General features: G+C 70.5%; 55 protein-coding genes (1 of these 55 only partly in view). 37 read left to right on the top strand and 18 right to left on the bottom strand.

Features of this window, described 5'->3' with window-relative positions; all coding sequences use genetic code 11:
- Positions 1-81 carry the beginning of a circularly permuted type 2 ATP-grasp protein gene (locus Q0D57_RS05935; protein ID WP_291039783.1) on the bottom strand. 1,584 nt of this gene lie to the left of the window's left edge, so only the first 81 of its 1,665 coding nucleotides appear in the window; the start codon lies at positions 79-81; its stop codon lies off the left edge, out of view.
- A 136-nt stretch (positions 82-217) separates the two neighbouring features.
- On the opposite strand from Q0D57_RS05935, the gene Q0D57_RS05930 reads away from it, so the two are divergent.
- From Q0D57_RS05930 to Q0D57_RS05835, 20 genes are all read left to right on the top strand, one after another.
- Positions 218-1,426 carry a histidine kinase gene (locus Q0D57_RS05930; protein ID WP_291039781.1) on the top strand — a complete coding sequence of 403 codons (1,209 nt, stop codon included), beginning with the start codon at positions 218-220 and terminating at the stop codon, positions 1,424-1,426.
- On the top strand, positions 1,414-2,064 hold the full coding sequence (locus Q0D57_RS05925) for a response regulator transcription factor (protein ID WP_291039778.1): 651 nt from the start codon (positions 1,414-1,416) through the stop codon (positions 2,062-2,064). The genes Q0D57_RS05930 and Q0D57_RS05925 overlap by 13 nt, the downstream gene beginning before the upstream one ends.
- 44 nt (positions 2,065-2,108) lie before the next feature.
- Positions 2,109-2,954, top strand: a complete 846-nt coding sequence (locus tag Q0D57_RS05920) for a DUF4097 family beta strand repeat-containing protein (RefSeq protein ID WP_291039775.1) — start codon at positions 2,109-2,111, stop codon at positions 2,952-2,954.
- Positions 2,955-3,005: 51 nt separating this feature from the next.
- Entirely contained in the window at positions 3,006-3,512 is a 507-nt protein-coding gene (locus Q0D57_RS05915; RefSeq protein ID WP_291039773.1) for a hypothetical protein, read from the top strand.
- Positions 3,513-3,604: 92 nt separating this feature from the next.
- Positions 3,605-4,513, top strand: a complete 909-nt coding sequence (locus Q0D57_RS05910; protein WP_291039770.1) for an EamA family transporter — start codon at positions 3,605-3,607, stop codon at positions 4,511-4,513.
- 50 nt (positions 4,514-4,563) lie between these two features.
- Entirely contained in the window at positions 4,564-4,980 is a 417-nt protein-coding gene (locus tag Q0D57_RS05905) for a VOC family protein (RefSeq protein ID WP_291039768.1), read from the top strand.
- A gap of 87 nt (positions 4,981-5,067) precedes the next feature.
- Positions 5,068-5,922, top strand: a complete 855-nt coding sequence (gene kynA / locus Q0D57_RS05900; protein ID WP_291039766.1) for a tryptophan 2,3-dioxygenase — start codon at positions 5,068-5,070, stop codon at positions 5,920-5,922.
- A 5-nt stretch (positions 5,923-5,927) separates the two neighbouring features.
- Positions 5,928-6,974, top strand: a complete 1,047-nt coding sequence (locus Q0D57_RS05895; RefSeq protein WP_291039764.1) for an amidohydrolase — start codon at positions 5,928-5,930, stop codon at positions 6,972-6,974.
- The gene (gene kynU, locus Q0D57_RS05890) at positions 6,971-8,350 is read left to right on the top strand and encodes a kynureninase (RefSeq protein ID WP_291039762.1); all 1,380 of its coding nucleotides are present in this window, start codon (positions 6,971-6,973) and stop codon (positions 8,348-8,350) included. Before Q0D57_RS05895 ends, kynU begins: the two co-directional genes overlap by 4 nt.
- Positions 8,351-8,367: 17 nt before the next feature.
- A complete protein-coding gene (locus tag Q0D57_RS05885; protein WP_291039757.1) occupies positions 8,368-9,195 on the top strand; it encodes a PaaX family transcriptional regulator C-terminal domain-containing protein in 828 nt (275 codons plus the stop codon).
- Positions 9,192-9,551, top strand: a complete 360-nt coding sequence (locus Q0D57_RS05880) for a hypothetical protein (RefSeq protein WP_291039755.1) — start codon at positions 9,192-9,194, stop codon at positions 9,549-9,551. Before Q0D57_RS05885 ends, Q0D57_RS05880 begins: the two co-directional genes overlap by 4 nt.
- 151 nt (positions 9,552-9,702) lie before the next feature.
- Entirely contained in the window at positions 9,703-10,677 is a 975-nt protein-coding gene (locus tag Q0D57_RS05875; RefSeq protein ID WP_291039753.1) for a transporter substrate-binding domain-containing protein, read from the top strand.
- Positions 10,678-10,758: 81 nt separating this feature from the next.
- Positions 10,759-11,583: an amino acid ABC transporter permease gene (locus Q0D57_RS05870; RefSeq protein WP_291039798.1), complete on the top strand. Its 825-nt coding sequence runs from the start codon at positions 10,759-10,761 to the stop codon at positions 11,581-11,583.
- Positions 11,580-12,395, top strand: a complete 816-nt coding sequence (locus Q0D57_RS05865) for an amino acid ABC transporter ATP-binding protein (RefSeq protein WP_291039751.1) — start codon at positions 11,580-11,582, stop codon at positions 12,393-12,395. Before Q0D57_RS05870 ends, Q0D57_RS05865 begins: the two co-directional genes overlap by 4 nt.
- Entirely contained in the window at positions 12,392-13,159 is a 768-nt protein-coding gene (locus Q0D57_RS05860; protein WP_291039749.1) for an SDR family oxidoreductase, read from the top strand. Before Q0D57_RS05865 ends, Q0D57_RS05860 begins: the two co-directional genes overlap by 4 nt.
- Positions 13,160-13,199: 40 nt before the next feature.
- Positions 13,200-14,453 (top strand): acyl-CoA dehydrogenase family protein, encoded by a 1,254-nt coding sequence (locus Q0D57_RS05855; protein ID WP_291039747.1) that lies wholly within the window; start codon positions 13,200-13,202, stop codon positions 14,451-14,453.
- The gene (locus Q0D57_RS05850) at positions 14,450-14,758 is read left to right on the top strand and encodes a hypothetical protein (RefSeq protein WP_291039735.1); all 309 of its coding nucleotides are present in this window, start codon (positions 14,450-14,452) and stop codon (positions 14,756-14,758) included. The genes Q0D57_RS05855 and Q0D57_RS05850 overlap by 4 nt, the downstream gene beginning before the upstream one ends.
- A gap of 1 nt (position 14,759) precedes the next feature.
- A complete protein-coding gene (locus Q0D57_RS05845) occupies positions 14,760-15,038 on the top strand; it encodes a TIGR04076 family protein (protein WP_291039730.1) in 279 nt (92 codons plus the stop codon).
- The gene (locus tag Q0D57_RS05840; RefSeq protein WP_291039728.1) at positions 15,035-16,051 is read left to right on the top strand and encodes an LLM class flavin-dependent oxidoreductase; all 1,017 of its coding nucleotides are present in this window, start codon (positions 15,035-15,037) and stop codon (positions 16,049-16,051) included. The genes Q0D57_RS05845 and Q0D57_RS05840 overlap by 4 nt, the downstream gene beginning before the upstream one ends.
- 28 nt (positions 16,052-16,079) lie before the next feature.
- Positions 16,080-16,376: an antibiotic biosynthesis monooxygenase gene (locus tag Q0D57_RS05835; protein ID WP_291039726.1), complete on the top strand. Its 297-nt coding sequence runs from the start codon at positions 16,080-16,082 to the stop codon at positions 16,374-16,376.
- Between the two features lie 54 nt (positions 16,377-16,430).
- On the opposite strand, the gene xylA is transcribed toward Q0D57_RS05835, so the two are convergent.
- Complete coding sequence (gene xylA / locus Q0D57_RS05830) at positions 16,431-17,621, bottom strand: xylose isomerase (protein WP_291039723.1); 1,191 nt, start codon at positions 17,619-17,621, stop codon at positions 16,431-16,433.
- Between the two features lie 276 nt (positions 17,622-17,897).
- Between xylA and chvE the strand changes: the two genes are divergently transcribed.
- The 5 genes from chvE to Q0D57_RS05805 all read left to right on the top strand — a co-directional run bounded on the left by chvE (position 17,898) and on the right by Q0D57_RS05805 (position 23,924).
- A complete protein-coding gene (gene chvE, locus Q0D57_RS05825; RefSeq protein ID WP_259525495.1) occupies positions 17,898-19,025 on the top strand; it encodes a multiple monosaccharide ABC transporter substrate-binding protein in 1,128 nt (375 codons plus the stop codon).
- 104 nt (positions 19,026-19,129) lie between these two features.
- Entirely contained in the window at positions 19,130-20,659 is a 1,530-nt protein-coding gene (gene mmsA / locus Q0D57_RS05820; protein ID WP_291039719.1) for a multiple monosaccharide ABC transporter ATP-binding protein, read from the top strand.
- A 5-nt stretch (positions 20,660-20,664) separates the two neighbouring features.
- A complete protein-coding gene (gene mmsB, locus Q0D57_RS05815) occupies positions 20,665-21,885 on the top strand; it encodes a multiple monosaccharide ABC transporter permease (RefSeq protein WP_291039717.1) in 1,221 nt (406 codons plus the stop codon).
- Between the two features lie 84 nt (positions 21,886-21,969).
- Positions 21,970-23,199: an ROK family transcriptional regulator gene (locus tag Q0D57_RS05810; protein ID WP_291039715.1), complete on the top strand. Its 1,230-nt coding sequence runs from the start codon at positions 21,970-21,972 to the stop codon at positions 23,197-23,199.
- A 41-nt stretch (positions 23,200-23,240) separates the two neighbouring features.
- Positions 23,241-23,924 (top strand): endonuclease/exonuclease/phosphatase family protein, encoded by a 684-nt coding sequence (locus tag Q0D57_RS05805; protein ID WP_291039713.1) that lies wholly within the window; start codon positions 23,241-23,243, stop codon positions 23,922-23,924.
- 220 nt (positions 23,925-24,144) lie between these two features.
- Here Q0D57_RS05805 and Q0D57_RS05800 read toward each other — a convergent pair whose 3' ends face one another.
- A complete protein-coding gene (locus tag Q0D57_RS05800; protein WP_291039711.1) occupies positions 24,145-24,654 on the bottom strand; it encodes a DUF1707 domain-containing protein in 510 nt (169 codons plus the stop codon).
- A 129-nt stretch (positions 24,655-24,783) separates the two neighbouring features.
- On the opposite strand from Q0D57_RS05800, the gene Q0D57_RS05795 reads away from it, so the two are divergent.
- The 3 genes from Q0D57_RS05795 to Q0D57_RS05785 are packed head-to-tail and all read left to right on the top strand — an operon-like array spanning position 24,784 to position 27,828.
- Positions 24,784-25,680, top strand: coding sequence for an FCD domain-containing protein (locus tag Q0D57_RS05795; RefSeq protein WP_291039708.1), 897 nt, complete (start codon positions 24,784-24,786; stop codon positions 25,678-25,680).
- An 8-nt stretch (positions 25,681-25,688) separates the two neighbouring features.
- Positions 25,689-26,960, top strand: a complete 1,272-nt coding sequence (locus tag Q0D57_RS05790) for an alpha-hydroxy acid oxidase (protein ID WP_291039705.1) — start codon at positions 25,689-25,691, stop codon at positions 26,958-26,960.
- Between the two features lie 31 nt (positions 26,961-26,991).
- Complete coding sequence (locus Q0D57_RS05785; RefSeq protein ID WP_291039703.1) at positions 26,992-27,828, top strand: hypothetical protein; 837 nt, start codon at positions 26,992-26,994, stop codon at positions 27,826-27,828.
- Between the two features lie 18 nt (positions 27,829-27,846).
- Here the strand turns inward: Q0D57_RS05785 and Q0D57_RS05780 are convergent, their stop codons facing one another.
- The 5 genes from Q0D57_RS05780 to Q0D57_RS05760 all read right to left on the bottom strand — a co-directional run bounded on the left by Q0D57_RS05780 (position 27,847) and on the right by Q0D57_RS05760 (position 34,486).
- Positions 27,847-28,911, bottom strand: a complete 1,065-nt coding sequence (locus tag Q0D57_RS05780) for a spore photoproduct lyase family protein (protein WP_291039701.1) — start codon at positions 28,909-28,911, stop codon at positions 27,847-27,849.
- Between the two features lie 220 nt (positions 28,912-29,131).
- Positions 29,132-30,547 (bottom strand): hypothetical protein, encoded by a 1,416-nt coding sequence (locus tag Q0D57_RS05775; RefSeq protein WP_291039697.1) that lies wholly within the window; start codon positions 30,545-30,547, stop codon positions 29,132-29,134.
- A 194-nt stretch (positions 30,548-30,741) separates the two neighbouring features.
- Complete coding sequence (locus tag Q0D57_RS05770) at positions 30,742-31,701, bottom strand: 3-hydroxyacyl-CoA dehydrogenase (RefSeq protein WP_291039695.1); 960 nt, start codon at positions 31,699-31,701, stop codon at positions 30,742-30,744.
- Positions 31,698-32,981 (bottom strand): iron-containing alcohol dehydrogenase, encoded by a 1,284-nt coding sequence (locus Q0D57_RS05765; RefSeq protein WP_291039693.1) that lies wholly within the window; start codon positions 32,979-32,981, stop codon positions 31,698-31,700. Before Q0D57_RS05765 ends, Q0D57_RS05770 begins: the two co-directional genes overlap by 4 nt.
- A gap of 2 nt (positions 32,982-32,983) precedes the next feature.
- Entirely contained in the window at positions 32,984-34,486 is a 1,503-nt protein-coding gene (locus tag Q0D57_RS05760) for an NAD-dependent succinate-semialdehyde dehydrogenase (protein ID WP_291039691.1), read from the bottom strand.
- A 93-nt stretch (positions 34,487-34,579) separates the two neighbouring features.
- Between Q0D57_RS05760 and Q0D57_RS05755 the strand changes: the two genes are divergently transcribed.
- Complete coding sequence (locus Q0D57_RS05755) at positions 34,580-35,287, top strand: GntR family transcriptional regulator (RefSeq protein WP_291039689.1); 708 nt, start codon at positions 34,580-34,582, stop codon at positions 35,285-35,287.
- A 148-nt stretch (positions 35,288-35,435) separates the two neighbouring features.
- Entirely contained in the window at positions 35,436-37,154 is a 1,719-nt protein-coding gene (locus tag Q0D57_RS05750) for a helix-turn-helix domain-containing protein (RefSeq protein WP_291039686.1), read from the top strand.
- Here the strand turns inward: Q0D57_RS05750 and Q0D57_RS05745 are convergent.
- The 4 genes from Q0D57_RS05745 to Q0D57_RS05730 are packed head-to-tail and all read right to left on the bottom strand — an operon-like array spanning position 37,136 to position 42,663.
- Positions 37,136-38,155 carry an ABC transporter permease gene (locus Q0D57_RS05745; RefSeq protein ID WP_291039684.1) on the bottom strand — a complete coding sequence of 340 codons (1,020 nt, stop codon included), beginning with the start codon at positions 38,153-38,155 and terminating at the stop codon, positions 37,136-37,138. The two genes, Q0D57_RS05750 and Q0D57_RS05745, sit on opposite strands and share 19 nt — an antisense overlap.
- On the bottom strand, positions 38,152-40,749 hold the full coding sequence (locus Q0D57_RS05740; protein ID WP_291039682.1) for an ATP-binding cassette domain-containing protein: 2,598 nt from the start codon (positions 40,747-40,749) through the stop codon (positions 38,152-38,154). The genes Q0D57_RS05745 and Q0D57_RS05740 overlap by 4 nt, the downstream gene beginning before the upstream one ends.
- A 19-nt stretch (positions 40,750-40,768) precedes the next feature.
- Complete coding sequence (locus Q0D57_RS05735; protein WP_291039679.1) at positions 40,769-41,491, bottom strand: glucose 1-dehydrogenase; 723 nt, start codon at positions 41,489-41,491, stop codon at positions 40,769-40,771.
- 11 nt (positions 41,492-41,502) lie between these two features.
- The gene (locus Q0D57_RS05730; RefSeq protein ID WP_291039677.1) at positions 41,503-42,663 is read right to left on the bottom strand and encodes a substrate-binding domain-containing protein; all 1,161 of its coding nucleotides are present in this window, start codon (positions 42,661-42,663) and stop codon (positions 41,503-41,505) included.
- A gap of 177 nt (positions 42,664-42,840) precedes the next feature.
- Here Q0D57_RS05730 and Q0D57_RS05725 point away from each other — a divergent pair, with 177 nt between their 5' ends.
- From Q0D57_RS05725 to Q0D57_RS05700, 6 genes are read left to right on the top strand one after another with little or no spacing between them, the layout of a single operon-like run.
- Complete coding sequence (locus Q0D57_RS05725) at positions 42,841-43,755, top strand: alpha/beta hydrolase (protein ID WP_291039675.1); 915 nt, start codon at positions 42,841-42,843, stop codon at positions 43,753-43,755.
- Position 43,756: 1 nt separating this feature from the next.
- Positions 43,757-45,403, top strand: coding sequence for an NAD(P)/FAD-dependent oxidoreductase (locus Q0D57_RS05720; RefSeq protein ID WP_291039673.1), 1,647 nt, complete (start codon positions 43,757-43,759; stop codon positions 45,401-45,403).
- A complete protein-coding gene (locus Q0D57_RS05715) occupies positions 45,400-46,173 on the top strand; it encodes an SDR family oxidoreductase (RefSeq protein ID WP_291039671.1) in 774 nt (257 codons plus the stop codon). Before Q0D57_RS05720 ends, Q0D57_RS05715 begins: the two co-directional genes overlap by 4 nt.
- A 16-nt stretch (positions 46,174-46,189) precedes the next feature.
- Positions 46,190-46,903: a 3-oxoacid CoA-transferase subunit A gene (locus Q0D57_RS05710; protein WP_291039667.1), complete on the top strand. Its 714-nt coding sequence runs from the start codon at positions 46,190-46,192 to the stop codon at positions 46,901-46,903.
- Complete coding sequence (locus tag Q0D57_RS05705; RefSeq protein ID WP_291039665.1) at positions 46,900-47,574, top strand: 3-oxoacid CoA-transferase subunit B; 675 nt, start codon at positions 46,900-46,902, stop codon at positions 47,572-47,574. The genes Q0D57_RS05710 and Q0D57_RS05705 overlap by 4 nt, the downstream gene beginning before the upstream one ends.
- The gene (locus tag Q0D57_RS05700) at positions 47,571-48,743 is read left to right on the top strand and encodes a thiolase family protein (RefSeq protein ID WP_291039663.1); all 1,173 of its coding nucleotides are present in this window, start codon (positions 47,571-47,573) and stop codon (positions 48,741-48,743) included. Before Q0D57_RS05705 ends, Q0D57_RS05700 begins: the two co-directional genes overlap by 4 nt.
- A gap of 142 nt (positions 48,744-48,885) precedes the next feature.
- On the opposite strand, the gene Q0D57_RS05695 is transcribed toward Q0D57_RS05700, so the two are convergent.
- The 5 genes from Q0D57_RS05695 to Q0D57_RS05675 form a co-directional block, all read right to left on the bottom strand.
- Positions 48,886-50,475, bottom strand: coding sequence for a sugar ABC transporter ATP-binding protein (locus Q0D57_RS05695; RefSeq protein WP_291039661.1), 1,590 nt, complete (start codon positions 50,473-50,475; stop codon positions 48,886-48,888).
- 88 nt (positions 50,476-50,563) lie between these two features.
- Positions 50,564-51,568 carry a substrate-binding domain-containing protein gene (locus tag Q0D57_RS05690; RefSeq protein WP_259525513.1) on the bottom strand — a complete coding sequence of 335 codons (1,005 nt, stop codon included), beginning with the start codon at positions 51,566-51,568 and terminating at the stop codon, positions 50,564-50,566.
- Positions 51,569-51,593: 25 nt separating this feature from the next.
- Positions 51,594-52,661 (bottom strand): ABC transporter permease, encoded by a 1,068-nt coding sequence (locus tag Q0D57_RS05685; RefSeq protein ID WP_291039658.1) that lies wholly within the window; start codon positions 52,659-52,661, stop codon positions 51,594-51,596.
- A complete protein-coding gene (xylB, locus tag Q0D57_RS05680) occupies positions 52,654-54,156 on the bottom strand; it encodes a xylulokinase (RefSeq protein WP_291039656.1) in 1,503 nt (500 codons plus the stop codon). The genes Q0D57_RS05685 and xylB overlap by 8 nt, the downstream gene beginning before the upstream one ends.
- Positions 54,157-54,158: 2 nt before the next feature.
- Positions 54,159-54,815 carry an SIS domain-containing protein gene (locus Q0D57_RS05675; RefSeq protein ID WP_291039653.1) on the bottom strand — a complete coding sequence of 219 codons (657 nt, stop codon included), beginning with the start codon at positions 54,813-54,815 and terminating at the stop codon, positions 54,159-54,161.
- 125 nt (positions 54,816-54,940) lie between these two features.
- On the opposite strand from Q0D57_RS05675, the gene Q0D57_RS05670 reads away from it, so the two are divergent.
- Positions 54,941-55,882: a sugar-binding domain-containing protein gene (locus Q0D57_RS05670; RefSeq protein ID WP_291039651.1), complete on the top strand. Its 942-nt coding sequence runs from the start codon at positions 54,941-54,943 to the stop codon at positions 55,880-55,882.
- Positions 55,883-55,939: 57 nt separating this feature from the next.
- Here the strand turns inward: Q0D57_RS05670 and rpe are convergent, their stop codons facing one another.
- Positions 55,940-56,590, bottom strand: coding sequence for a ribulose-phosphate 3-epimerase (gene rpe / locus Q0D57_RS05665; protein ID WP_291039796.1), 651 nt, complete (start codon positions 56,588-56,590; stop codon positions 55,940-55,942).
- Between the last annotated feature and the right edge of the window lie 11 nt (positions 56,591-56,601).

Here is a 56,601-nt window from a genome sequence, read left to right as displayed (position 1 = left end):
CATCTCATCCCACGGGGAAGCGCCCCCGCGCCGCGATCTCGGCAGGAGGGTGGCGCCGTAGCCGTCGAACAGGTCAACCATGGTCGCGAGCCTACTGCTCGGGTGTTGCGGGGGTGTTTCCGGCCGAGCGGCTGTGGAGAGCCGGGGGTTATCCCCCGTTCGAAGTGGCCGGGAGGCACCATCGACCCGCCCGAGAGCGCCGCCCTACGGTTGAACCGTGCAACGCAGACTCCTCTTCCTCTGGTCCTCAGCGGCCGACCTCGCGATCGACGGCATCCTCGGTGTCGTCTGGTTCACGGTGCTCGTCTCGCTCCTCCCGACGGGCATCGGGCTCATCCCGGTGTTCGGGGTCGGCATCCTCCTGCTGTGGGTCGTCGTGCGGCTCGCCGAGGGCATCCGCTTCGTCGAGCGGCGCCGGGCCGAAGCGCTGTACGGCGTCGTCATCACCGCCCCCCACGAGGGCCGCCGCAGCGCGAACTCGGGCTTCGCGGGCTGGCTCGGCCAGGTGCTCCTCGACACCTTCTCCCCCACTCTCTGGAAGGGGCTGCTGCACAACCTGCTCAGCCTGGTGCTCGGCACCGTCTTCTGGGTGCTGCTGCAGACCGCCTTCGAACTGCTGGTGGGGGTGCAGCGCGGGGCCGCCGCCCTCATCCCGCCCGGCCTCCTCACCGTGCTGGCCGGCGTGCTCGGCCTGGCCGTGCTCGTCGCCTACACCTACGGCGCGGGCCTGCTCGACCGCGAGCTCAGCCGCATGCTCCTCGGCGCGAGTCGCACGGCGGCCCTCGAGGAGCGCGTCGACGTGCTGCAGGGCGCACGCCAGGGAGCGGTCGACGCCGCCGCCACCGAGCGCCAGCGCATCGAGCGCGACCTGCACGACGGCGTGCAGCCCCGGCTCGTCTCGGTGGCGATGACCCTCGGCATGGCCCGCGCCAAGCTCGACACCGACCCCGAGGGCGCCCGCACCCTGCTCGACGAGGCGCACCGCGAGACCAAGGAGTCGATCACCGACCTCCGGCACCTCGCCCGCGGCATCCACCCCGCCGTGCTCGCCGACCGCGGGCTCGACGCGGCGCTCTCGGCCGTGGCCGAGCACTGCACCGTGCCCACGACCGTGCGGGTCGACCTGCCCACGCGCCCCTCGAAGGAGACGGAGGCCATGCTCTACTTCGCCGTCTCGGAGGCGCTCACCAACGTGAGCAAGCACTCCCGGGCATCCGGATGCTCGGTGAGCGTCACGCAGACCGAGGCGGGTGTCCGCGCGGTCGTCTTCGACAACGGCGTGGGCGGTGCGGCGGCCGGGCACGGCGGAGGCGTGGGCCTCAGCGGCATGGCCGACCGGGTGCGCGCCGCGGGCGGCACCCTCACCGTGGAGAGCCCCACCGGCGGCCCCACCATCCTCACCGTGGAGGCACCGTGCGCATTCTGATCGCGGAGGACTCGGTGCTGCTGCGCGCCGGACTCGAACGACTGCTCGCCGACGCGGGCCACGAGATCGCCGCCTCGGTGGCCTCGGCCGAAGACCTGCTGCGGGCCGTCGACGCCGATCGGCCCGACCTCGCCATCGTCGACGTGCGGATGCCGCCGACCTTCACCGACGAGGGCATCCGCGCGGCCGTGCTGCTGCGCTCGAGCGCCGATCCGCTGCCCGTGCTCGTGCTCTCGCAGTACGTCGAGGAGCGCTACGCCGCCGAGCTCATCGCCGGCGACTCGGCGGGCCTCGGCTATCTGCTGAAGGATCGCGTGGCCGACATCGAGGAGTTCCTCGCGGCGGTCGACACAGTCGGCTCCGGCGGCACGGCGCTCGACCCGGAGGTCGTGGCGCAGATCGTCATCCGCTCCCAGCGCTCACGCGAGCTCGACGCCCTCACCGCCCGCGAACGCGAGGCGCTGCAGCTGATGGCCGAGGGGCGCTCCAACAACGCGATCGCCGCGCGGATGCACGTGACCGAGGGTGCGGTGGAGAAGTTCATCTCCTCGATCTTCGGCAAGCTCGGCCTGCCGTCGGCCGAGAGCGGCAACCGGCGCGTGCTCGCCGTGCTCAAGTACCTCGGCGCACGCGCCTGACCCCCATCCACTCCCCTGATCCACTCCTACGGAAGCGACATCCCATGACCGACAAGACCACCACCTCCCACTCCTCCCCCACTGCCCCGGATGCGCCCGGCGGCAAGGCGCTCCGCAACGGCCTCCTCATCACAGGATCGGCCCTCGTGGCCGGCTTCCTCGTGCTCGGCGGCGTGCAGTTCGCGCAGGCCTCGACGGGGGGCGACGACTCGGGCCGCTACACCGCCGATGGCGACTTCTCGGCCCTCGACATCGACACGAGCGCGGCGAACGTCTCGGTGCGCTACGGCGACGTCGACGAGGTGCAGCTCGACTTCGACTCGGCCGGCGCCCCGCTCCGCTTCGACCAGGAGCAGCGCGGCGACACCCTGCACGTCACGGTGAAGAGCCGCGGCTGGTGGGTCTTCGGGCTGCTCTCGGGCGTCGACTCGGCCTCGCTCGACGTCGTGCTGCCCGAGTCGCTCGAGCCCGTGGCGCTCGACATCGGGTCGTCGGCCGGCGAGGTGCTCGTCGACGGCGACTTCGCCGCGATCACGATCGACAGCTCGGCGGGCAACATCGAGCTCGCGGGCTCGGCGGCCTCGCTGAGGTCGGAGACCTCGGCCGGCAACATCACGGGTCTCGGACTCGACGTCTCGGGCGAGGTGCTCTCGGAGAGCTCGGCCGGCACCGTGCGGCTCGAGTTCGTGACGCTGCCCTCCGCGATCCGCATGGGGAGCTCGGCGGGCGACGTGCGCGTGGCACTGCCGGACGGCGAGTACGAGATCCGCACCGACACCTCCGCCGGCGGCGTCGACCAGGAGCTCGCGAGCACGCCGGGCGCGGACCGCGTCTACTCGTTCGAATCGAGCGCCGGCACCATCACGCTCGAGCGCTCGCCCGGGCGCTGACGGGGAGTTCTCCCCATTGCCGCTCGACCCGGGCCTCGGCACAGTAGCGGCATGGACAGCAACCTGCTCGGACTCATCGTCATCGGCTTCCTCGTCGTCGTGATCGGCCTGGCCTCGTTCCGGGTCTGGGCGAGGCGCAAGCTCCGCTCCACGGCGGCCGAGCGCAAGGTCACCGCGGTGCCCGGGATGCTCGCGGAGTTCAGCCGCTCCGTGGTGCTCGGCACCGACCCGGCCACGGCGCAGAAGCTCATCACGAACCTGCCCAAGCGCCGGGCCAAGGAGCTCCGGCCCGGGGTGTGGGGCCTCAACTACGTCTCGGCCGACGACGTGGTGATCGAGGTGCGGCCGGCGGGCGAGGGTTCCGAGGTGCTCGTGACCTCGGTGCGGGAGCACTTCGGCTTCCCGCAGGGGCTGGAGTACTGGAAGGCCTTCGCCGAGAAGCTCGAGAAGGCCGCCGCGGAGGCATCGATCACCTCGACCCGCGGCCTGCACACCCTGCACGCCGCCCCGGCCAAGCCCGACTCCCTCGACGGAGGTCGCTGGGTCATCGCGGCCTGAGCCGCGAGGCGCAGCCAGGCCGGTGACGCGCGGCAGGTGACGCCACCCAGCCCTGCGACGCGCAACCGGCCGCAACACGGCAGACTCGGGGGGTGACCACCCCAGACGGCCCCGCCCCCTCCACCCGGGGCCGCACGGTCGCCGGATCCGTCACCCAGCTCGGCACGAGCGTGAGCGTGAACCTCGGCTCGGCTCTCGCGGGCCTCGTCATCCCGGTGGTGGGCGCGTTCGTGGTGGTGGCGGCCCGCCAGCTCGTGATGGCCGCCGTGGTGCTCCCCATCTACCGCCCGAAGCGCGCCCACCTCACGCTCCGCCGACTCTGGCCGGCGCTCCTCCTCGGCGTCGCGATGGCGGTCATGAACCTCTCCTTCTACGAAGCCGTGCACCTCCTCGGGCTCGGCATCGCCGCCACGATCGAGTTCCTGGGGCCGCTCGCGGTGGCCCTCGTCGCCTCGCGGCGGGCGCTCGACGTGGTCTGCGCCCTCGTGGCGGCAGCCGGTGTCTTCACGCTCACGGGCTTCGACGGCACCATGAACGTCTGGGGCGTCGTGCTCGCGCTCACCGCGGCGGGCGCCTGGGCGGCCTACATCCTGCTCACCCGCCGGGTCGCGCTGCGGCTGCCGGGGCTGGAGGGGCTCACGGTCGCCACGGTGGTGAGCCTCGCGCTGCTGCTGCCGATCGCGTTCCTCACGCTCGACGTCAGCGCGATCGACTGGCGCGTGCTCGCCATCCTCGTGGGCGTAGGAGTGCTCTCCTCGGCCATCCCCTACAGCCTCGACACCTTCGTGCTCCGCCGCATCACCCCTCGCCTCTACGCCATCATCACCGCCTCGGGACCGGTGGTGGCCGCGATCTTCGGCGTCCTGATCCTCGGCGAGCACCTCACCGTGGTGGAGGTCGTCGCGATCGCCGTGGTCTGCATCGCGGCCGCCACCGCCATCGCCACCCAGCGCGACCGCCCGAGGCCGCCCCTCGAGCAGGTGGCCGAGTCGACCCCCTGACCTCGGGATGGTCTATGTCGATGGTCTGACGCACGCTACAATCGTGAAACATGAGCGATCGAGTCCCGCTGCGGCGATCCGGAACCGTCACCCCGGTGGTGCGCTACGACGACGCGGCAGCCGGCATCCGCTGGCTGAACGAGGTCGCCGGCTTCGAGACCGATCTGCTCGTCGAGCGCGACGGCGCCGTGGAGCACGCCGAGCTCTGGCACGGCGACGGCGTGATCGTCGTCATGTCGCTCGTGGAGTTCCGCCCCGAGAAGCCCGTGCTGCCCTCGGGGCCGGCACACATCGAGATCACCGTGACCGATGTGAGGGCCGCTCTCGAGCGCGCCCTGGCGGCAGGCGGCGAGGTCGCCGTCCCGCTCGTCGACAGCATCGTGGGCCTCGCGTTCACGCTCCGCGACCCCGAGGGCAACCTGTGGACGTTCGGCAGCTATCGCCCCGGCACCTTCGTCGGCTCATGACGTCACGCGACCGTAACAAGGCTTTCACATTTCGCATGCTTGACGGCCGTCACGATTTCATAGACTCTGGATCAACGAAAGGGCGCCATGAGCACCGATGGCAACACGAGGCCGCTCGAGGCCGGGATCGTCACCGACTTCAGCAAGCGGATGTCGTACGGCTCCTACCTCGCGCTCGACGAGCTGCTGGACCTCCAGCGCCCGGTGAGCGTTCCGGAGCATCACGACGAGCTGCTGTTCATCATCCAGCACCAGACGAGCGAGCTCTGGCTGAAGCTCATGCTGCACGAGCTGCGGAGCGCGCAGCTCTGCCTCCGCGACGACGACATCGGCACGGCCCTGAAGCGGATCGCGCGGATCAAGCACATCCAGGAGACCCTCACCCAGCAGTGGTCGGTGCTCGCCACCCTCACGCCGACCGAGTACTCCGAGTTCCGCGGCTTCCTGGCGAACTCCTCCGGCTTCCAGTCGCACCAGTACCGCGCGATCGAGTTCATCCTCGGCAACAAGAACGAGAAGATGCTCTCGGTCTTCGAGGCCGACCCGAGCGCCCAGGCCGAGCTGCGGGAGCTCCTCGAGGCGCCGAGCCTCTACGACGAGTTCCTCCGCTACCTCGCACGCCAGGGCTTCGACGTGCCGGCGAGCCTGCTCGAGCGCGACGTCACGAAGGCGCACGTCTTCACCCCCGAGCTCGTGCCGGTCTTCACGACCATCTACACCTCGGCCACCGACAACTGGCGGGTCTACGAGGCCTGCGAGGAGCTCGTCGACCTCGAGGACAACTTCCAGTTCTGGCGCTTCCGGCACCTCCGCACGGTGCAGCGCACGATCGGTATGAAGACCGGCACGGGCGGATCGAGCGGTGCCGAGTTCCTGCAGCGCGCCCTCAACCTCACCTTCTTCCCCGAGCTGTTCGCCGTGCGCACCGAGATCGGGGCCTGAGCGCGGTGGGAGACGGTTGCTTCGCGGTGGCGGATGCCTGGGCCGACGGCTGGCGCGGGCCCTCGCTCGTGCAGGTCACCGGGGGCGTCGCCTCGATCGTCGAGACGGCACCGCCCAATGGTGTGGACGGGACCCTCGATGGTGCGGTCCTGCCCGGATTCACCGATTCGCATGTGCACCTCGGCCTGATCGACGCGGAGGCGCTCGTTCCGGGTGGGATCGCCCGTGTGCTCGATCTCGGCGGGGATCCGGTGGCACTGTCGGCGCTGTCGGCGCGCGCAGCCCGGTCGATGGGCGAGAACGCGGACGGCGCCGGTGCGCTCGACATCGAGTACGCCGGCGCGTTCCTGACGGCGACGGGCGGCTACCCCGGCACCCGCAGCTGGGCCGACCCGGCGGCCGTGCGCGAGCTGGCCTCGGTCGAGGATGCGATCGCGGCGGTCGCCGAGATGCACGGGTTCGGCGCCCACGTGATCAAGCTCGCCCTGCACGACGACGAGGCCGTGCTCGACGGCGACATCTCCCGCGCGGTCGTCGGCTCCGCGCACGAGCTCGGGCTGCCGGTCGTCGCGCACGTCGAGGGGATCGGCTCGGCCGCCCGCGCCGCCGATGCCGGAGTCGACCTGCTGGCCCACACCCCGTGGAGCGAGCCCCTGCCCGACGCCCTCGTCGCCGGCATGGCGAAGCGGATGCGCTGGGTCTCGACCCTCGACATCCACGGCTGGGGCGAGCGCACCGACGACTTCGAGGTCGCGCGCGACAATCTGGCGAGGTTCCACCGCGCCGGCGGCGAGGTGCTCTACGGCACCGACCTCGGCAACGGGCCCCTCCCCACCGGCATCAACCAGCGCGAGCTCGAGGCCCTCGTCGACGCGGGCCTCGACGCCGGAGCCGTCGTGCGGTCGCTGGCCCGCCCGCGATCCGGCGCCCGCCCCGGCGGCCTGATCTCGATCATCCCGACCCCACGCCCTCGCGAGCTCGGCGGCCTCGCCGCGTGGCTCGCCACCGCTCAGGCCGTTCCGGCCGCGCAGATCCAGGAGATGACCTCATGACGACCGCGACACCCGCCACCGCACCCTCGGAAGCCGGCGCCACCACCACCGCGGCCACTGCGACCACCGCAGCCGCCGCAGCCGCCGCGCCCTCGGCCGAGGAGCTCGACCGCACGGACCCGCTCGCCCGCTTCCGCGACCGCTTCCTCCCGGCCGACGGCGTCGTCGCCTACCTCGACGGCAACTCGCTCGGGCGCCCGCTCCGGCAGACGGCAGCGGACTTCACCGAGGTCGTGGCCGGTGAGTGGGGCACCCGCCTGATCCGCTCATGGGACGAGCGCTGGCTCGACCTCCCGCTCCGCCTCGGCGACCGGATCGCCGCCTCGACCCTCGGTGCGGCGCCCGGCCAGACCGTCGTCGCCGACTCCACCACCGTGCTGCTCTACAAGATGATGCGCGCGGCAGTGACCGCACGGCCGGGTCGCACGCGCATCCTCATGGACGACGACAACTTCCCCACCGACCGGTTCATCGCCGAGGGCATCGCGCGGGAGTGCGGGCTCGAGCTGCAGTGGATCCGCGTGGACAAGGCGGCCGGGATCACGACCGACCTGATCGACGAGGCGCTCACCGCCGCCTCGGGCGAGTCGTTCGGCGACCAGGTCGCGCTCGTCGTGCTCAGCCACGTCTCGTACCGCTCCGGCCACCTGGCCGACGTGGCCGGCATCACGGCGCGCGTGCACGACGCGGGCGCGCTCGTGCTCTGGGACCTCTGCCACTCGGCAGGGTCGGTGCCGACCGAGCTCGATGCCTGGAACGTCGACATCGCCGTGGGCTGCACCTACAAGTACCTCAATGGCGGCCCTGGCTCGCCCGCCTTCGCCTACGTGGCGAGCGCGCTGCAGGACGAGCTCGACCAGCCCATCCAGGGCTGGATGGGGGCGGGCGACATCTTCGCCATGGCCGAGGGCTACGTGCCGGCGAAAGGGATGCGCCGCTTCATCAGCGGCACCCCTCCCATTCTCGGCATGCTCCCGATGCAGGGCATGCTCGAGCTCATCGAGGAGGCGGGGATGCCCGCCATCCGCGAGAAGTCGATCGCGCTCACCGAGTACACGATCCGGATCGTCGACGACCTGCTGACGCCGTTCGGCGTACAGGTCGCGAGCCCGCGCGACAGCGGCGAGCGCGGCAGCCACGTCACCATCCGGCATCCTCGCTTCAAGGCCGTGACCGCCGAGCTGTGGAAGCGCGGGATCATCCCGGACTTCCGCAACCCCGACGGCCTCCGGCTCGGGCTCTCCCCGCTCAGCACCTCCTTCGGCGAGGTGCTCGTGGCGGTCGAGGCGATCCGCGACATCCTCGCCGATGCGGATGCCGATCCGGACTCCGATGCGGATGCGGAATCCGGAGCGGACGCGGACCCCGGGCGGTGAGCCACATCCTGGATGACATGGACTCCCGCCCCGGGAGCACCACGTCACTCATCCGCACCGTGATCGGCCTCTACCTCCGGCGCGCGGGCGGCTGGATCTCGATCGCCGACCTGATCGAGGTGATGGAGCAGCTCGACGTCTCGGCCCCCCTCACCCGCACGGCCGTCGTGCGACTGAAGAAGAAGGGCCTGCTCGTCCCGCACTCCCGCGACAAGGTGAGCGGCTACGCCCTCGCCCCCGAGGCGGCGACGATGCTCGGCAAGGGCGACCGCCGGATCTTCTCGGCCCGGCACATGCAGCCGGACGACCCGTGGTGCGTCATCTCCTTCTCGCTGCCCGAGGAGCTCCGGCACGTGCGGCACCAGCTGAGGCGCCGGCTGTACTGGATCGGCGGCGGGATGATCTCGCCCGCCCTCTGGATCTGCCCCGACTTCCTCGCCGACGAGGTCGAGGACATCCTGAACGACCTCGACATCCGCCGCCACGCGACCCTCCTCCGCACCGAACGGCCCCGGGTCGCCGGTGAGCTGTCGGATGCCATCGCCGAGTGGTGGGACCTCACGGCGCTCGAGACCCTGCACCGCGAGGTCGCGGTCGAGCTGTCGGCACTCCTCGCCGACGGCACCGCCGAGACCGACGCCGTGGCCTTCGCGCGCTACATCCGCGGGGTCGACACCTGGCGGATCATCCCCTACATCGATCCGGGGCTGCCCTCGGACCTCCTGCCGGTCGACTGGCCGGGCGAGGAGACGACGGCCCTGTTCTCCGCCATCTCGACCACCTACGCCGACGCCGGCTGGGACTACGTCCGCGCCGTGCTCGGCGTCGAGGAGGAGACGCCGTGAACCTGCTCACCGATCGTGCCGCCGTCCGCGCCTTCCTCGAGGAGTCCTACCGGCCGGAGAGCCCCCGGATGCAGGTCATGCTCGGCTCGCCGATCCCGGAGGTCGTCGAGGAGGAGGCCGTCAGGATCGTGACGGAGCGAGGGCTCGCTCCGGAGCGCCGACTCAACCGCCTCCAGTCCCGGCCCGGCGAGTCGGCCCTCCGCACCGACGACGTCGTGGACTTCCTCCAGCGCTACGGCCACGAGTACTGCGCGGCGCTCTTCCTCCTCTCCGGCGAGCTCGATCGGAATCGGATCGCGGCGGCGGCGGCCGCCGAGAGCATCGACGTGGGATGGATCGACACCGATCTGACGTAATCCTGACGCAAGTCAGCAAAAAGAAACATGACCGTAATACGAGGAGCGAACCGGCGACATATTCGGGGGCTACAAAGGGATGCGGGGAACGTTCTCCCCGGCACAGTGCACCGTCAGCAATGTCTTCATCCCTCGACTCCAAGGACATCCATTGAGCACTCCGCACCTCTTGCCCCCGACCGTCACGAAGCTCGCCGTCGCGGCGGTCGCGGTGGCCACCCTCGCGGGCCTCGCCGCGTGCAGCACCGGCAGCGATGCCGGCACGCCCGCCACCACCGAGGCCGCGGCCTCGTTCGACCAGGCGCTCTTCGACGAGCTGCCCGCCGCCAACCAGGAGTCGAAGTCGGTCTCGTTCGGCGCCCTCTGGGAGAACCCGCCCATGGTGAACGTCTCGGTCGACGACTCCACGGTGCCGATCGGCCTGGCCCCTGAGCTCGCGGCGGCCCTCAGCGACGTGCTCGGTGTCACTCCCGAGTGGCAGAACCTGCAGTGGCCGGCGCAGCTGCCCGGCGTGCAGAGCGGCAACGTCGATGCGCTCCTCGGCCAGGTCAGCGTCACGGCCGAGCGCGAGGTCGGCGTCGTCGACCTGATCCCGTTCTACCGCGGCACCTACTCCATCCTCGTTCCCGCCGGGAACCCGGAGGACCTCGACTCCCTCGCGAGCGGCTGCGGCCTCACCCTCGGAGGCGGGGTCGGCTCCACCGTCTCGGCCATGATCACCGCGGCGAGTGACGCCTGCGTGGCGGAGGGCGAGCCGGCCATCTCGGTGGCCGAGTACCCGAACGCGCAGAACGCCGTGAGCGCCGTGCAGGCCGGCACGATCGACGGCTGGGTCGACGGCACCGCCAACCAGCTCGCCGCGGTCGAGGCCCTGCCCGACGCGTTCGCCTCCGTCGAGATCCCGGTCGCCGAGTCCGAGGTCGCCGACCCCGGGCTCCTCGGCATCGCCGTGGCGAAGTCGAACCCCGAGCTGTCGACGGCCCTCGCCGACGCCCTCAAGGCGATCATCGAGAACGGCACCTACGAGGAGATCCTCGCGGGCTACGGCCTCGAGTCCTCCGCCCTCACGGCCGACGAGGTCGTCATCAACCCGCTGAGCGGCACCCCGGTCGGCGAGACCGAGTAGCACCGACGGGCGGGAGCGCCACCGGCCTCCCGCCCGTCCCCTTCCCGGGTCGATCGATGAGGAGACGACGAGTTGTCTGAAGTGGGCAGGAATCTGATGGTGGTGCCCGTGCGCCACTACGGCCGCATGATCTTCGCGGTCATCGTGGTGCTGGCGGTGATCGGCACCGTCTACAGCATCGCGACCAATCCGAACTTCGAGTGGTCGGTGGTGGCCGAGTTCCTCTTCAGCCCCAGCATCCTGCGGGGGCTCGGGTCGACGCTCGTCATCACGATCGTCTCGATGGCCATCGCCGTCGTGCTGGCGGTCGTGATCGCGGTCATGCGGATCTCGCCGAGCCGCATCATCAGCTCGGTCGCGGCGTTCTACGTCTTCGTGTTCCGCGGCATCCCGCTGATCGTGCTGCTCATCCTGCTCGGCAACCTCGGGCTCTTCCTCAAGTCGATCACCATCGGCATCCCGGGCACCCAGGTCGTGCTCATCGACGTGCCGATCTCCGAGGTGATCACGCCGTTCGTCGCGTCGGTCGCCGGGCTCTCGCTCGCGGGGGCCGCCTACATGGCGGAGATCGTGCGCTCGGGACTGCTCGCCATCGGGCGCGGCCAGCGCGAGGCCGCGAAAGCCCTCGGCCTCACGAGCTCCCGCACGCTGCGCTTCATCGTGCTGCCGCAGGCGCTCCGCGTCATCCTGCCGCCGATGGGCAACGAGTTCATCGGCATGCTCAAGGCGTCGGCCATCGTCTCCGTCATCGCCGGCGGAGACCTGCTGACGGTGGCGCAGGGCATCGCCGGCACCAACTACCGCACGATCGAGCTCCTGATCGTGGCCACCATCTGGTACCTGCTCGTGATCATCGTGTTCTCGATCGGGCAGTACCTCCTCGAGCGACGGACGGCGGAGAAATGAGCGACCGGATCCCGAACCCCGCGAACGACGAGGCCCCGGATGCGGCCCGCCCCATGGTGCACATCCAGCACGTCGACAAGTGGTACGGCAACAACCAGGTGCTGCACGACATCGACCTCGCCGTCGAGGAGGGCGAGACCGTCTGCCTCGTCGGCCCCTCCGGCTCGGGCAAGAGCACGCTGCTGCGCTGCGTCAACCACCTCGAGGAGATCGGGGCGGGCAGCGTCTGGGTCGACGGCGAGCTCGTGGGCTACCGCCTGCGGAACGGTCGGCTGCACGAGCTCCGTGAGGCGGAGGCGTGCCGCAAGCGCGTGGAGGTCGGCATGGTGTTCCAGCACTTCAACCTCTTCCCGCACATGACCGTGCTCGAGAACGTGAGCTTCGCCCCGATCACGGTCAAGAACGAGAACAAGGCCGAGGCCAGGGCGTACGCGACGTCGCTGCTCGGGCGCGTCGGCCTCGCCGGCCGGGAGGGCTCGTACCCCTCGCAGCTCTCCGGCGGCCAGCAGCAGCGCGTGGCGATCGCCCGCGCCCTCGCCATGCGCCCCAAGGTCATGCTGTTCGACGAGCCCACGAGCGCGCTCGACCCCGAACTGGTCGGCGAGGTGCTCGCGGTCATGAAGGATCTCGCCCTGACCGGCGGCGTCACGATGCTCGTGGTCACCCACGAGATGGGGTTCGCGCGCGAGGTCGGCGACCGGGTCGTGTTCATGGACGCCGGGCGGATCGTGGAGCAGGGCCCGCCCGCCCAGGTGCTCGGCGACCCCCAGCACGAGCGCACGAAGGCGTTCCTCTCCGCGGTGCTCCGGTGAGCGCTGCGGCAGGCGAGCTCGCCGGGAGGGTCGCGTTCGTCGCGGGCGGGAGCGGGGCCCTCGGCCGGGCTGTCGCCGGGCGGCTGTCCTCCCTGGGCGCGTCGGTCGCAGTGCACTACCGCTCTTCCCGCGGTCCCGCCGAAGCCGTGGCGGCCGCGCTCGACGGCCCTGCGATCGCCGTGGCCGCCGACTGCACCGATCCGGGCGAGGTGGATCGCGCCTTCGCCGAGGTGGAGGCCGCTCTCGGCCCCGTCGACATCCTGGTCAACTGCGCGCATCCGCCGGACGACGGCCACCCCGTGGTGGCCGAAGCTCCGTTCGAGCTGCTCGAACGGCAGCTGGACGGGGTCCGAGGTCATCTCGCGCTCGTGCAACGGGCGGTGCCCGGCATGCGCGCGGCCGGCTTCGGGCGGATCGTCTACGTCTCCGGAGCCCTGATGGCTCGGCCCTCGAAGGGGTTCGGGCTCTTCGGCGCCGCGAAGGCCGCCGCGACGACGCTCACCAGGTACCTCGCACTGGAAGAGGGCGGCCACGGCATCACGGCGAACATCATCGCGCCCGGCCGCATCCTGGACCGCGACGACGACAGCGAGCTCGACGAGAGCTTCGAGCAGCTCGCCGAGGTGCTGCGCGGCCGCCTGGCCCTCCCCGACTGGCCCGACACCCACGAGGTCGCCGCCACAGCGGCGCTGCTCGTGGGCGAGGGCTCCGGACACCTGACCGGGCAGACCCTCTGGGTCACCGGCGGCGAACCGATCACCTGACCTCCCCGACCACTCGAACCACCGATCAAGGACCAGCGCCATGACCTCCACCCTCGAGCTCGACCTCCTCGCTCCCACCACGGCCGACGCCGTCATCGCCAACTCCCGCACGGTGGGGCCCTACCTCGCCGGCAAGGCCGACGAGATCGACGGCGCCCGCCAGCTCCCCGACGACGTCGCGCGCGTGCTCCGCGACGCCGGCCTCTTCCGGATGGCCTTCCCGGCCTCCCGGGGCGGCCTCGAGATGAGCCTCGAGCAGCAGCTCGGCGTGGTCACCCGCATCTCGCGGGTCGACGCCTCGGCCGGCTGGAACGTCGGCGTGCTCAACGCGACCGGCATGTACGCGGGCCGGCTGGGCGTCGACGCCTACGCCGAGCTGTATCCGGATGCCGACCGCCCCACGAGCGGATCGTTCCACCCGCGCGGACGGGCCGACCGCGTCGACGGCGGCTGGATGGTGAGCGGATCGTGGGACTGGGGCAGCGGCAGCCAGTCGGCCCACCACGTGCTGGGCGGCTGCTTCGCGTTCGAGGGCGGCGAGCCCGTGATCGGCGCGAGCGGCAAGCAGCTCGTGCTCGGCGCCTGGCTGCCGCCGGAGTCGATCGTGTTCGCCCACAACTGGCAGACCCTCGGGGTGCGCGGATCCGGGAGCACCTCCTACTCGGTGCCCGTGCCGGTCTTCGTGCCGGATGCGCACACCTTCGATCGCGAGGCGCCCGACGACGGCGCGAAGGATCCGCTCAACAAGAGCGTGCACATCGCCTTCTTCGGCCTGGCGGGCGTCGCCGTGGGCATCGCGCAGCACGCCGTCGACCTGGCGGTGGAGGCGGTGCGGGCCAAGCGCGGGCCCCGCCCCGCGGCCACGCTCGACTCGGCGACCACGCAGGCGCTCGGCGGCATCCTCGCCGACGTCGACCACCTCCACGCGGGGGTCACCGCGGTCGCCCGCCGCACCGACGAGATCCTGTTCGAGGCCGGCCGGCCGCTCACCGGGCCCCAGCTCTGGCGCATGATCTCGACCCAGACCACCGCCACCCAGGTCATGCGCCGCGTCGTGCAGACCGCCACCGACCTGGTCTCCGCCCGCTTCCTGTTCGACGACCACCCGATGCAGCGCGTCGTGCGCGACTCCTACGGTGCGGTGGCGCACGTCGGCGGCCGTGCGATGATGCACGGGTTCCTCGCCCAGGCCGTCGTCGACGCCGACGGGCCCGGGCTGCTGCTCGACGACCTCGACGCCGCCGGCGCTTCGGCTGCGGCTGCCTCCGGCTCGGCGGGCTCGGTGCTCGGGTGACGGAGTACGCCGTGCGCGTGATCGTGGACCGCGTCGACTCGCCCACCAGCACCACGAAGGTCGGCGACTACTTCGACGTGGTCGGGTCGACCCTGATGCTCCCGCCGGGAGCGACGTTCGACATCTACGCCATGAACGCGGTCTTCCCGGTGCTGGCCCTCCGCCTCGGCGACTTCGGCGAGGAGAACGACTGGCTCTCACGGAAGCCCTACATCTGCTCACCCGATCCGACCGAGAACATCGTGATGCGGCTCGATCGCATCCCGGTCTCCGAGATCTCGTACCTGCACGACGGGGAGGCGTGAGATGCACGTGCGCTGCACCGTCGAGTCGATGAACTACTCCGCCTGCGGACTCGTCGCCGGCGACCACTTCGACGTGATCGACGGCCAGCTGTCGCTTCCCACCGGCCGGCCGTTCTGCTACTTCGCCATCGCGAACGCGATGCCGCTGCTCAGCAGCCGGCTCGACCGGCCCGAGGGAGACGAGTGGCTCGACTCCCGCCCCCTCATCGCCTGCCCCGACCCACCCGAGGCGCTGTACATGCGACTCGAGCGCATCACCGATCCGGAGACCCCCGAATGAGCCTCAGCCGAGACGGACTGACCTTCAGCGCCCGCATCTCCTCGCACGAGGGCGTGCGCCCGCTCGCCGCCAAGGCCAAATTCGTCGAGGATTCCGGGTTCGACCAGGTCTGGATCGGGAACGATCTGTTCGGCGAGCCCGGCCTCGTGTCGCTCGCGGCGATCGCGATGTCGACGGAGCGGATCCGGTTCGGCTCGGCCGTGATCGATCCCGTGTCGCTCCACCCCGCCCAGATCGCCATGCTGGCGTCGGGGCTGCAGGATCTCTCGGGCGACCGCTTCCTGCTCGGGCTCGGCGCGGGTTCCGACGTCTTCTACTCCTGGGCGGGGCTGACCCCGCCCGGCCCCGTCGTGCGCACGCGCGAGGCGGTCATCGCCATCCGGGCGCTGATGAACGGCGAGAGCCCGATAGGGCTGGCCGGCGTGGCCGCCGGCTGGACCGAGCAGGCCGTGCTCCGCTTCGCGCGGCCCGCCCCGATCTACGTGGGCGCGATGGGGCCGCGGATGCTCGAGATGACGGGGCGGCTCGGCGACGGCGCACTGCCGCTCTGCCTGCCGCCGCGGCACGTCTACGGTGTGATCGAGCAGATCACGGCGGGCGCCGAGAAGGCCGGCCGCAGCATCGACGAGATCGACGTGGCGGCCTGCATCTGGTGCTCGATCTCGGAGGACCGCGACGAGGCCAGGTGGCTGCTCGCCAAGCACATCGCCCTCTACAGCGGGTCGCTGTCGGTGGAGGCGCTCGCGAGCAACGGCCTCGACCCCGAGGAGTTCGCCCGCACCCAGGCGCTCATGCTGGAGGGCCGCGAGGACGACGCCATCCGGTCGGTGAGCCCCTCGATGCTCGAGCTCGGCATCGTGGGCGGCCCCACCGAGGTCATCGACCAGTGCGCCGCTCTGATCGACGCGGGCGTCGACCACATCAGCTTCGGACCCCCGATGGGCCCGGACACCATGGCCTCGGTCAGGATCCTCGGCGACGCCGTCTTCCCGGCCCTCCGCGCCTCGCTCTGACCTCCCCCACCCACGAAAGGACAACCCCATGCTCGTCATCACCGGCGGCGTCGCCGTCTCCCCCGACGAGGTGGCCGCCATCACCGCGGCCGCCGCCACCTTCGCGGCAGAGTGCCGCCAGGAGTCCGGCAACATCGACTACCGCCTCAGCTGGGACATCTCCGAGCCGAACCGCATCGTCCTCCACGAGGCCTGGGACGACGTCCCCTCCTACGACCTCCACACCACCCAGCCCCACGTAGCAGCCTGGACCACCCGCATAGCGGCCGCCTCCCTAGCGGCCCCCGCCTTCACCAAGTACGACTCCACCCCCCACACCCCCTGAACAACGCCGTAGGGCCCGCCACCCAAAGGTGACGGGCCCTACGTCGTTCTCGCTTTACTTAGCGCCGGTGAGGTGCTCCAGCGCCAGCTGCTGCAGACGCACGAAGCCGAAGCCCTTGCCGTTGAAGTAGGCGTCGGCGTCGAAGTCCTCGTAGGAGGCGCGGTCGGCGAGGAGGTCGTCGTACGACTCCCCGGCCGAGAGCGTGGGCTCCGAGAGCTCGGGCACGCGCGAGGCGGCGAGCGCCTCCTGCACCTCGGGGTCGGCGCGGAAGGCGGCGGCGCGCTCCTTGAGCAGCAGGTAGGTGCGCATGTTGGCGGCCGCCGAGGTCCAGACGCCGGTCTCGTCCTCGGTGCGCGAGGGCTTGTAGTCGAAGTGGCGCGGTCCGTCGTAGGAGGGGCCGCCGTTCGGGCCGCCGTTCTCGAGCAGGTCGACGAGCGCGAAGGCGTTCTGCAGGTCGCCGTGACCGAACACGAGGTCCTGGTCGTACTTGATGCCGCGCTGGCCGTTGAGGTCGATGTGGTAGAGCTTGCCCTGGTAGAGCGCCTGGGCGATGCCGGCGGCGAAGTTCAGGCCCGCCATCTGCTCGTGGCCGACCTCGGGGTTGACGCCCACGAGCTCGGGGCGCTCGAGGGTCTCGATGAAGGCGAGCGCGTGGCCGAGCGTCGGCAGCAGGATGTCGCCGCGGGGCTCGTTGGGCTTGGGCTCGATGGCGAAGCGGATGTCGTAGCCCTTGTCGGTGACGTAGTCGCCGAGGAGGTTGACGGCCTCGCGGTAGCGCTCGAGAGCGGCGCGGATGTCTTTCGCCGCGTCGTACTCGGCGCCCTCGCGGCCGCCCCACATCACGAACGTCTTGGCGCCGAGCTCGGCGGCGAGGTCGATGTTGCGGAGCACCTTGCGGAGCGCGAAGCGGCGGACGGCCCGGTCGTTGGAGGTGAAGCCGCCGTCCTTGAACACGGGCGCCGAGAAGAGATTGGTGGTGACCATCGGCACGATCAGGCCGGTGTCGGCGAGAGCGCCCTTCAGGCGGTCGATCTGGGTCTGGCGCTCGGCATCCGTCGAACCGAAGGCGAACAGGTCGTCGTCGTGGAAGGTGAGGCCGTAGGCGCCGAGCTCGGAGAGCTTCTCGACGGCGTGCACCACGTCGAGCGATGCGCGGGTGGGGCCGCCGAAGGGGTCGGCACCGTTGTAGCCGATGGTCCACAGTCCGAATGAGAACTTGTCTTCGCGGGTAGGGGTCAGCGACATCAGGTCACTCCAGTTCAACGTCTTTGGTGAGCGGCTCGTAGTCCGAGCGCAACGAAATAGTTATCTCCCACAACATATTCATATCCGCGCCCGGATGTCAAAGATCACGATTCGGCCACGATGAAAAACGGGTGCCAGAAAACTTTGCGTTCGCATGGACGCTGGTATATGTTTCGGGAGTCAACAAAGCCGCACCAGGAGGAGTTGACGCGTTACAAGGGAGTAATAGCGCACAGCTGTGATCCCCTTCCAAGGATGAAAGGGACTGACACCACCATGTCAATGACGAAGAAACTGATGGCTCTCGCCGTCGCCGGCGGCCTCGCCGCCACCCTCGCCGCCTGCTCCTCCGGCGGCTCGAGCGACTCGGGCTCCGGATCGGGCGACGCCGCCTCGGGCGACTGCAACGTCGGCATCTCGATGCCCACGCGTTCGCTCGAGCGCTGGATCAACGACGGTGAGGGCCTGCAGAAGCAGCTCACCGACGCCGGCTGCACCGTCGACCTGCAGTACGCAGACAACAAGACCGAGCAGCAGATCTCGCAGATCCAGAACCAGGTCGCCGGAGGCGCGAAGATCCTCGTCGTCGCCGCCATCGACGGTGAGACCCTCGGCCCGGTCCTCGCCGACGCCAAGAAGCAGGACATCACGGTCATCGCGTACGACCGCCTGATCAACGGCACCCCCGACGTCGACTACTACGCGACGTTCGACAACTACAAGGTGGGCCAGCTCCAGGGCGAGTTCATCGTCGACGCTCTCGACCTCGAGAACGCTGCCGGCCCGTTCAACTTCGAGCCCTTCGCAGGAAGCCCCGACGACAACAACGCCGGATTCTTCTTCCAGGGCGCGTGGGACGTGCTCGAGCCCTACGTGGAGTCGGGCAAGCTCGTCATCCCCTCGGGCAAGGACCCGTCCGGCACCGACGGCTGGAAGTCGATCGGTATCCTCGGCTGGGGCTCGGATGACGCCCAGGCCGAGATGGACAACCGTCTCTCCTCGTTCTACTCCGGTGGCGAGAAGGTCGACGTCGTCCTCTCCCCGAACGACAGCCTGGCCCTCGGCATCGAGGCCTCGCTGAAGTCGGCCGGCTACACCCCCGGTGAGGGCTACCCCGTCATCACCGGTCAGGACGCCGACAAGGCCAACGTGCAGGCCATCCTCAATGACGAGCAGTCGATGACCGTCTGGAAGGACACCCGCGAGCTGGGTGACCGCGTCTTCCAGATGATCCAGTCGATCGCCGCCGGCGAAGAGGTCGAGGTCAACGACGAGGAGACCTACGACAACGGCGAGAAGGTCGTCCCGTCGTACCTGCTCGACCCGGTCGTGGTCGTCAAGGACGACGTGCAGACCCTGCTCATCGACTCCGGCTTCATCAAGGCTTCGGACGTCGGTCTCTAACCAGCACTGAAACGGTCGGCGGCGGCCTCCCTGGGGGCCGCCGCCGATCATCCTGTTCCACCCCCCTCCACCCCCACCCCTACTGGAAGGCAGCGACGCGACCCATGAGCAACGCGATTCTGTGGATGCGGGACATCACCAAGGACTTCAACGGTGTGAAGGCGCTCGACGGCGTCTCGATCGTCGTGGAGCGCGGTGAGGTCCACGCGATCTGCGGGGAGAACGGCGCCGGCAAGTCCACCCTCATGAAGGTGCTCTCCGGCGTGTACCCGCACGGCTCGTTCGGCGGCTCGATCGAGTTCGAGGGCCACCCGACCGCGTACAGGTCGATCAACGACAGCGAGCACGACGGCATCGTGATCATCCACCAGGAGCTCGCCCTCAGCCCGTACCTCTCCATCGCCGAGAACATCTTCCTCGGCAATGAGAACGCCAAGCGCGGCATCATCGACTGGAACAAGACCAACCGCGAAGCCGCCACGCTGCTCGCCCGGGTGGGGCTCAACGAGAACCCCGCGACCCCCGTGCTCGAGCTCGGCGTCGGCAAGCAGCAGTTGGTCGAGATCGCGAAGGCGCTCTCCAAGCGCGTGAAGCTCCTCATCCTCGACGAGCCCACCGCGGCGCTCAACGACGACGACTCCGAGCACCTCCTCACGCTCATCAACCACCTGCGCGAGCAGGGCATCACGTGCATCATCATCAGCCACAAGCTGAAGGAGATCCGCAAGATCGCCGACACCGTCACGATCATCCGCGACGGCAAGACGATCGAGTCCTTCAGCATGAAGGAGGACGACGCCTCCGAGGCTCGCATCATCCGCTCGATGGTCGGCCGCCCGCTCGACAACCAGTTCCCCCCGCGCACCCCCGACATCGGCGAGGAGTACTTCCGGGTCGAGAACTGGAACGCCTACCACCCGGTCGACACCGAGCGGAAGATCGTCGACGACGCCTCGTTCACGGTCAAGGCGGGCGAGATCGTCGGCTTCGCCGGGCTCATGGGCGCCGGGCGCACCGAGCTCGCCATGAGCATCTTCGGCCGCTCCTACGGCATCAACATCTCCGGCAAGGTCTTCAAGGCCGGCAAGGAGATCCAGGCCCGCACGGTGAGCGAGGCCATCCAGAACGGGCTCGCCTACGCCACCGAGGACCGCAAGAAGTACGGGCTCAACCTCATCGCCGACATCGCCGAGAACATCTCGGCCGCCGGTCTCGACAAGCTCGCCAAGGGCGGGGTGGTCGACCGCAACAAGGAGACCAAGGTCGCCGAGGAGTACCGGGCCTCGATGAACATCAAGACCCCGTCGGTCTCGGCCATCGTGGGCAAGCTCTCGGGCGGCAACCAGCAGAAGGTCGTGCTCTCGAAGTGGATGTTCACCGGCCCCGACGTGCTCATCCTCGATGAGCCCACGCGCGGCATCGACGTGGGCGCCAAGTACGAGATCTACGGCATCATCAACGAACTCGCGGCGCAGGGCAAGGCGGTCATCGTGATCTCCTCCGAGCTGCCCGAGCTGATCGGTCTCTCCGACCGCATCTACACCATCTCCGAAGGCCGGATCACCGGCGAGGTCGCCAAAGCAGAGGCGACGCAGGAAACACTCATGCACTACATGACCGCGGGAAGGGACTGACCCCGATGAGCAACACGGCCACCGAAGCACCGAGCGAGCCCACGGGCAAGGCTCCGGTCAAATCCCCGAGGAAGCTGCGGATCGATCTGCGGCAGTACGGCATCCTCGCCGCACTCGCGATCATCATCGTGCTCTTCCAGATCCTCACCAACGGGCGCCTCCTCATGCCCGGCAACATCAACAACCTGATCCAGCAGAACTCCTACGTGCTGATCCTCGCGATCGGCATGGTGATCGTCATCATCGCCGGCCACATCGACCTGTCGGTGGGATCGGTCGTGGCGCTCGTCGGAGCGGTGGCCGCCCTGGCCATGAACAGCTGGGGCATGCCCTGGTGGGCCGCCGTCATCCTGGCCCTCGTCGTGGGAGCCGTGATCGGCGCCTGGCAGGGCTTCTGGGTGGCGTTCGTGGGCATACCGGCATTCATCGTGACCCTCGCGGGCATGCTGATCTTCCGTGGCCTCACCCTCGTGCTGCTCACCGGCGGCACCATCTCGGGCCTGCCGGACGAGTTCACGGCCATCGGCGCCGGCTGGATCCCGCCCTTCCTCGGCGAGGCCCTCGACGGCCGCGACGTGCTCACCCTGGTGCTCGGACTCCTGGCCTCGGCCGGCTTCGTGATCCAGCAGATCCGCACCCGCTCCACCCTCAAGAAGCTCGACCTCCCCCGCGAGCCCGCCGTCTCCACCATCATCAAGAGCGCCATCCTCGTGATCGCGATCATGGCGCTGGCCTGGCAGCTGAGCGGCTACTCGGGCACCCCGATCATCCTGATCATCCTGGCCGTGCTGATCCTGCTCTACACCTTCATCCTCAACCGCTCGGTCTTCGGCCGTCACGTCTACGCGATGGGCGGAAACCTGTTCGCCGCGCAGATGAGCGGTGTGAAGACGAAGTGGATCAACTTCGCCATCTTCGTGAACATGGGCGTGCTCGCCGGCCTCGCCGGTGTGGTCGCCACCGCCCGTGCCGGCTCGGCCGTGGCCTCGGCCGGTCAGAACTACGAGCTCGACGCGATCGCCGCCGTGTTCATCGGTGGTGCGGCCGTGCAGGGTGGTGTCGGAACCGTCGTCGGCGCCGTCATCGGTGGTCTCGTCATGGGCGTGCTCAACATGGGACTGTCGATCCTCTCGGTCGACGCCGCGTGGCAGCAGGCCATCAAGGGCCTCGTGCTGCTGCTCGCCGTCGCCTTCGACATCATCAACAAGAGGCGCTCCGGCCGCTGAGGCCAGTCTCGGGGGCGGTCGCCAGACGATCGCCCCCGACTCCGCACGTCCCTTTTCTCCACCCCGAACTGCCAAGGAGGCGTCGTGACCACCGTCGGCTCCTCACGCCCTGCCACCTCCCGCCCCCTCGTGGCCGGCGTCGGCAACAGCAACGACCAGACCCGTCGGCACAACCTCTCGACCATCCTCACCACGCTCCACCACGGCGGCGCCCAGACCCGCGCCGACCTCACCCGCAAGCTCGGGCTGAACCGCTCGACCATCGCCGCCCTCGTGGGCGAGCTCGTCGACCTGGACCTCGCCTATGAGACGGCCCGCACCGAGCACGGCACCGTCGGCCGGCCGAGCCCCTACGTGCATCCCAACGACCGGATCGCCGCCCTCGCCGTGAACCCCGACACGGATGCCATCATCATCGGCCTCGTGGGGCTCGGCGGCGTCGTGCACAAGCGCATCCGCTACGAGACCGACGGCCTGCCGAGCGTGCGCGAGACCGTCAACATCGTCAAGGCGGTCGTCGACGGGATGCGCGGCGAGCTCGAGTCCACCTTCCGCATCGCGGGCATCGGCATCGCCGTACCCGGCCTCGTGCGCGTCGACACCGGTGTCGTCGCGCTCGCCCCGCATCTCGACTGGCACGACGAGCCGCTCGCCGAGCTCCTCAGCGAAGCCCTCGGCTACCCCGCCGTGGCGGCCAACGACGCCAACGTCGGCGTGATCGCCGAGAGCATCTACGGCGCGGGCCGCGGCGTCTCCGACCTCGTCTACGTCAACGGCAGCCCCAGCGGCATCGGCGGCGGCGTGCTCGTGGGCGGGGTCCCGCTCCGCGGCGCGAGCGGCTACGGCGCCGAGCTCGGTCACACGCTCGTGAACCCCGGCGGACTGCTCTGCCACTGCGGCCGCTCGGGCTGCCTCGAGACCGAGGTGCAGCTGAACCGCATCCTCGCCGTGATCGGCCGCGACACCATCGACGCCGACGAGCTCGACCAGGTGCTCACCACGAGCACCGATCCCGCGCTCGAGACGGAGATCCGGCGGCAGATCGATGTGCTGTGCCTCGGCCTCGCCAACTTCATCAGCGTGTTCAACCCCGAGCGGGTGCTGCTCGGCGGGTTCCTCGGGTCGCTCATGGCGGCACATCCCGAGCGCATCCAGCAGGGCGTGCGCGACGCCTCGTTCGGCGAGCTCGCCGCAGGGCTCACACTCGAGCGGGCACAGCTCCGCTCACGGCTGCTCATCGTGGGCGCCGCGGAGTTCGCGTTCGAGGAGCTCCTGGCCGACCCCGCCGGGACGGCGCCCGCGCTCACCGCGTGACCCCAGGTTCGGCGACGCCCGGCCATGCCAGAATGGCGAGCATGGGACGCGAGTTGAACATCCTCAGTTACAACCTGCGCAAGCACCACGCCAGCGGGGAGCTGCTCGACCTCGCGAGGATCTACGACCTCGACGTGATGTGCCTCCAGGAGTGCGACACCCAGGACATGCCCGACCGCATCGACCACCTCGTGCTGGCCGACTCCACGAAGACCAACCGGCTCGGGCTCGCCGTCTACTACCGCGACGACCGGTTCGATCTCACGGGCACGCGCGTGTTCGCGCTCCGCAAGTCGATGCACGACCGCGTGATGGCCCCGGCGCACGAGCGGCTGCTCGCGGCGAAGCTGCACGACAAGCTCATCGACAAGGAGATCCTCGTGGGCTCGTTCCACGCGGCTCCGCTCACGGCGTCGAACTCGCTGCGGCGCAAGCAGATCGCGGCGGCGCACGACGCGCTGCGGATCATGGGGCCCTCGCTCCCGACGATCATGGTGGGCGACTACAACTACCCGTGGTTCCGCGCGAACCTGTCGGAGCGCATGGAGGAGGCGGGCTACCTGCTCTCGTTCAGCGACAAGCCCACGTATGCGCGCTACAAGTACTTCAAGGGGCACTTCGACTTCGTGACCTCGGCGCACACGCGCATCGACTCGATCGACACCCTCCCCCAGGGCGAGAGCGACCACCTGCCCATCCTCATCCGCGCGGGCGTCGACGACTGAGCCCTGGCCCGTCGCGCGATCCTCGGCGTGACGCCCCGTCCCCGGCCCGTCGCCCCGTCCCCGGCCCGACGCCCTCGACTTGACAGAAGTTGCGCCTCCAGCGCGTGACTTGACACAAGATGTGCCAAGTCGGCGGTTTTAGGCGCAACTACTGTCAAGTGGATGCCCCGGCGGAGGGCCCGCGTCCGTCACGGGCGAGCGAGGCGCCCGCGGAATCCCGTCAGTCGCGGTTGCCGGAGCGGCCCGCGGGGCCGTAGACGATGATGCCGACGATGGGGACGGCGAGCCAGAACAGCCACGACCAGGCGAAGCCGTCGGGGGCGAAGAAGCCGCAGAGCAGGAAGGCCGCGAGCGCGATGAGCGGCGTGACGCTCACCGCGACCACGCCGGCCGTGCCGCCGAGCGGGCGGGTGCGGTTGTAGCTGTCGCGGGACTCGTCGCCCGGCTTCGAGGGGTAGGCCGCAGCCGGCGGCGGCCCGAAGTCGGGGTCGGGAGCGGAGCCGGCCGTCGAGCCGATCACGCTCTCGTTGGTCGTGTCGGGCAGGTCGGCGAACAGCGGCGCGAGCTCGCCGCGCGTCGTGGCCGACTTCGCGGTGTCGGAGCGCTCGGTGTACTCGTCGGCGGTCAGCCGCCCGTCTCCGTGGGCGCGGGCGAGCCGCGCGACGGCCTCGTCGCGGTCGGAGTTGCTCAGACGGATGCTCGCACCGGCGGCGTCGCTGTAGTCGGTCATGCTCTCACTCTGCCGCATCCGCGCCGCTTCCGGCATCCGGCACCCGGCGGATGCCTGGTGCTGGCTTCTGCCGGATCGGCGCGGTAGTGTGGTCTGACCACATGGTCTGACCACACGAGCAGGAGCGGAATGGCGATCGGAGAGGCCTCGGATGCCGCGGGCGCAGAGCGCTCCTGGGAGCGCGTGCTCGCTCGTGTCGAGAGCGACCTCGTGGAGGGCCGGCTCGGCCCCGGCGACCACCTCCCGCCCGAGCGCGCCCTCGCCGCCGAGCTCGGGGTCGGCCGATCGAGCGTGCGCGAGGGCCTTCGAGTGCTCGAGGTGCTCGGGCTCATCAGCACGAGCACCGGATCGGGCCCGCAGTCCGGTGCCGTCATCGTCGCACGGCCCACGGGCGGGCTGGCCGCGCTCATCCGCCTGCAGGTCGCGGCGCAGGGCTTCGCGGTGCCCGACGTGGTGAAGACGCGCGTGGTGCTCGAGTGCGCCGTGGCCGCCGAGCTCGCCACCGCCGTGCGCGCCGGCCGGCAGCCAGAGCTCGGCACCGCCGAGGAGCTGCTCGACGCGATGGACGCGCTGGCCGAAGGGGCCGGGCTGGCCGAAGGGGCCGGGCTGGCCGACGTGGCCGCGCTGCCCGACGGAGCCGCGGCGCCCGGAGGAGCCACGGTGCCCGAGGAGGCCGCGAAAGCCGGAGGAGCCGCCAGCGCCGACCGAGCAGCCGAGCGCGACAACTTCCTCGCCCTCGACCAGGCCTTCCACCGCGCCCTCGCCGCCGCCTCCGGCAACGCCGTGCTCGCCACCATGATGGCCGGCCTCCGCGACTCGATCGAGGCCTATGTGCGGCACGGTGCCGCCGGTCTCGGCGACTGGCCCGCGACCGCACGGCGGCTGCGGGCCGAGCACCGCGACGTGCTCGCCGCCATCCGCGCCGGTGACCCCGCGAGCGCGGAAGCGCGCATCCGCTCGCACATCGAGACCTACCACGCCGAGACTCTCGTCGCGGCCCGCCCCCAGCCCGTCAGCACGCACTAGGAGTCACCATGGTCCAGCGCAGGATCCCGAAGATCAAAGACCTCGCCCCGCTCATGCAGTTCAAGGCGCCCGAGCTCAACGCCAAGAAGCGGCGCCTGGCCGCCGCCCTCACGATCGCCGACCTCCGCACCATCGCCAAGCGGCGCACCCCCAAGGCGGCCTTCGACTACACCGAGGGTGCCGCCGAGGGCGAGATCAGCCTCACCCGGGCCCGCCAGGCGTTCGAGGACATCCAGTTCAACCCCTCGGTGCTCCGCGACGTCTCGCGCGTCTCGACCGGGTGGGACGTGCTCGGGGCCCCGGTGTCGCTGCCGTTCGGCATCGCGCCGACGGGCTTCACGCGCATGATGCAGACCGAGGGCGAGGTCGCGGGTGCGGGCGCCGCCGGAGCCGCCGGCATCCCGTTCTCGCTCTCGACCATGGGCACGACCGCCATCGAGGACGTGAAGAAGGCCAACCCCACGGGCCGCAACTGGTTCCAGCTCTACATGTGGAAGGACCGCCCGCGCTCCATGGCGCTCGTCGAGCGCGCGGCCGCCTCCGGGTTCGACACCCTGCTCGTGACGGTCGACGTGCCGGTGGCGGGGGCGCGGCTGCGCGACAAGCGCAACGGCTTCTCGATCCCGCCGCAGCTCACCGCCGGCACCGTGGTCAACGCCATCCCGCGGCCGGAGTGGTGGATCAACTTTCTCACCACCGAGCCGCTCGCGTTCGCCTCGCTCGACCGCTGGTCGGGCACCGTGGGCGAACTGCTCGACTCGATGTTCGACCCGACCGTGACCTTCGACGACCTGGCCTGGATCCGGGACCAGTGGCCGGGCAAGGTCGTGGTCAAGGGCGTGCAGAGCCTCAGCGACGCGGCACGGCTCGCCGACATGGGGGTCGACGGCATCACGCTCTCGAACCACGGCGGGCGTCAGCTCGACCGTGCACCCATCCCGTTCCACCTGCTCCCGGATGTCTCGCGCGAGTTCGGGAAGGACATGGAGATCCACCTCGACACCGGCATCATGTCGGGTGCCGACATCGTGGCCTCCGTGGCGCTCGGGGCGCGCTTCACGCTCGTGGGCCGCGCCTACCTCTACGGGCTCATGGCCGGCGGGCGCGAGGGCGTCGACCGGATGATCGCGATCCTCGGCGAGCAGATCGCCCGCACGATGCGGCTGCTCGGGGTGAACGCGCTCGAGGAGCTGAACCCGTCGCACGTCACGCAGCTCGAGCGGCTCGCGCCGCGCGCGGTGTCGCCGGTGGCCGTGGCGATGGCCGACGCGCAGCGCTGACGAATCGTCATCTTCTCGGTAGAGTGAGGGGATGACATCATCGCCCCGACATTCCGCAACGCCGTCGGTTGCGACACTCCCGCCCGTCGCGGTCGTCGCGGCTGTAGCGGTCGTTGCCCTCGCTGGTCTGCTCAGCGGATGCGCGGGGCCGGGTGCCGACGTGGGCGCGCGGGTGGCCGAGTGGGTCGAGGAGCAGGACCACGTGCTGAGCGCGACCTCGTGGGTGTCCGACGATCCCTGGAACAAGGCGATCACGATCGACATGGTGCTCGAGCCCGACATCGGCGATGCCGAGCTGATCGACGTGACCACCGCGGCCGAGCGGCGGGCCCGCGAAGCCGGGTGGCAGCATCCGCTCGTCGGCGCCACGGTCGGTGAGGGCGAGAGCTACTCGAACCTCGGCGGCCGCGTCACCCTCAACGTCTTCCTGGCCCTCCGTGACGACCCCCGCTACCCGGTGCTCAGCGCTCGCGGCGAGGGCGGGTGCGGCGGTTTCTTCTGCGTGGAGCTGCCGACCTCCGATCCGGCCGAGCTCCTGGCGGCGGTGAAGCAGATGCTGGCCGCCGCCGACGAGGCCGGTGGCGTGCAGACCAACCTCACCTTCACCGCCACCACGCCCGACGACCTCCTGGCGGTGACGGCACAACCACTCGCGCCCATCGACGACTCCGTGGCGCTGCTCGAGCACCTGTCGGAGCAGCAGGTCCCTATCCTCTCCGCCCACGCCTGGCCGGTCGAGCCCGTGGGCGACCTGCCGCCGCTGCAGCTGCTCGACATCACGGTGCCTGATCCGGCCGCCGTCGCGCTCGCGGAGTCGCTGGCTCCGGCGTATCCCACGGTCGAGCTGCGGGCCCGGCCTGCGCCGTAGCCGGTCCGTGATCCGGTTTCAGAACGCGTAGCGGATGCGGCAGGAGGGCAGGGTCTCGCGCACGAGGGCGCTGAGGGTCTGCACCGCACGGGCCTTGAGGTCGCGGCGGTAGCGGATGTTCTCGGCGCCGTTCTGCGAGAGCTTCGTCTCCTGCAGGCCCGGCTGCCAGAGCAGCTCCTCGCCGCGCGGGTGCCAGCCCAGGTTGACCTCGTGCAGGGGCGCGTTGTGGGTGAGGAGGATCATCTCGGCGGCGAGCTGCGCCTTCGCGGCCGGTCCCATCGTGTCGGCGATCTGCTCGAGCAGGGCGCGCCAGTCCTCCACCCAGGTGGGAGTGAGGATGACGGGTGAGAGGTTGAGGTGCACCTCGTAGCCGGCCTCCACGAAGTCGTCGATCGCGGCGATCCGCTCGGCCATGGGGCTCGTGCGCAGATCGGTGACCTTCGCGGTCTCGGCCGGCATGACCGAGAAGCGGATGCGCGTGCGGCCGCGCGGATCCCACTCGAGCAGCTCGCGGTTGACGGACTTCGTGGCGAACGACGCCTTCGCGGTGGGGCTCATGCGGAACAGGTCGCAGACCTCACGCACGTTGTCGCTGATCATGGCGTCGACCGAGCAGTCGCTGTTCTCGCCGATGTCGTAGACCCAGGCCTCCGGATCGCACTGGTTGGGCTCGGGCTTCACGCCCTGCTTCGCGATGTGCCTGGCGACGTGGCGGCTGATCTGCTCCACGTTGGTGAACACCGTGATCGGGTTGCTGTAGCCCTTGCGGCGCGGCACGTAGCAGTAGACGCAGGCCATCGCGCAACCGTTCGAGAGCGAGGGCGCGATGAAGTCGGCCGAGCGGCCGTTGGGGCGGGTGGCGATGCTCTTCTTCTCGCCGAGCACGAGGGCCTCGGTCTTGATGCGCACCCAGCGGGCGACGTTCGCCTCGTCGCCGTGGAGCTCCGGGATGCGCCAGTGCGACTCCACGGGCACGACGGTGGCCTCGGGCCAGCGCGACAGGATCTCCTGCCCGCGCGCCGAGGCGGCCGCGGCGGGTTCGGCGTAGATGCGGCGGATGTCGAGGAGGCGGGAGGGTGGCATGTGCCTCCTGTCTACCGGCACCCACCGACGCCGGTGCCGCTCGTGCTCGTCGGGGCGGCGCCCCCTCCCGCCCGGCAGTCCCCCACTTGACAGAAGTTGCGCCCAAAACCGCCGACTTGGCACATCTTGTGTCAAGTCGGCGCGTTTGGGCGCAACTTCTGTCAAGTCGAGGAGGGGCGGGCAGGCGCGGGGCTCGGGCGGAGGCGCGCGGGCGGGGCGGTCAGTCGCGCACCTCCGGCGGAACCACCCGCCAGCCGCCGAGCAGCACGAGCTCCTCGGCGTCGGTGCGGCGGCCGCGCTGCACGCGGACGAAGCCCAGGATGCCGAGGACGAGCAGGGCCACACCACCGAGAAGGGCGAGCGTGGGCACGAGCACGGGGAACTCGTCGTCGGTGAAGAGCACGATGGCCGCCAGGGCGGCGAGCAGGCCGAAGAGGAGACTGAGGAAGGAGAGGGCGGTGAAGAGGCGGCGAGGGTGCTCGCCCCACGCCGCGAGCAGGAGGAGGGGGATGCCGCGGGTGCGCGCATCCGGATCGGCGTTCTCGAGCCAGCGGTGGGCGAGGCGACGCCGGTTGCGGAGGTCGGTGTCGGCCGCGGCGCACCAGACCAGATAGAAGAGGAGGGCGACGCCGCCCGCCCCGAGCACGAGGAGCCCCACGATCTCGTTGGCGTCGCTCGGCAGGAGCCCGCCCCCGACGGTCTCCCCGATGACGGCGGCCACAAGGGCGAGAGCGGCGACGGCGAGAGCGGCCGCGATGAGCCAGAAGAAGACGCGTCGCACGATGCGGGCCGGAGCGGGCTCGGCGAGCAGGAGGGCGACGGCGCTCTCGTCGTCGGCCTGCCACTCCCGCTCGAGCTCGGCGGCGCGGGCGCTGAAGATGGTGCCGGCGGGGTTTCCCGGGGCGGGCTGCGGCGGCGTGATCGGATCCGAGGTAGCTGGGTAGCCGCCCGCGCCCGGCTGGGGCGGCGATCCGGCGACACCGGCACCGGCCTCCGCTCCGGCGGCGGCCCCCGTGAGCACGGCGAGCTCCGCTAGAAGGGTGTCGCGCCCCACCCGCGACTTCCCGCCGCCGGTCGTGAGGGCGACCGCGGCGGCTCGCTGCTGATCGGTGAGGCCCGCGGCGTCGACGGCCGCGCCCGCGGGAGCCTCCAGCGGCAGCTCCCCCACGAAGCGCATGAGCGCGCTGAGGCCTTCGGCATCGAGCCCGCGCACGGGCCGACCAGCCACGAGCACGCGCACGGAAGCCCCCTCGGTGGAGACGAACCGGTACACGAGGTAGGCGGAGCCGTTCAGACCGGAGGAGGAGACGGTGCGCCACGCCACGGTGATGGAGCTGACGGGGACCTCGCGTCGCCGGAGTCTGACCGTCCCCTTCTGCGGATTCCAGTGCACGGTGCCGTAGGCGAGCGAGAGGCAGAGCAGGATGATGCCGGCGAACACGATCCCCGTGAGGAGGAAGCCGACGAACCACTCCGCACCTCCGAGATCGATGTTGACGGCGTCGAGCACCTCCGCCACGGGCGCCGCGAACAGCAGCCCGAGCGCTGCCGACGCCCCCACCACGAGCGCGATGCTGCCGACCCCCGCGTGCCGCCCGATCCGGACGACGCCCTTCGACCCCTCGTTCTTCCCCATCCCCTCACCGTCGCACGATCCCGCGCCTGCGCCAAGCGCGGGCCGCCGGTGCCCGGAGTGGGTGCCCACTTGACACTAGATGCGCGAAAGAGCGCCGACTTGGCACATCTTGTGTCAAGTCGGGACTCTTACGCGCGACTTCTGTCAAGTCGGGGAGAGGGCAGGGGGCACCGCAGCCGAGGGACTCCGCCGCCTCAGTCCCGCATCGCGTCCCAGAGGGGCTTGAGCTTCATCAGCTGCTCGTCACGCCACGCCACGCGCTCGTCCCAGCCCTCCAGTGGCAGCACGGCGCGGCGCTGCGAGACGGCCTCGGCCACGAGGTCCGGCGTCCACGGATCGTGCTGGCCGCGCTCGGCACCCATCCGCTCGTAGGCCGGCCCCATCTTCGAGGCGTGCGACTCCAGGCCGCCGCGGGTGTTGAGGTCGACGGTCTCGAACGGTCCGATGAAGCTCCACCGGCGGCCGAGGCCGCTCCTCATCACCTCGTCGATGTCGTCGACCGAGGCGACACCGTCCCGCACGAGGGCGTACGCCTCACGCAGCACCGCCCCCTGCAGGCGGTTGAACAGGAAGCCCTCCACCTCCTTCTGCACGACGACCGGGCGCATCGCCGCCGCGCGGTAGATCGCGGCGGCGCGGTCGACGACAGCGGGATCCGTGCGCGGCGAGGGGACGAGCTCGATCACCGAGAGCAGGTAGGGCGGATTTCCCGGGTGGGCGACGATGAGCCTCGCGGCGAGGGAGTCGTCCGCCCCCGCCGCGATCGACGACGGAGTGATGGCCGAACTCGACGAGGCGAGCACCGCGTGCTCGGCGGCCTGCGCGTCGACGGCGGCGAACAGCTCCCGCTTGAGCTCGATCCGTTCGGGAGCGCACTCCTGCACGAGGGCCGCATCGGCCACGGCCTCCGCGAGATCGCGCACGAAGGTGACCCGGGATGCGACCTCGGCCGGATCGCCCTCGAGCAGTCCGTGCTCGGCCAGCAGGCTCAGCCGCGACGCCAGATCCTGACGCGCGCGATCGAAGACCTCCGGGAAGGCGTCCCACACCCGCAAGCTCCGGCCGGCCCCGGCGAAGAGCACGGCGAAGGCCACCCCGATCGAGCCCGCACCGAGCACGGCGATCCCCTCGGGGGCGGCGCCCGGCTCGCTCACACCTCCCACCAGCTGCGGTCTCCGGCGTACGCGCGCTCCAGGACGGCCACGATGAGCTCCTTGGTGAGCTCGCGCGGGTTGTTCGCGGTCAGCCGCGTGGCGAACATCGCCTGGTCGGCCACGAACCCGAAGTCGTCCGGCGAGAGCCCGAGCGTCTTGAGGTCGAGGGGGGCGCCGAGGGCGGCGAGGATCTCCTCCACCCGCAGGATGCCCGCGTGCGCCTGGTCGATCGAGGGCGATGCGGGGTTGGCCGCACCGAGCAGCCGTCCGATCTCGGCGAACTCCTCCACCCGGGTGGGCAGGTTGAAGCGCATCACATACGGGAGCAGGGCGCTGATGCCGAAGCCGTGCGGGGTGTGGGTGAGGTTGCCGATGGCACCCTGGATGGCGTGGGCCCCCGCGGTGCCCGCCGTGTTGATGGCCATGCCGGCGCTGTAGGCGGCCAGCATGGTGGCCGAGCGCGCATCGAGATCGGACGGGTCGGCCGCGATCGCCTCGAGCGAGCTGCCGAGGAGCACGAGGCCGTTCCGGCAGTAGATGTCGGTGAGCGGGTTCTTGCCGATGTAGAGCTTTCCGGCGATCTCCTCGGGCGTCGGGGTCTTCACGCGGTCGGTGAACGCCTCGATCAGGTGCGACAGCGCGTCGGCCCCGGTCGCCGCAGTGAGCCCGGGCGGGCAGCTGAGCGTGAGCTCGGGATCGATCACCGCGGTGTGGGCCTCGAGGAACGGGCTCGCCACGCCGACCTTCATGCCCTTCTCAGTGTCGAACACCACCGAGATGCACGTGACCTCCGCTCCCGTGCCGCCCGTGGTGGGCACGGTGATGACGGGGACGCCCGGCGCCGGCACGAGGAACTCGCCGTAGTAGTCCCGCACGTCGCCGCCGTTGGCCAGCACCACGGAGACGACCTTGGCGAGGTCCATGCACGACCCGCCCCCGATGCCGAGGATGGCGTCGATCTGCGTCGCCCCGAAGCGCTCGACCACGGCGACGACGTCCTCCCGCGGAAGGTCGGGCTCGGCCTCGGCGTAGATCGAGACCTCCACCCCGGCGGCCCGGATGGCGTCGACGATCTCGAGGAACTCGGGGGTGGTGGCCATCCGCGCATCCGTGGTCACGAGGAGGTGCTCCGCGATGGCGGAGACGATGTGCGGCAGCTGGTGCCGCTGGCCGGGGCCGAAGAGCACGGTCTTGGGCTGCCGGAGGATCCCGAGCTGGGCGACCGACGGCCGCCTCCCGGGGAGGGTGCCGACGACGCTGTCAGTGGTGGTCGTGCTCATGGTCAGTCCAGTCCTTTGCTCTCATCGACGGTGATGGCGAGGTACTTCGGTTCGAGGAACTCGTAGATCGCCTCGTGCCCGCCCTCGCGGCCGAGCCCGGACGACTTGACGCCGCCGAAGGCCGCCGCCGGGTCGGCCATGATCCCGCGGTTGATGCCCACCATGCCGGACTCCAGCCGCTCGCTCACAGCGATGGCCCGCGAGAGGTCGCGCGTGAAGACGTAGGCGGCGAGTCCGTAGCTCGTGTCGTTGGCCACCCGAATGGCCTCGGCGGTCGAGTCGACGGTGTAGATGGTGGCGATCGGCGCGAACAGCTCCTGGTTGCACACGTCGTTCTCGCGGTCGTTGATGCGGAAGACGGTCGGGGTGAAGAAGTAGCCGTCGCCGTCGACCGGCGCGCCACCGGTGAGCAGCTCGGAGTCGATGGAGGAGAGCTGGTCGACGAGTCGTGCCACGCCGTCGCGCTGGCGAGCGGAGATGATGGGCCCGACATCGACGCCTTCCTCGAATCCGTCGCCCACCCGCAGCGCCTCGGTGAGCTGCACGAAGCGCGCCGTGAACTCCTCGGCGACGGCCTCGTGCACGATGATGCGGTTCGCGGCGACGCAGGCCTGGCCGGCGTTCCGGAACTTGCACACGATGGCCTGCTGCGCGGCGAGCTCGACGTCGGCGTCCTCCAGCACCACGAACGGGCCGTCGCCGCCGAGCTCCATCGAGGCGTTGACGACACCGGGGGCCGCCTGCTTCAGGAGCGTGCTGCCCACGCCGGTCGAGCCGGTGAAGCTCACCTTGCGCAGGCGCGGATCGGCCATGACCGCGGCGGAGACGTCGGCCGAGTGCGTCGTGTGCACGAGGTTCACGACCCCGGGCGGGAAGCCGGCGTCGTCGAGGGCCTCCACGAAGAGCGCGCAGGTGAGAGGGGTCTCCTTCGCCGACTTCACGACCACCGTGCAGCCCGCGCCGAGCGCGGCACCGGCCTTGCGGGCGATCATCAGCAGGGGGAAGTTCCACGGCGTGATCAGGAGGGACGGCCCGACCGGCTGGTGGGTCGTGACCACGCGGTAGCCGCCGCGCGAACCCTCGGCGTAGGTGCCGTGCAGGTGAGCCACCTGCTCCGCGTACCAGAGGAAGAAGTCGGTCGAGAGCTGGAACTCCCCGCGCGCCTCGGCCACGGGCTTGCCGCTCTCGAGCGTCATGGTCTCGACGATCGCGTCGGCTCGCTCGAGCAGGATCCGGTGAGCACGGTGGAACAGGTCGGCGCGGTCGCGGGGCGCGACGTGGCGCCAGCCGTCCTGGGCCCGCGCGGCGGAGTCGAGTGCGGCGAGGCCGTCGTCGGCCGTGCCGTCGGCCATCCGCGCGATCACCGCTCCGGTCGAGGGGTTGATCACGTCGAAGCCGTCGGGCCGCGACTGCCAGCGGCCGTCGAGGAAGAGGCCGGTGCGGATGCGGTGGCCCCGCAGGGTCACCTCGCCGCTCACGTCGGCCTCGGTGGTGAGAGTCGTCATCGAATCCATCCCTTCAATAATCTCGTATTACGATACGATTCTTCGAAGGCCTCCCACCGGGAGTGCGTCAAATTGAGATGGTCAGGAGCACGGATGGCGGGCAGCAAGGTCCAGCGGCACGCGGCGCCGGTGCGGCACCAGGTGGTGCAGAGCCTGCGTGAGGACATCCTCGACGGCGAGCTCGCCCCCGGCGAGCGCCTGCTGGAGAACGCCCTCTGCGAGAGCTACGGGGTCTCCCGGACGGTGGTGCGAGAGGCACTCCGGCAGCTCGAGTCGGAGAACCTCATCACGATGCTCCCGGGCAGGGGCCCCATCGTCACGGTGCTGACGGCGCACGACATCAAGTCGCTCTACGAGGTGCGTCGCTCTCTCGAGGGCCTTGCGGGCGAGCTGTTCGCCCGCAACGCGAGCGACGAGCAGGCCGCCGGCCTCGCCGCACTGCTCGAGCGCATGGAGACGAGCTACCTGCACGGGACCGTCTCCTCGCGCGAGGAGAGCAAGGCGGAGTTCTACGAACGACTTCTCGAGGGCGGCGGCAACCCGGTGCTCGAGAGCAGCCTGCGCGGTGTCCACACACGGATCGGGCTCTTCCGCCGGTACGCGTTCCTCGATGAGCACCGGGTCGCGATCTCGATGCAGGAGCTCAGGCTGGTGGTGCATCACGCGGCTGTGCTGCGCGATCCCGTCGAGGCCAGGCGGCACTGCGAGCAGCACATCCAGCTGGCCGGCGAGCTCGCCGTGCTGGAGTACGACAAGCGCGTGAACCAGGCCGATCCGGACGCCGTCCCGATCGCAATCTAATAGTTACTTGACCTGCACCCGAGGAGTCGTGATGATGACGTTACGTTCCACTCACCCGGTGGTTTCGCACCCCGTCGGTCCGCTGCTCTCGATGATGAGGCTGTCCGCTGCGTCGTCGATGCTCGCGGGCAGGCCCTAGGAGGTCATCGTGCCCGATCATCCCGATCCGAACCTCGTGCAGGCGGTCAAAGACGACTTCCTGTCGGCCGACGAGCCCGCCACCGCCCTCAGCCCCGAACTGCTGAAGTCGTGGCAGCGCTCCCGCGCCGCCATCGGCGTGCCCGCCAACATCCGCGACGTGCCGCTCGTCGACCAGGCGGTGCTCGACGCACACCTGCTCGACATGTTCCAGGCTCCGCTCACCCGCGTCTCCGACGACCTCGACGGCACGGGCATGGGGCTCCTGCTCGCCGATTCGCAGGGCCGGATCCTGCAGCGCTGGTCGCACGACCACGTGGCGCTCGCGCACCTCGATCGACTCGGGACCGTGCGGGGGGCGGTGCTGGCCGAGGACGTCGTGGGCACCAACGGCGTCGGCACGGTGGCCGCCACCGGCCGGAGCGTGCAGATCTCGGGGGTGGAGCACTTCGCCGACTTCTACCGGGACGCCGTGTGCACGGGTGCCCCGGTGCGCCACCCGGTCACGGGCAAGCTGCTCGCCGTGGTCACCATCTCGAGCAAGCTCTCGGACCGCAGCGGCCTGCTGCGCCCCCTCATCAACTCGGTCACGATGCAGCTCGAGCAGCAGGTGCTGGAGGTCGAGCAGCCCTCCGCGCGAGCGATGTTCAACAGCTTCCTCGAGACCTCGCGCGCGCACGCCGTGCCGGTGCTCGCCTTCGGGCCGCAGGGTCTCGTGATGCAGAGCCAGCGCGCAGCGCGGCTCAGCCACGCCGACCTCGTGCTCATCCAGCAGCACTGCAGCGGGCAGCGACGGTCCGGCCGATCGACCCTCGACATCTCCTCCGGCACGGTCGAACTGCAGATCAACGCCCTCGAGGGCGGTGGGGCCGTCGTGGTGCTCGACCGCGAGCGCCGCACCAGCACCACGAGCATCGGCCCCGCGCGACCCCAGCTCGCCGGCCGCTCGCCCGAGTGGCTCACGGTGGTGAACGCCGCGTCGCGTCATCGTGAGACCCGCCGCCCGCTCGTGATCGCCGGGGAGCCGGGCACGGGAAAGACCTCGCTCGCCCTCGGTCTGCCCTTTCGTGCCGGGCCGACGACCCAGGGCACGGTCATCGATGCCGCCGACCGGCACGTGACGGGCAGCCGCAAGTGGCTGCAGAAGCTCTCCGACCGCCTGCAGGCGTCGGCCCCCGTGGTGGTGCGCGGCATCGAGACGCTCGATCCGCACACGGTCGACGGCCTCCGGTCGCTGATCGAGAACCGCACCGGGCGCGGCTCGGTGATGCTCACCCTCTCGGCAGAGACCGCCGAGCACGGCGCCGCCGTGGCCTCGCGGCTGGGGATCTCCTCGGTCTGGGTGCCACCGCTCCGTGATCGCGCCGCCGACCTGCCGGCGCTCTGGCACGCTGTGGCCGAGCAGGTGGCGCCGGGCGCGGGGCTCGAGCTCCGGCCCGACGCGCTCGCGGTGCTCTCGGCCTATGGCTGGCCGGGCAACCTCGCCGAGCTGCGGTCACAGGCCGAGCAGCTGTGGCTCTCGAACAAGCGCGGTGCCGTTCAGGCCGCCGACCTCCCGGCGTTCCTGCAGGGCAGCCGGGTGCTCAGCCGGATCGAGCGGGTCGAGCTCGAGGCCATCCGCAAGGCCCTGAAGGAGGCCGAGGGCAACCGCTCGCGCGCCGCCGAGATCCTCGGCCTCTCCCGGGCCACCGTCTATCGCAAGATGAAGGCCTACCGGCTCTCGGCCTGACGGAGTCGCCCGGCCCTCCGCCTGAGGAACGCCGGCACCAGCTCCCTCAGCAGCACCACGGCGATGAGCACGACGGACTGCGCGATCAGCTGCAGGGCGTCCTGCCAGCCGACCGAGCGCAGCAGCTGCCCGAGCTGGGTGAGGAAGAGGGCGGCGATCCCGGTCGCGACGACGCTCGCGATGCCGCCGGTGAGCGCCGTGCCACCGAGCACGACGGCCGCGACCGTGGGCAGAAGGTAGGAGTCGCCGAGGAACAGGGCCGGCGTCTTGGTGTAGCCCGCCAGCAGCACGCCGCCCGCTCCGTAGCACAGGCCCGCGAAGCCGTACGCGAACATCTGGTAGACGTTCACGCGCACCCCGAGCACCGCTGCGGCGCGCTCGCTCACCCCCACCGCCGTGAGCCGCCGGCCGATGATCGAGCGCTGCGTCACGAGGCCGGCGATCACCACGATCAGCACGGCGATCAGCAGCGTGTTCGGGATGCCGAGGGTGCGGTCCAGCGCGAAGCCGTTGAGCGCGGCCGGGGCACCGGACGGGGTGCCGTCGGCGATGAAGAACACGGTGCCGAGCAGCACCGCGTTCATCCCGAGGGTCACCACGAGCGGCATCACCCGGAGGTAGGTCACGAGGATGCCGTTGACGATGCCGACGATGCCCGGCCCCACGATCCCGGCGATCACCGCGGCCCAGAGCGGCCAGCCGTAGTTCTGCGGAAGGCCGGTCGAGAGCACCGCCGCGAGCGCGATCATCCCGGGCACCGAGAGGTCGAGTCCGCGCTGCTGCACGACGAGGGTCTGTCCGGCCGCGACGATGGCGAGCACCGACGCGAACGGCAGCATGCTGAGCAGCGGTGCGGGATCGAGGCTCCCGGGCGCGATCACGGGAGACAGGGCGAAGAGGAGGAGGGTGGCGACCGTGATCCCCACCCAGTTGCCGGAGAGCATCCGGCGCCAGGTGGACTCGGCGCGGGTCGAGACGTCAGGCGTGATGAGGCCGGTCATGCTGCACTCCCTTTCGGTGAGGCGATCGGAGCGGCGCGCAGGCGCTTCCTGCGCGAGCGCCGGAGCTGCGCGTAGAGCACGGCCGCGGTGAGGGTGATGAGGCCGGGAAGCCAGTACGACCACGCCTGCGAGAGGCCGAGGAACGGGGAGACGTTCAGCACCTGCTGCACGAGGAACGCGGCGGCCAGGATGCCGAGGAACGAGCCGCGCCCACCGAAGATCGAGGCTCCCGCGAGCACGACCACGGTGACCGAAGCCAGCGTGTACGACAGCGAGGGCCGCCCGTCGCCGATGCCGATCTGCGACATCATCACGACGGCCGCGGGCAGCACGAGGAACGAGCAGAGCACGTAGGAGAGGAACTGGGTGCGCTTGACCTTGATGCCGAGCCGGCCGGCCGCATCCACCCGCGACCCCACCGCGCGGAGCTCGAGACCCCACCGGGTGCGGCGGAGTGCGAACTCGAGCACGAGCAGCACCACGACCGCGAGGATCGTGACGACGGGAACGATGCCGATGCGGGCCTGGATCTGATCGGCGACGTCGCCGAAGATGATGCCGCCGGGGGTGGAGCGGAGCGTCAGGTAGATGCCCTGCAGCGCCATGTACATCGCGAGGGTGACCACGACCGGGTTGATGCCGAACCTCGTCACGAGGAACCCGTTGATCACCCCGGTGCCGACGGCGCCGGTGAGCATGAGCGCGAGGCCGACGTAGAGGTTTCCGCCGTCGACGATCCAATAGGAGGCCAGCACCACCAGGAAGCCCATCAGGGGGCCGACGGAGAGGTCGAACCCCGAGCCGAGCACGACCACCTGCTGCGCGGCGCCCACGAACAGCAGCGGGGCCACCATGAAGAGCAGGTTGTTGATGTTGAAGGCGCCGAGGTAGGCGGGGTTGACCGCCGTCACCACGACGCCGAGCACGAGGAAGATCAGCCCGAGCACCGCCGCCGGCGACTGGTCGCCGCGGAGGAACCTGCGGAGCTTCACGCCCCGGGCCGAGGCGTCGGAGTCGGTGCGTTCGCGCACCGTCGTGGAGGTGAGGGCGGCACGGGCGATCGCGGCCTCGGTGATGTCGTCGCCCACGAGCTCCTGCACCACCGAACCTCGCGACATGATCAGCACCCGGTCGCAGAGGCCCTCGAGCTCGACGCCATCGGAGGAGAGGATGACCACGGCCGCGCCGGCGGCCGCCGCGTCGTGGAGGATGCGGTAGATGTCGACCCTGGCGCCGGCGTCGACTCCCTGCGTCGGCTCCTCGGCGAGCAGCACGGTCGGCTCCGACAGCAGCGTGCGGGCCAGCACGGCCTTCTGCTGATTGCCGCCCGAGAGCGACTGGATCGGCGTGCGGGCGGAGGGGGTCTTGATGGCGAGGCGCCTGATCTGCGCGGCGGCCACCGACAGCACCCGGCGCTCGCTCACCATCCCGCCGGTGGAGACGTCACCCAGGGTCTTCGCCGAGATGTTGTCGCCCACCGACAGCGGCAGGAACACCCCTTCACCGTGGCGGTCGGCCGGAACGTAGACGACGCCCGCCGAGGAGGCCGACGCGTTCGATCCGTTCGACACCCGGCGCCCACCCACCTCGATCACCCCGCTCGTGCTCTCGAGACCCGCGAGGGCCCGGATGAGAGCGGCCTGCCCGTTGCCCTGCACCCCGGCCAGCCCCACGATCTCCCCGGCCTTCACGGCGAACGAGATGTCGTGGAAGTCGTCGCCCGAGAGTGAGCGCACGGCGAGCCTGTCGTCCTCCCCGATCGTGCCGGCCGATCCGGCCTTCTCGGGGAAGACGGTGTCGAGCGTGCGCCCGATGACGCGCTCGACGATCTGCTGCTCGTCGACTTCCGCCGCAGCGAAGGTGCCGCGCACCTGGCCGTCGCGGAGCACCGTGATGCGGTCGGCGATCTGCTTGACCTCGGGGATGCGGTGCGAGATGTAGACCACCGCGGTGCCGCCCGCCACGAGCTCGCGCACCCGGCCGAAGAGCTTCTGCACCTCGTCGAGACTCAGGTGCTCGGTGGGCTCGTCGAGGATGAGGACCTTCGGGTCGAGCGCGAGCGCCTTCGCGATCTCCACGACGAAGCGCTGCTCGACCGACAGGTCGACGACCCGCGTCCTGGCATCGATGCCCATGCCCCACGGATCCAGCTGCTGCTGCGACCAGTGCACGGCACGGCGGAGACCGCCGACCCGCCGGTAGCCGACTCCGACCGCCATGTTCTCGGCCACGGTGAGATCCGGCAGCAGCGCCGGATCCTGCCGCACGATGCCGAGTCCGAGCTCGCGGGCCTCGTCCGGCGACGCGGTCGAGAGCCGGCGGCCGCCGATCACCACGGTGCCCTCGTCGGGCGCGAGCGCACCCGAGGCCACCGCCATGAGCGTGGACTTGCCGGCGCCGTTCTCGCCCACGAGCGCGTGCACCTCGCCGGCCAGCACCTCGAGGTTCACATCGGTGAGGGCGCGGACGCCGGGAAAGGTCTTGACGATGGCATCGAGCTGGAGCACCGGCGCCCCGGGCACAGCGGGACCGGGAGATCCTGCCGGCTCGGGGGCCGCGGCGAGCGCGACATCGTAGATGTCGGAATTCGTCATCGGTTTCGCTTCTTTCGTCTCATTGGGCGAGGTAGCCGCCGTCGATCACGAGCTCCGAGCCCGTCATGAAGCTCGACTCGTCGGAGGCCAGGAAGACCACGCCGTGCGCGATCTCCCGAGGCTTCCCGGCACGGCCCATGGGGGTCATCGACACGACGTACTCGTTGATCTCCGGCGCCTGGGCATCCGTCAGCGGCGTCTCGATGAAGCCCGGGTGCAGCGAGTTCACCCGCACGTTCTCCTTGGCGTAGGTGATGGCGGCGCTCTTGGACATGTTGCGCACCGCGCCCTTGGTGGCGTGGTAGGCGTGGGCTCCGGAGACCGCGGCGGTCCCCCAGATCGAGGAGGTGTTGACGATCGAGCCGCCGCCCTGCGCGATCATGTGCGGGATGACCTCGCGCATGCCGAGCCACGTTCCGGTCTGGTTGGTGGCGACGACCGCGTTCCAGTCGTCGAGGGTGAGCTCGTGCAGGGTCTCGTAGGCGATGATGCCGGCGTTGTTCACCAGCACGTCGATGTGGCCGTGGCGGGCGATCACGTCGGCCACCACCCGCGACCAGCCCTCCTCCGTGGCCACGTCGAGGCGGTGGTACTCCACCCCCTCGGGGAAGGTGGAGTCGGAGGAGGCGCGGCCGGTCGCGATGACCGTCGCACCCTCCTCGGCGAAGACCTCGGCGATCGAGCGGCCGATGCCGCGACCGGCTCCGGTGACGATGGCGACTTTGCCTGTCAGGCGATCCATGTCCGGGCGCCCTACTGGAAGAGCTTCTTCAGCGACTCGACGCTGAGACCCGAGGAGAGGATGGCGTCCGGCGGCAGCTCGGACTCGCAGGTCGGCTGCAGGTCGGGGTCGGTGGAGTCCTCGATGATCTCGAGGTTGAACGTCGACGGCTCGTCGTTCGGCAGCCCGTTCGCCGCGGCGAGACCCTTGTGGAGAGCGGCCGTGACGACCCAGTTGCGGGAGGACTCGGTGGCGATCTGGTAGGTCGGCTGCGCATCCTTGTACTGGTACCAGAGGCACGCGAACTCGTTCGAGTCGTTGGCCGACCAGACCGGCAGGGGTTTTCCCGCCGCCTCGAAGGCGCGGATGCCGCCGACGGAGCCTCCGCCGTAGTCGGCCACGATGCCGTTGATGTCGCCGTACTTCGTGATCAGACCGGCGACCACCTGCTGCGTCTTGCCGGGCTCCCAGTCGGTCGCGACCGGGCCGTCCTCGTTGAGGAGGGTGATGCCGGGGTTCTCCTCCACGGCCTCCATCACGCCGTCGAAGACCGCCTGGGAGTAGGAGTTGCCGGCGATCCCGCCGAGCATCACGAGGTTGCCCTCTCCGCCCATCTTGTCGATCGTCCAGGTGGCGAGGTTCTTGCCGTAGGTGTTGATGTCCTCGGAGACGAAGTCGACGTAGTCCACGCCCGGCTCCCCTCCCGGCGAGCCCACGAACGGCACCACCTTGACCCCGGCCTCTGTGGCCTTCTGGATGGTGGGCAGCAGCGCCTCGCCGCCGTCGACGAACGTGACGATGACGTCGACGTTCTGCGCCACGAGGGAGTTGATGTCACTGATGGCCTTCTGCGTGTCACCCTGCGCGTCGGTGTAGAGCACCTTCGTGATGTTGGGGCACTTGGCCGCCTCCTCCTCGAAGATCGCGCGGGTGATCTTGCGCCAGGAGTTTCCGCCGAAGCCGTCGGCGAGCGCCACGGTCAGATCCTCGTCGCCGCAGAAGGCGGAGATGTCCTGGATGTCGCCCTGCACGCCGACCGTGCCGACGGTCACCTCCGAGGCGGCGCCCGTGGCATCCGAGCCACCCGATCCGTCGCCGCCGTCGGAGGACAGCGACCCGGTGGAGCAGCCGGTCAGGGCGAGCAGCGCCACCGATCCGGCCGCGAGCAGCAGTGAGTTCTTCTTGGTGAGCATGGGTAGTCCTCGTCTCTCTTCATTGAGTTGGGGCTGCGTGCTTAGAAGTCTCCGTGCTCGCCCGAGCCCCTGGCGGGTCACCCTGAGACGGCGGTGCGTCATTTTGCGACAGCGGTTCAGCTCGGCATCCGGCGATGGTCATCCTGGATCCATCCCCGACGATGAGGAGTGAATGCGATGTCAGCGAACGAGCCGACCGACCTGCTGGGCCGGATGTACGCGGAGTGGACCGTCGAGTTCATCGCGGCCCCCGAGATGAGCCTCCCCGTGATGCGCTGGGTCTTCGAGGACTGGCAGCGCGCCACGACCGAGCCCGAGCAGGTCACCTACGCCACGACCGCCCTCGGCGGTGTTCCAGGCCTCCGGGTGAGCCCGATCGGGGCGGATCCGAGCCACGTGCTGGTCTTCCTGCACGGCGGCGGCTTCGCCCTCGGCTCCTCGGCCAGCCACCGCAAGATGGCCGGGCACATCGCGAAGGCCTGCGGAGTCGAGGCCTTCGTGGCCGACTTCCGATTGGCCCCCGAGCATCCCTACCCCGCTCAGCTCGACGACGCGACCGCGGTGTTCGACGCACTCGTCGAGGCCGGCACCGCACCCGAACGGATCGTCTTCGTGGGCGACAGCGCCGGCGCCAACATCGCCATCGCCACCACGCTCCGGATGCGGGACACCGGTCACGCACTCCCCGGAGCCGTGATCACGGTGTCGCCCTGGCTCGACATGGAGAACTCCGGCGAGACCATCGAGACGAACGACGCGACCGACTTCCTGATCGCCCGCGAGGGGCTGCAGGGCAACATCGACCGCTATCTCTCGGGCGGCGCATCACCCACCGATCCGCTCGTGAATCCGCTGTACGCCGACTTCACCGGCTTCCCGCCCCTCTACATCACCGCCTCGGACACCGAGTCGCTCTTCCACGACGCCCAACGACTCGACGCCCTCGCCCGATCCGCCGGGGTCGACGTGACCTTCGAGATCGGCCGCGACCAGCAGCACGTGTATCCCCTCCAAGCGGGGAACCACGGGCCCGCCGACGACGCCGTGGCCGCCATCGCCGCCTGGTACCAGAACAACCGAAAGGACATCTGACATGACCGCAACAACCCGCGACCACGACGCCGTCGTCATCGGCGCCGGCTTCTCCGGACTCGCACTGCTGCACCACCTGCGTGAGATCGGCCTCGACACGATCGTGGTCGACGGCGAGGACGGCATCGGCGGCACCTGGTGGGTGAACCGCTACCCCGGGGTGCGCACCGACAGCGAGTTCAGCTACTACTCCTTCTCCTTCTCGAAGGAGGTGCGCGAGGAGTGGACCTGGTCGCAGCGCTACCCGGCCGGCCCCGAGGTGCTGGAGTACCTGAACTTCGTGGCGGATCGCCTCGACCTCCGGAAGGACATCCGGTTGAACACCCGGGTCGACTCGGCCGTCTACGACGAGGACGCGAACCTGTGGACGGTGAACTTCGCCGACGGTTCCTCCACCACCACCAAGTACCTCATCAGCGGCATGGGTGTGCTGTCGCAGGCCATCTACCCCGACATCCCCGGCATCGACACCTTCCGCGGGCAGAAGTACCACACCGCGCACTGGCCGCGCGAAGACGTGGACCTCACGGGCAAGAAGGTGGGCCTGATCGGCCTCGGCGCCTCCGGCATCCAGATCGTTCCCGTGATCGCGCCGCAGGTGGACGAGTTCTTCGTGTTCCAGCGCACCCCCAACTTCATCGTCGAGACCACCAACGAGGGCGTCTCGACCGAGGAGATGCAGTACGTGCGCGACAACTACGACGCGATCTACCAGAAGGCGGCCGATCACCCGTTCGGCGTCGCCATGGAGCCCGCGGAGCACAGCGCGCTCGAGGTCTCGGACGACGAGCGGCGGCGCATCTTCGAGTCGAAGTGGAACGAGGGCGGGTTCCACTTCGCCAACGAGTGCTTCAACGACCTGGCCACCAACCACGAGTCGTCCGAGCTCGCCGCGGAGTTCATCCGCTCCAAGATCCGCGAGATCGTGAAGGATCCGGCGACGGCCGACCTGCTGTCGCCGAAGACCTACTCGTTCAACGGCAAGCGCGTGCCCACGGGCCACGGCTACTACAACACCTTCAACCTGTCGCACGTGCACCTCATCGACACCGCGGCCGAGCCGATCACCCAGATCACGGAGAAGGGGGTGAAGGTCGGTGACACCGAGTACGAGCTCGACGTGATCATCTTCGCGACGGGCTTCGACGCCATGACCGGCACGCTCACGCACATCGACATCACCGGCCGAGGCGGGCGCACCCTCCGCGAGAAGTGGGCCGAGGACGGCCTCAAGTCGAACCTCGGCATCAACGCCCACGGGTTCCCGAACTTCTTCATGTCGCTCGGGCCGCAGACGCCCTACTCCAACCTCGTCGTGCCGATCCAGCTCGGCGCGCAGTGGCTGCAGCGCGCGCTGAAGTGGGCGGAGGAGAACGGCGTCGAGCGCTTCGAGGCCACGCCCGAGTCCGAGGACTGGTGGGCCGCCGAGACGGAGCGCACCGGCAAGTCGACGGTCATGTACACCGAGGGCAAGAAGGCCAAGGCCTGGTTCCTCGGCGAGAACGTGCCCGGCAAGGCCGAGGAGTTCCAGGTGTACATGGGCGGAGGCCAGGTGTACCAGCAGCACTGCAAGGAGCTCGAGGAGTCGGGCTACGCGAGCCTGCTTCACGCGGCGGGGACGCCCGCGGCGGCCGGAGCATCCGCGTGACCGGGCGCCTCGAGGGCAAGGTCGCGCTCATCACGGGCGGTGCATCCGGGATGGGCCGCGCCACGGCGGAGCTGTTCGCCGCCGAGGGCGCCGCGGTGGCTGTCACCGACTTCGACGAGGGGCTCGGTCGCGAGGTCGCCGACGGCATCGTCCGTACCGGCGGCCGGGCCGGGTTCTGGCAGATGGACGTCTCGAAGGAGGCCGCGGTGGCCTCGGCCGTCGCGTCGGCCACTGCCGAGTTCGGCGGGCTCGACATCCTCGTCAACTGCGCCGGCATCATCGGGGTCGACAAGCCCACCCACGAGGTGACCGAGGAGGAGTGGGACGCCCTGTTCGCGGTCGACGTCAAAGGGGTGTTCTTCGCCACGAAGCACGCCGTGCCGCACCTGATCGAGCGGGGAGGCGGATCGATCGTGAACTTCTCCTCGATCTACGGCCTCATCGGCAACGACGAGTTCACGCCGTACCACGTGGCCAAGGGCGCGGTGACGATGCAGACCCGGCAGGACGCCGCCTCCTACGGTCGCTACGGCATCCGGGTGAACTCCGTGCATCCCTCGACCGTGCTGACCCCGCTCGTGGAGGGCATCGCGGCCGAGTACCCGGGTGGGCTCTCCGCCTACGAGGAGATGATGACCGCCAACCAGTCGATCCGTCGGCTCGGCCGGCCGGAGGACGTGGCGTACGGCGTGCTCTACCTCGCCTCGGACGAGTCGACCTGGGTCACCGGGGTCGCACTGCCGCTCGACGGCGGCTACACGGCGCGATGAGGCGGGGCGGCGCGCGATGATCTCCAAGGTGCACGAGAACGTGCTCGAGGCCGTGAGCGGCATCGCCGACGGCTCGACCGTGATGATCGGCGGCTTCGGCCGGGCAGGCCAGCCGGTCGAGCTCATCGACGCCCTGCTCGCGGGCTCGGCGACGGCCCTCACGGTCGTCAGCAACAACGCCGGCAACGGCGATGCGGGCCTCGCCGCGCTCGTGGGCTCGGGGCGGGTGGCGAAGATCGTCTGCTCCTTCCCCCGGCAGGTCGACTCCCACGTGTTCGACGCCGTCTACCGCGCGGGCCGGATCGAGCTCGAGCTCGTGCCCCAGGGGAATCTCGCCGAGCGCATCCGGGCCGCCGGTGCGGGCATCGGTGCCTTCTACACGCCCACAGGCTTCGGCACGCTCGTGGCCGAGGGCAAGGAGACCAGGAGCATCGACGGCAGGGACTACGTGCTCGAGTACCCCTTGAAGGCCGACGTGGCCCTGATCAGCGCGCTGCGGGGCGACCGGTGGGGGAATCTCGTCTACCGGGGCACGTCGCGCAACTTCGGGCCGATCATGGCGGCCGCCGCCGCCACCACCATCGCGCAGGTCGACGAGGTGGTGGAGCTCGGTTCCCTCGATCCTGAGGCGGTCGTGACGCCCGGCCTGTTCGTCGACCGGGTCGTGGCCGTCGGCGAGCGCCCTTGGCTCCGCGACGGAGTGTTCGTGGGCGCGGAGGCCGCCTCGTGAGCGCGGGCCTCGACCGCGCGGCGCTCGCGGCGCGGATCGCGCAGGACATCGCCGAGGGCTCGGTCGTCAACCTCGGCATCGGGGCGCCGACGCTCATCGCCGACGCGCTCCCCGCGGGTCTCGAGATCATCCTGCACACCGAGAACGGAATGCTCGGCATGGGCCCGCGACCGGCCGCCGGCCGCATCGACCCCGACCTCCTGAACGCGGGCAAGCAGCCCGTGACCGAGCTGCCCGGCGCCTCCTACTTCCACCACGCCGACTCGTTCGGCATGATGCGCGGCGGGCACCTCGACATCTGCGTGCTCGGCGCCTTCCAGGTCTCCGAGCACGGCGACCTCGCGAACTGGCACACCGGGGCCCCGGATGCGATCCCGGCCGTGGGTGGTGCGATGGACCTCGCCATCGGGGCGAAGCACGTCTGGGTGATGACCGACCTGCTCACCCGTGACGGGGCGTCGAAGCTCGTGACCGAGTGCACGTATCCGCTCACCGGGGTGCGCTGCGTCAGCCGCGTGTACACCGACCGGGCGGTGTTCGACGTGACGGCGGGCGGGCTCGTCGTGACGGAGCTGTTCGGCGACACGACCCTCGACGACCTGCGTGAGCTCGCCGGCCTGGAGCTTCGGGATGCGAGCGGCCGCCATGAGAACGAGGAGATGCGATCATGACCGCGAGTTTCGTCTACGACGCGGTGCGCACCCCGTTCGCCCGCTTCGGCAAGGCCTACGCCGAGGTGCGCCCCGACGACCTCGCCGCCTCCACGCTCTCCGCGCTGCTGGAGCGGAGCCCCGGCCTCGACCCCGCCCGGGTCGACGACGTCGTGCTGGGTGCCGCGAACCAGGCCGGCGAGGACAATCGCGACGTGGCCAGGATGGCGGTGCTGCTCGCGGGCCTCCCGGTGACCGTGCCGGGGGTGACGGTGAACCGCCTGTGCGCCTCGAGCCTGGAGGCAGCGGTGCAGGCGTCGCGGGCGGTCGAGACGGGCGACGCCTCGATCGTGGTCGCGGGCGGCGTCGAGTCCATGACGCGCGCTCCCTACGTGGTGCCGAAGGCGGCGCGGCCCTACGGCGCGGGTGATGTCACCATGAGCTCGACGACGCTCGGCTGGCGGCTGGTCAATCCTGCGATGCCCTCGGCGTGGACGATCTCGAACGGCGCGTCGGCCGAGCTGCTCGCCGATCGCCACGGCATCTCGCGCGAGGCGCAGGACGCCTTCGCGGCACGATCGCACCGCCTGGCGGCGGCGGGGTGGGCATCCGGAGCCTATGACGACGAGATCGTCGCGGTGCCGGGAGCGCCGCTCGGCCGCGACGAGGGGATCCGGGAGGGCGTGACCGTGGAGTCGCTGGCCCCGCTGAAGCCCGCTTTCCAGCAGGGCGGCACCGTCACCGCGGGCAACTCGTCGCCGCTCTCGGACGGCGCCTCGATGGTGCTCATCGGCGGAGAGGGGGTGCTCGACGGCGCGGAGCCGCTGGCCAGGATCGCCGGGCGGGGTGCCTCTGCCATCACGCCCGAGCTGTTCGGCATAGCGCCCGTCGAGGCCGCGAACCGGGCCCTCGCCCGGGCGGGCCGCACGTGGGCGGAGGTCGACTTCGTGGAGCTGAACGAGGCGTTCGCCTCGCAGTCGCTCGCGTGCCTCGCGCTGTGGCCCGAGCTCGACCCCGAGCGGGTCAACATCCACGGCGGCGCCATCGCGCTCGGGCACCCGCTCGGCGCTTCCGGCGGCCGCGTGCTCGGGCACGCCGCGCACGAGCTCGCCCGCCGGGGCGGCGGTGTGGCCGTGGTCGCCGTCTGCATCGGAGTCGGCCAGGGCCTCGCAGTCGTCCTCGAGCGCTGACGGCGCCGCCCGCCGCCCCGCGCCCCGCGCCCCACGCCCGGCGCCCCGCGCCCACTTGACACTAGGTGCGCGAAAGAGCGCCGACTTGGCACATCTTGTGTCAAGTCGGCGCTCTAACGCGCCACTTCTGTCAAGTCGAGTGTCAGGTCGCCGGGAGTGCCGGGGACGCGTCGGCCCAGGCGAGCTCGCGGAGCTGGGCCGCCGTGACGGAGGAGCGGGGGTACACGACGCCGTCGCACGCTCCACCACGGAAGACCGCGATGGAGTCGGCGAGTTCGGTGAGCTCCTCCTCCTCCGAGGAGACCACGATCACCGCCACGTTCTTCTCGGCGGCGAGCGTGCGGATGATCCCGTAGATCTCGCGCTTGGCCCCGATGTCGACGCCCTTCGTGGGCTCGTCGAGCAGGAGCAGCAGCGGCGCCTGCAGCGTCGCCCGCGCGAACAGCGCCTTCTGCTGGTTGCCGCCCGAGAGCGAGGTGATGGGGGCCGAGACCTGGCCCCGGATCGAGACCTGCGACAGCACGTCGTCGGCCGACCCCTTGAGCGCACGCCAGCGCAGCACGCCGCCGCGGATGTACTTGCCGAGCACCGGCAGCACGACGTTCTCGATCGACGACATCTGCGGCACGAAGCCGTCGAACTTGCGCTCCTCGCTGAGGAACGCGACGCCCGCCTTGATGGCCTGCGCCGGGCTCTTGGGCCGGAACGGCTGCCCGAGCAGCGTCAACGACCCCTCGGCGAGCGGGAAGGCGCCGTAGACCGTGCGGAGAAAGCGGGTGCGGCCGGATCCGACGAGCCCGTAGATACCGAGGATCTCACCGGCGTGCACCGTGAGGTCGACACCGTGGAGGTTGTTGCCCGAGAGCCCGGCGGCCTCGAGCACGGGCGCGCCGAACTCGCGGGCGCGCGCCGCCTCGGAGACGGTCTCGACCGAGTCGAGGGAGGTCTCGCCGAGCCCGTCGCCCACGATCGCGGCGACCGCGGCGGTGTCGACGGGCCCGGATCCGTGGTCTCCCACGATCGCCTCGATCACGGCGGCCCGGTCCACGTCCTCCACCGAGCCGTCGAGCACGACCCGCCCGCCGGAGAGGCCGATGATGTGATCGGCCACGGCGAAGACCTCGTCGAGCTTGTGGTCGACGAGCAGCACGCCGATGCCCTGCTCGTCGACGAGCCGGCGCACGATGCCGAGCAGGTGCTCGACCTGCTGCTCCTCGAGTGCGGTCGTGGGCTCGTCGAGCAGGATGTACTTGGCCTTCTGGTTGATGGCACGGGCCACCTCGACCATCTGCCGCTGCGCGACCGGCAGCGACGAGATGAGGTCGGTGGCGCGCGCGGTGATCCCGTACTCGGCGCAGAGCTCGTCGGCGCGCCGGTTCATCTGGCGGCGGCTGAGCACCCCGCCTGCGACCTGCTCCTGGCCGAGGAAGATGTTCTGCGCGACCGTCAGCTGGTCGACGAGCGAGAGCTCCTGGTAGACGCAGGCGATGCCCGCGGTCGAGGCGTCACGGGGCCCGGTGAACGACTGGGCCGCACCGTCGATCCGGATCGAGCCGGAGTCCGGCACCTCGGCGCCCGAGAGCGAGCGCAGCAGGGTCGACTTGCCCGCCCCGTTGTGGCCGATCAGCGCCGTGACGCGACCGGGCCGGATGGCCAGGCTCACGTCGGTGAGGGCGTTCGTGGGGCCGTAGCTCTTCGAGATGCCGTCGACGAGCAGTCCTTCACCGGTCATGGCGTGCTCCCTGCTGAGTTCGTGAAGAAAAAGTGGGGGGTGGATGGCCGGGCCGGCGAGGGCCCGGCCATCCGGAGTCCGGAAGGGCCTATCCGAATTCCTTGGCGCCGACCTCCTGGCCGGACGTGTACAGCTTCAGCGGCTGCAGCACCTCGGCCGGCACGTCTTCGCCACCGAGGTAGGTCTGCACGTTCTCGAGCACGATCCGCGCGTACTCGTAGGGCTCCTGCGCGGCGCACGCCACGTACTCGCCCTCGAGCGGGGTGTCGGCGGCGCAGAAGCCGTAGACCTTGATCTGGTCCTGCTTGCCGGCCTCCTTGATGGCCTGCAGCGCACCGACCACGGCGGGGCCGGTGTCGCCGAAGATGACGTTGACATCCGGGTTGCCCTGCAGCAGCTCACCGGTCACCTGCAGCGACACGGCCGGGTCGACGTTGGTGTCGAGGGTCTCGAGCACCGTGGTGTTCGGGTTGGCCATGATGGCCTCGGTGAAGCCCTCGTCGCGCTGGATGGTGGGGATCTGCGACGGCTCGCCCAGGATGCCGACGACGAGCGGGGTCTCGGTGCCGAGATCCGCGATGGCCTGCTCGCCGAGCTGCTTGCCGCCCTCGGTCTGGTCGGCACCGACGTACTGCACGATCGTGGCGCCCTGGTTCTCCAGGCCCTCGGGGTCGATGGTCACGTTGACCGAGAACACGGGGATGTTCGCCGCGTTGGCGGCCCGCACGCTCGAGACGCCCGTGTCGGAGTTCACGGCGTTGAGCGCGATGGCGCAGACGCCCTTCTGCACGAACGCGTCGATCTGCGCGAGCTGGTCGCTCTCGCTGTCGTTGGCGATGGCCACGTCGACCTCGTAGCCGAGCTCCTCGGCGGTGTCCTCGAAGCCCTCCTGCATGGCGATGTAGTACGGGTTGATGGTGTTCGGGAGGGCCACACCGATGGTGGGGTTCTCGTCCGAACAGGATGCGGGCAGGCTGCCTGCCGCGTCGGTGGAGCTGCCGGCTCCGTCGCCGGTGGCGGCATTGCTGCACGCGGCGAGGGAGAGAGCGAAAACGCCGACGGCTACAGTGCCGAGGACCTTTCTCGTGTTCATGGTTGTTCCTCTCATTGGTGTGACTTCAGGACTTGCTGGGTGTGGTGGACGAAGGGAGCGAGGGGGTGCCGGCCGCGGGTCTCTTGGCGAACACCGGCCGGCCGGCACGCGAGCGTCGGAGCGTGTCGAACGAGACGCCGACGAGGATGATGACGCCGATCACGAGCGACTGCCAGTAGCTCTGCACGCTGAGCACGTTCATGCCGTTGGAGACGGCCGCGATGAGCACCGCGCCGATCATGGCACCGAGCACCGTGCCCACGCCGCCGAACAGCGAGATGCCGCCCACCACCGCCGCGGCGATGGAGTAGAACAGCTCGTTGCCGGTTCCGGTGGCGGGGAAGCCGACCATCAGGCGGCTCGTCACGATCATGCCGCCCATGCCGCCGCAGAAGCCGGAGATGGCGTAGACGAGGATGGTGGTCCTCGCGATGTTGACCCCCGCGAGGCGCGCGGCGTTCTTGTTGCCGCCGAGGGCGTAGACGTGCACGCCCTGGCGGGTCATCCGGAGCCAGAGCCCCGCGATGACCGCGGCCACGAGCAGCAGGAGCACGGGCAGCGGCACGCCGGCGATCCGGCCCTGGCCGATCCAGGAGAAGCCGATGTCGCGCACCTGGATGGAGTTCGCGCCCGTGATGATGAGCGGGATCGCGAGCGCCACGCCCTGAGTGGAGAAGGTGGCGATGAACGGGGGGATCCGCACGTAGTGGATCAACAGGCCGTTGAGCACACCGAGCGAGGTCGCGGCGATGAGCGCGATGAGCATGGCGGCCGGCCACGGCACACCCGCCTGCATCACGAGCGCCACGAGCACGCCCGACATGGCGATGTTGGCGCCGGTGGAGAGGTCGATGCCGCCGGTGAGGAGCACGAAGGTCTGCCCGAGGGCGAGGAAGCCGATGACCGTGCCGTTGACCAGCAGCGTGAAGCCGTTGTCGATGGTGCGGAAGTTCGGCGACAGGATGCTGAACACGAGCAGCACCGCCACCAGGACGATGAAGATGCCCGTCTCGTCGGGCAGTCTGCGCTTCTTCACGTGAACCTCGCTGTTCTTGCTGGTCGGTGGCTTCCGGGCGGTGGTGGTGTCAGTCATGGAACGCTCCGTCGAGGCCGGCCCAGTCGGCGGCCCTCGTGTAGGTGTCGCGGATGCGGGAGTAGTCGTGGCCGCCGGGCTCGGCCACCACGCGGGAGGCCGGCGCCCAGTCGTCGCGCACCGAGCGGATGTCGGCCCCGCGGAGCACGGCCGCCGCCTGGGCCGCCGCTCCCCCGGCCACCGCGTCGACGGCGTCGGTGATCTCGACGGGCCGGCCCGTGACGTCGGCGATCACCTGCCGGTAGGCGGCCGATCCGGATCCGCCCCCGGTCACGAGGAGGCGGCCGCCGAGGGCGAGTCCGGTCTCCTGCATGCGGCGCTGGCCGCGCTCCATGCCGAGCACGACGCCCTCGAAGGCGGCGAGCGCGAGATCTTCGCGGTTCGTCTCGCTGCTGAGGCCGGCGAGGAGGCCGCGGGAGTGCGGTCGGTTGGGGGTGCGCTCACCGTCGAGGTAGGCCACGAGGAGCGGCCGGTCGGCCTCGCGGGGAGCCGCGAGGGCGAGGCGCTCGAGTTCGCCGTGGTCGGCGCCGAGGAGGCGCGCGACCGTGTCGGTGACCTTCGCGGCGTTGAGGGTGCAGATGAGCGGGAGGTAGGCGCCCGTGGCATCCGCGACCGCGTTGACGACGCCCGAGTGGTCGAACACCGGGAACTCGCTCGTGGTGAAGACGACGCCGGAGGTGCCGAGCACGTAGGCGAGCTCACCGGGGGTGATGCCGAGGCCGACCGCGCTCGCGTGCTGGTCGCCGGAGCCCGCGCCGACCACCGCATCCGCTCGCACGCCGAGCTCGGCCGCGATGGCGGCGGGCACGGTGCCGGCCTGCTCGGAGGGGCCGAGCACCTCGGGCAGCATCTCGGCCCAGGGCTTCTCGGCATCGACGAGCTCGAGCACCTCGGTGAGGTAGCGGCCCTCGGGGGCGCAGTAGTAGCCGGTGCCGCTCGCGTCGGAGCGGTCGGTCACGGTGCGCCCGGTCCCAAGGCCCGCACCCGGCGTGCCGCCGGTGAGGCGCCAGGTGAGGTAGTCGTGCGGCAGCAGCACGCCGGCGAGCCGGGCGAAGTGCTCGGGCTCGTGGGCCTTCAGCCAGGCGAGCTTGCCGATGGTGAACGAAGGCGGGGGCAGGGTGCCGATGCGGTCGGTCCAGGCGTCGCCGCCGATGCGCTCGGTGAGGGCGGCGATCTCGGCCGACGCCGTGGTGTCGTTCCAGAGCTTGGCGGGGCGGATGACGTGGCCCTCGGCATCCAGGGGCACGAGGCCGTGGCACTGGGCGGCGACGCTCACGGCCACGATGTCGTCGGCGGCCACCCCGGCGTTCTCGCGGGCGCGACCGAAGGCGAGCACGGTGGCGGCCCACCACTCGGCGGGATCCTGCTCGCTCACCGGCGGGAACGTCGGCGTGTGCGGCGCGCGGCCCGAGCCGAGCGTGGCTCCGGTGTCGGCGTCGCGCAGCACGACGGTGGTGGACTGGGTCGAGGAGTCGACCCCGGCGACGACGGGCACGGTCAGCCCCGTTCGTCGACGGAGGCGGGGATGGTGAGGCCCTCGAGCTGGTCGGGGAGGTTCGCCAGGAGACCGACGGCTCCGCCGGGGTGGGTGAAGTGCACGCGCTCCCAGCTCACGGCGCGCGCTCGCATGAGCACCACGGCGAGCGCATCGAGCCAGGTGCTGTGCGCGAGGGTCGAGCCCATCGCGAGGAGGTTGCCGGGGTCGGCCGAGGGGAAGTTGCGGAGCTCGACCGTGATGTCGGCGAGCTGCCCGAGGGGCGACCCCCCGTTGGCCGTGATGGCCACCACGGTGGTGCCGACGCTCTGCACGCGGGCGGCGAGGTCGTTGAGCTCGGAGGAGGAGCCGCCCTTCGACAGCGCGATCATGACGTCGTCGGCCTCGACCGCGCCCATCGAGCCGTGCAGGCCGTCGCCCGGGTTGAGGAAGAACGCGGGCGTGCCGGAGACCGAGAAGAGGTGGGCGGAGCGGCGGGCGATGAAGCCGCTCGTGCCCGAGCCCGTCATGACGACCTTGCCGGTCATCGACTGCAGCAGGGAGGCGACGCGCACGAAGCGCTCGTCGATCTGGTCGAGCACGTCGAGAAGGGCCTCGGCCTCGAGCCTGACCTGCTGACGGCCTGCCTCGATGACGGCGGATTCAGGTGACTCGTTCATGTCCGGATGTCCTTCTCGCACGGCGGTGTACCTGGCATCAGTATGGGCACGCCTCTGCACGTCTGTCAAACAGGCCGCTCAAATGAGCGGGCACTCGACGGCCATTCGCGCATATCATGAGGGCTGTGCCTCCCCCGTTGAGCCCTGGTGCCGCGATCCTCGCAGCGACCGTCGCGCGCCGCTTCTACATCGACGGCAGCACGAAGTCCGAGATCGCCGACGGCATGGGGCTCTCCCGCTTCAAGGTGGCGCGGCTGCTCGAGCAGAGCGTGCGCGAGGGCATCGTGAAGTTCGAGATCGCGACGCCCGACTCGTTCAACTCCGAGCTCTCCGAGATCGTGCGCAAGCGCTTCGGCCTCCGGCGCGTGGTGGTGATCGACGTTCCCGACGAGGAGCGCACGCCCGCGGGAATCCGTCAGGCCGTGGGCCGGGGCGCCGCCGCCGTGCTGAGCGACCTCGTCTCCGAGACCGACGTGCTCGGCATCGGCTGGGGCCGCACGCTCAGCGCGATGTCGCTCGAGCTCACCGAGATCGCCCGCTGCCTCGTGGTGCAGATGGGCGGCATGGTGGGCTCGGTGGCCGAGAACTCGCTCGAGCTCGTGCGCAAGATCAGCGAGGTGGGCGGCGGGCAGGCGTATCCGCTGTTCGTGCCCCTCGTGGTGCAGGATGCGCTCACCGCGCGCAGCCTCGCCGGCCAGCCGGGCGTCGCGGCCGCCATGAAGCTCTTCGACTCGATCACCGTCGCGGCCGTGGCGGTCGGCAGCTGGGATCCGCCGGACTCGCAGATGATGGCGAGCCTGCCGGTGGAGGAGCGCGAGGCGCTCGTGGGCAAGGGCGTGGCGGCCGAGGTGCTCGCCACGCTCATCAAGCACGACGGCACGGTGCTGCCCGACCTGCAGGACCGCGCCATGGCCACGGGCATCGACGTGCTGCGGGGCATCCCCGAGCTCGTGCTCATCGCGGGCGGCGAGTCGAAGGCCGAGGCCGTGCACGCCGTCATCAACGCGGGGCTCGGCACCACGCTCGTCACCGACAACTCGCTCGCGGAGCTGCTCCGCACGATGTAGCGGTGGGCGCCGCCGCGCGTGGGCGCTGGTGCGTGCGGGCGCTGGTGCGTGCGGGCGCTAGTGCGTGTGGGCGCTCGCGGTCTCGCGGAGGAGCTCGATCTGCGCGGCGGCGCTCTCGGCGCCGAACACGCTCGAGCCCGCCACGAACGTGTCGGCACCGTGCTCGGCCGCGGTCGCGATGGTCGTGGCGTCGATGCCGCCGTCGACCTGCAGCCGCAGCTCGAGGCCCTCGGCGTCGATCCGCTCGCGGAGGCTCCGGAGCTTGGGCATGGTCTCGGGCATGAAGGCCTGGCCGCCGAAGCCGGGCTCCACGGTCATCACGAGCACCATGTCGAACTCGCCGAGGATCTCGAGGTACGGCTCGATGGCCGTTCCCGGCTTGAGGGCGAGGGCGGGCCGGGCGCCGGCGGCACGGATGCTGCGGGCGACGGCGGCGGGGTCATCGGTGGCCTCGGCGTGGAAGGTGACGCTCGCGGCCCCGGCCTCGGCGTAGCCGGGAGCCCAGCGCCCCGGGTCGCTGATCATGAGGTGCACGTCGAGCGGCAGCGGTGAGCTCTTGGTGATGGTCTCGAAGATCGGCATGCCGAACGAGAGGTTCGGCACGAAGTGGTTGTCCATCACGTCGAAGTGGATGAGGTCGGCGGTGCGGATGCGCTCGAGCTCGTCGCCCAGCCGGGCGAAGTCGGCCGCGAGGACGCTGGGGTGGATGCTGGGCCGGT

Source organism: Herbiconiux sp., from assembly GCF_023264895.1.
Classification (GTDB): Bacteria; Actinomycetota; Actinomycetes; order Actinomycetales; family Microbacteriaceae; genus Herbiconiux.
This window is presented reverse-complemented; position numbering and strand designations above follow the sequence as displayed.

What these genes read in the sequence shown, in the direction of transcription:
- Q0D57_RS05805 (WP_291039713.1), top strand. Translation starts at nt 23,241, where the DNA reads ATGGGACGCGAGTTGAACATCCTCAGTTACAACCTGCGCAAGCACCAC.
- Q0D57_RS05865 (WP_291039751.1), top strand. Translation starts at nt 11,580, where the DNA reads ATGAGCGACCGGATCCCGAACCCCGCGAACGACGAGGCCCCGGATGCG.
- Q0D57_RS05790 (WP_291039705.1), top strand. Translation starts at nt 25,689, where the DNA reads ATGGTCCAGCGCAGGATCCCGAAGATCAAAGACCTCGCCCCGCTCATG.
- Q0D57_RS05740 (WP_291039682.1), bottom strand. Translation starts at nt 40,749, where the DNA reads ATGACGAATTCCGACATCTACGATGTCGCGCTCGCCGCGGCCCCCGAG.
- Q0D57_RS05840 (WP_291039728.1), top strand. Translation starts at nt 15,035, where the DNA reads ATGAGCCTCAGCCGAGACGGACTGACCTTCAGCGCCCGCATCTCCTCG.
- Q0D57_RS05730 (WP_291039677.1), bottom strand. Translation starts at nt 42,663, where the DNA reads ATGCTCACCAAGAAGAACTCACTGCTGCTCGCGGCCGGATCGGTGGCG.
- mmsA (WP_291039719.1), top strand. Translation starts at nt 19,130, where the DNA reads ATGAGCAACGCGATTCTGTGGATGCGGGACATCACCAAGGACTTCAAC.
- Q0D57_RS05695 (WP_291039661.1), bottom strand. Translation starts at nt 50,475, where the DNA reads ATGACCGGTGAAGGACTGCTCGTCGACGGCATCTCGAAGAGCTACGGC.
- Q0D57_RS05800 (WP_291039711.1), bottom strand. Translation starts at nt 24,654, where the DNA reads ATGACCGACTACAGCGACGCCGCCGGTGCGAGCATCCGTCTGAGCAAC.
- Q0D57_RS05685 (WP_291039658.1), bottom strand. Translation starts at nt 52,661, where the DNA reads ATGACTGACACCACCACCGCCCGGAAGCCACCGACCAGCAAGAACAGC.
- Q0D57_RS05915 (WP_291039773.1), top strand. Translation starts at nt 3,006, where the DNA reads ATGGACAGCAACCTGCTCGGACTCATCGTCATCGGCTTCCTCGTCGTC.
- Q0D57_RS05690 (WP_259525513.1), bottom strand. Translation starts at nt 51,568, where the DNA reads ATGAACACGAGAAAGGTCCTCGGCACTGTAGCCGTCGGCGTTTTCGCT.
- Q0D57_RS05760 (WP_291039691.1), bottom strand. Translation starts at nt 34,486, where the DNA reads ATGACGACTCTCACCACCGAGGCCGACGTGAGCGGCGAGGTGACCCTG.
- Q0D57_RS05725 (WP_291039675.1), top strand. Translation starts at nt 42,841, where the DNA reads ATGTCAGCGAACGAGCCGACCGACCTGCTGGGCCGGATGTACGCGGAG.
- Q0D57_RS05700 (WP_291039663.1), top strand. Translation starts at nt 47,571, where the DNA reads ATGACCGCGAGTTTCGTCTACGACGCGGTGCGCACCCCGTTCGCCCGC.
- Q0D57_RS05785 (WP_291039703.1), top strand. Translation starts at nt 26,992, where the DNA reads ATGACATCATCGCCCCGACATTCCGCAACGCCGTCGGTTGCGACACTC.
- kynU (WP_291039762.1), top strand. Translation starts at nt 6,971, where the DNA reads ATGACGACCGCGACACCCGCCACCGCACCCTCGGAAGCCGGCGCCACC.
- Q0D57_RS05720 (WP_291039673.1), top strand. Translation starts at nt 43,757, where the DNA reads ATGACCGCAACAACCCGCGACCACGACGCCGTCGTCATCGGCGCCGGC.
- Q0D57_RS05920 (WP_291039775.1), top strand. Translation starts at nt 2,109, where the DNA reads ATGACCGACAAGACCACCACCTCCCACTCCTCCCCCACTGCCCCGGAT.
- Q0D57_RS05735 (WP_291039679.1), bottom strand. Translation starts at nt 41,491, where the DNA reads ATGGATCGCCTGACAGGCAAAGTCGCCATCGTCACCGGAGCCGGTCGC.
- Q0D57_RS05755 (WP_291039689.1), top strand. Translation starts at nt 34,580, where the DNA reads ATGGCGGGCAGCAAGGTCCAGCGGCACGCGGCGCCGGTGCGGCACCAG.
- Q0D57_RS05775 (WP_291039697.1), bottom strand. Translation starts at nt 30,547, where the DNA reads ATGGGGAAGAACGAGGGGTCGAAGGGCGTCGTCCGGATCGGGCGGCAC.
- Q0D57_RS05855 (WP_291039747.1), top strand. Translation starts at nt 13,200, where the DNA reads ATGACCTCCACCCTCGAGCTCGACCTCCTCGCTCCCACCACGGCCGAC.
- kynA (WP_291039766.1), top strand. Translation starts at nt 5,068, where the DNA reads ATGAGCACCGATGGCAACACGAGGCCGCTCGAGGCCGGGATCGTCACC.
- Q0D57_RS05795 (WP_291039708.1), top strand. Translation starts at nt 24,784, where the DNA reads ATGGCGATCGGAGAGGCCTCGGATGCCGCGGGCGCAGAGCGCTCCTGG.
- mmsB (WP_291039717.1), top strand. Translation starts at nt 20,665, where the DNA reads ATGAGCAACACGGCCACCGAAGCACCGAGCGAGCCCACGGGCAAGGCT.
- Q0D57_RS05835 (WP_291039726.1), top strand. Translation starts at nt 16,080, where the DNA reads ATGCTCGTCATCACCGGCGGCGTCGCCGTCTCCCCCGACGAGGTGGCC.
- xylA (WP_291039723.1), bottom strand. Translation starts at nt 17,621, where the DNA reads ATGTCGCTGACCCCTACCCGCGAAGACAAGTTCTCATTCGGACTGTGG.
- Q0D57_RS05845 (WP_291039730.1), top strand. Translation starts at nt 14,760, where the DNA reads ATGCACGTGCGCTGCACCGTCGAGTCGATGAACTACTCCGCCTGCGGA.
- Q0D57_RS05905 (WP_291039768.1), top strand. Translation starts at nt 4,564, where the DNA reads ATGAGCGATCGAGTCCCGCTGCGGCGATCCGGAACCGTCACCCCGGTG.
- Q0D57_RS05675 (WP_291039653.1), bottom strand. Translation starts at nt 54,815, where the DNA reads ATGAACGAGTCACCTGAATCCGCCGTCATCGAGGCAGGCCGTCAGCAG.
- chvE (WP_259525495.1), top strand. Translation starts at nt 17,898, where the DNA reads ATGTCAATGACGAAGAAACTGATGGCTCTCGCCGTCGCCGGCGGCCTC.
- Q0D57_RS05885 (WP_291039757.1), top strand. Translation starts at nt 8,368, where the DNA reads ATGGACTCCCGCCCCGGGAGCACCACGTCACTCATCCGCACCGTGATC.
- Q0D57_RS05765 (WP_291039693.1), bottom strand. Translation starts at nt 32,981, where the DNA reads ATGAGCACGACCACCACTGACAGCGTCGTCGGCACCCTCCCCGGGAGG.
- Q0D57_RS05745 (WP_291039684.1), bottom strand. Translation starts at nt 38,155, where the DNA reads ATGACCGGCCTCATCACGCCTGACGTCTCGACCCGCGCCGAGTCCACC.
- Q0D57_RS05710 (WP_291039667.1), top strand. Translation starts at nt 46,190, where the DNA reads ATGATCTCCAAGGTGCACGAGAACGTGCTCGAGGCCGTGAGCGGCATC.
- Q0D57_RS05780 (WP_291039701.1), bottom strand. Translation starts at nt 28,911, where the DNA reads ATGCCACCCTCCCGCCTCCTCGACATCCGCCGCATCTACGCCGAACCC.